This is a genomic window from Gorillibacterium terrae (assembly GCF_051594785.1).
Classification (GTDB): Bacteria; Bacillota; Bacilli; order Paenibacillales; family NBRC-103111; genus Gorillibacterium.
Window position 1 is genome coordinate 1,142,373 of the sequence record NZ_JBPPGI010000001.1, and the last position, 56,952, is coordinate 1,199,324.

The 56,952-nt window shown below is 60.4% G+C and carries 50 protein-coding genes, 2 tRNA genes and 1 pseudogene (2 of these 53 running past the window's edge); 36 read left to right on the forward strand and 17 right to left on the reverse strand.

The features are described 5' to 3' along the window. Positions 1-186: the 5' portion of a methionine--tRNA ligase gene (locus ACSEXS_RS04975; protein ID WP_438432065.1), read on the reverse strand. Its footprint begins 1,683 nt before the window's first position; 186 of the gene's 1,869 nt are visible here — the first part of the coding sequence; the start codon lies at positions 184-186; its stop codon lies beyond the left edge, outside the window. Between the two features lie 538 nt (positions 187-724). Between ACSEXS_RS04975 and ACSEXS_RS04980 the strand changes: the two genes are divergently transcribed. Then, complete coding sequence (locus ACSEXS_RS04980) at positions 725-1,948, forward strand: glycosyltransferase family 4 protein (protein ID WP_438432066.1); 1,224 nt, start codon at positions 725-727, stop codon at positions 1,946-1,948. Positions 1,949-2,045: 97 nt separating this feature from the next. Here ACSEXS_RS04980 and ACSEXS_RS04985 read toward each other — a convergent pair whose 3' ends face one another. Next, complete coding sequence (locus ACSEXS_RS04985) at positions 2,046-2,807, reverse strand: glucose 1-dehydrogenase (RefSeq protein ID WP_438432067.1); 762 nt, start codon at positions 2,805-2,807, stop codon at positions 2,046-2,048. 181 nt (positions 2,808-2,988) lie between these two features. Here ACSEXS_RS04985 and ACSEXS_RS04990 point away from each other — a divergent pair, with 181 nt between their 5' ends. Next, a complete protein-coding gene (locus tag ACSEXS_RS04990; protein WP_438432068.1) occupies positions 2,989-3,273 on the forward strand; it encodes a hypothetical protein in 285 nt (94 codons plus the stop codon). 35 nt (positions 3,274-3,308) lie between these two features. After that, positions 3,309-3,737, forward strand: coding sequence for a hypothetical protein (locus ACSEXS_RS04995; RefSeq protein WP_438432069.1), 429 nt, complete (start codon positions 3,309-3,311; stop codon positions 3,735-3,737). On the opposite strand, the gene ACSEXS_RS05000 is transcribed toward ACSEXS_RS04995, so the two are convergent. Together ACSEXS_RS05000 and ACSEXS_RS05005 are read right to left on the reverse strand one after the other, a co-directional pair. Further along, entirely contained in the window at positions 3,663-4,700 is a 1,038-nt protein-coding gene (locus ACSEXS_RS05000) for a YkvI family membrane protein (protein WP_438432070.1), read from the reverse strand. The two genes, ACSEXS_RS04995 and ACSEXS_RS05000, sit on opposite strands and share 75 nt — an antisense overlap. A 160-nt stretch (positions 4,701-4,860) precedes the next feature. After that, entirely contained in the window at positions 4,861-5,475 is a 615-nt protein-coding gene (locus tag ACSEXS_RS05005) for a hypothetical protein (protein ID WP_438432071.1), read from the reverse strand. A 246-nt stretch (positions 5,476-5,721) separates the two neighbouring features. Between ACSEXS_RS05005 and ACSEXS_RS05010 the strand changes: the two genes are divergently transcribed. Together ACSEXS_RS05010 and ACSEXS_RS05015 are read left to right on the forward strand one after the other, a co-directional pair. Further along, positions 5,722-6,294, forward strand: coding sequence for a xanthine phosphoribosyltransferase (locus tag ACSEXS_RS05010; RefSeq protein WP_438432072.1), 573 nt, complete (start codon positions 5,722-5,724; stop codon positions 6,292-6,294). A gap of 109 nt (positions 6,295-6,403) precedes the next feature. Beyond that, positions 6,404-6,700, forward strand: coding sequence for a hypothetical protein (locus ACSEXS_RS05015; protein ID WP_438433089.1), 297 nt, complete (start codon positions 6,404-6,406; stop codon positions 6,698-6,700). A gap of 108 nt (positions 6,701-6,808) precedes the next feature. On the opposite strand, the gene ACSEXS_RS05020 is transcribed toward ACSEXS_RS05015, so the two are convergent. Together ACSEXS_RS05020 and ACSEXS_RS05025 are read right to left on the reverse strand one after the other, a co-directional pair. Beyond that, on the reverse strand, positions 6,809-7,816 hold the full coding sequence (locus ACSEXS_RS05020) for a GNAT family N-acetyltransferase (RefSeq protein WP_438432073.1): 1,008 nt from the start codon (positions 7,814-7,816) through the stop codon (positions 6,809-6,811). 32 nt (positions 7,817-7,848) lie between these two features. Next, the gene (locus ACSEXS_RS05025; RefSeq protein WP_438432074.1) at positions 7,849-9,924 is read right to left on the reverse strand and encodes an endonuclease MutS2; all 2,076 of its coding nucleotides are present in this window, start codon (positions 9,922-9,924) and stop codon (positions 7,849-7,851) included. A 555-nt stretch (positions 9,925-10,479) separates the two neighbouring features. On the opposite strand from ACSEXS_RS05025, the gene ACSEXS_RS05030 reads away from it, so the two are divergent. Further along, the gene (locus ACSEXS_RS05030; protein ID WP_438432075.1) at positions 10,480-10,689 is read left to right on the forward strand and encodes a hypothetical protein; all 210 of its coding nucleotides are present in this window, start codon (positions 10,480-10,482) and stop codon (positions 10,687-10,689) included. Here the strand turns inward: ACSEXS_RS05030 and ACSEXS_RS05035 are convergent. Then, positions 10,656-11,054 carry a YhjD family protein gene (locus ACSEXS_RS05035; RefSeq protein ID WP_438432076.1) on the reverse strand — a complete coding sequence of 133 codons (399 nt, stop codon included), beginning with the start codon at positions 11,052-11,054 and terminating at the stop codon, positions 10,656-10,658. The genes ACSEXS_RS05030 and ACSEXS_RS05035 overlap by 34 nt on opposite strands. A 231-nt stretch (positions 11,055-11,285) precedes the next feature. Here ACSEXS_RS05035 and ACSEXS_RS05040 point away from each other — a divergent pair. From ACSEXS_RS05040 to ACSEXS_RS05055, 4 genes are all read left to right on the forward strand, one after another. After that, a tRNA-Leu gene (locus ACSEXS_RS05040) sits at positions 11,286-11,369 on the forward strand. Between the two features lie 95 nt (positions 11,370-11,464). Beyond that, on the forward strand, positions 11,465-12,052 hold the full coding sequence (locus tag ACSEXS_RS05045) for a TetR family transcriptional regulator (RefSeq protein WP_438432077.1): 588 nt from the start codon (positions 11,465-11,467) through the stop codon (positions 12,050-12,052). Between the two features lie 263 nt (positions 12,053-12,315). Continuing rightward, positions 12,316-14,253: a bile acid Fe-S flavoenzyme BaiCD gene (gene baiCD, locus ACSEXS_RS05050; RefSeq protein WP_438432078.1), complete on the forward strand. Its 1,938-nt coding sequence runs from the start codon at positions 12,316-12,318 to the stop codon at positions 14,251-14,253. A gap of 196 nt (positions 14,254-14,449) precedes the next feature. Beyond that, positions 14,450-16,234, forward strand: coding sequence for a methyl-accepting chemotaxis protein (locus ACSEXS_RS05055; RefSeq protein ID WP_438432079.1), 1,785 nt, complete (start codon positions 14,450-14,452; stop codon positions 16,232-16,234). A 152-nt stretch (positions 16,235-16,386) separates the two neighbouring features. Here ACSEXS_RS05055 and gpmA read toward each other — a convergent pair whose 3' ends face one another. After that, positions 16,387-17,136, reverse strand: a complete 750-nt coding sequence (gpmA, locus tag ACSEXS_RS05060) for a 2,3-diphosphoglycerate-dependent phosphoglycerate mutase (protein ID WP_438432080.1) — start codon at positions 17,134-17,136, stop codon at positions 16,387-16,389. A 167-nt stretch (positions 17,137-17,303) separates the two neighbouring features. Here gpmA and ACSEXS_RS05065 point away from each other — a divergent pair, with 167 nt between their 5' ends. Next, positions 17,304-17,738, forward strand: a complete 435-nt coding sequence (locus ACSEXS_RS05065; RefSeq protein ID WP_438432081.1) for a hypothetical protein — start codon at positions 17,304-17,306, stop codon at positions 17,736-17,738. 88 nt (positions 17,739-17,826) lie between these two features. On the opposite strand, the gene ACSEXS_RS05070 is transcribed toward ACSEXS_RS05065, so the two are convergent. Next, a complete protein-coding gene (locus ACSEXS_RS05070; protein WP_438432082.1) occupies positions 17,827-19,071 on the reverse strand; it encodes a sialidase family protein in 1,245 nt (414 codons plus the stop codon). 168 nt (positions 19,072-19,239) lie between these two features. On the opposite strand from ACSEXS_RS05070, the gene ACSEXS_RS05075 reads away from it, so the two are divergent. The 4 genes from ACSEXS_RS05075 (at position 19,240) to ACSEXS_RS05090 (ending at position 22,924) form a co-directional block, all read left to right on the forward strand. Next, positions 19,240-19,611 carry a hypothetical protein gene (locus ACSEXS_RS05075; protein ID WP_438432083.1) on the forward strand — a complete coding sequence of 124 codons (372 nt, stop codon included), beginning with the start codon at positions 19,240-19,242 and terminating at the stop codon, positions 19,609-19,611. Positions 19,612-19,772: 161 nt separating this feature from the next. Continuing rightward, the gene (locus ACSEXS_RS05080; RefSeq protein WP_438432084.1) at positions 19,773-20,966 is read left to right on the forward strand and encodes a glycosyltransferase family 2 protein; all 1,194 of its coding nucleotides are present in this window, start codon (positions 19,773-19,775) and stop codon (positions 20,964-20,966) included. A gap of 4 nt (positions 20,967-20,970) precedes the next feature. Further along, a complete protein-coding gene (locus tag ACSEXS_RS05085) occupies positions 20,971-22,122 on the forward strand; it encodes a glycosyltransferase family 4 protein (RefSeq protein ID WP_438432085.1) in 1,152 nt (383 codons plus the stop codon). A gap of 31 nt (positions 22,123-22,153) precedes the next feature. Continuing rightward, positions 22,154-22,924, forward strand: coding sequence for a hypothetical protein (locus ACSEXS_RS05090; RefSeq protein WP_438432086.1), 771 nt, complete (start codon positions 22,154-22,156; stop codon positions 22,922-22,924). A 209-nt stretch (positions 22,925-23,133) separates the two neighbouring features. Here the strand turns inward: ACSEXS_RS05090 and ACSEXS_RS05095 are convergent, their stop codons facing one another. Further along, positions 23,134-24,786, reverse strand: coding sequence for a glycoside hydrolase family 2 protein (locus ACSEXS_RS05095; RefSeq protein WP_438432087.1), 1,653 nt, complete (start codon positions 24,784-24,786; stop codon positions 23,134-23,136). Between the two features lie 166 nt (positions 24,787-24,952). On the opposite strand from ACSEXS_RS05095, the gene ACSEXS_RS05100 reads away from it, so the two are divergent. The 9 genes from ACSEXS_RS05100 to ACSEXS_RS05140 all read left to right on the forward strand — a co-directional run bounded on the left by ACSEXS_RS05100 (position 24,953) and on the right by ACSEXS_RS05140 (position 38,631). Continuing rightward, a complete protein-coding gene (locus tag ACSEXS_RS05100; RefSeq protein ID WP_438432088.1) occupies positions 24,953-25,807 on the forward strand; it encodes a helix-turn-helix domain-containing protein in 855 nt (284 codons plus the stop codon). Between the two features lie 103 nt (positions 25,808-25,910). Then, the gene (locus tag ACSEXS_RS05105; protein WP_438432089.1) at positions 25,911-27,080 is read left to right on the forward strand and encodes a GntR family transcriptional regulator; all 1,170 of its coding nucleotides are present in this window, start codon (positions 25,911-25,913) and stop codon (positions 27,078-27,080) included. Positions 27,081-27,247: 167 nt separating this feature from the next. Further along, on the forward strand, positions 27,248-28,468 hold the full coding sequence (locus ACSEXS_RS05110) for a GntR family transcriptional regulator (RefSeq protein ID WP_438432090.1): 1,221 nt from the start codon (positions 27,248-27,250) through the stop codon (positions 28,466-28,468). Positions 28,469-28,526: 58 nt separating this feature from the next. Continuing rightward, complete coding sequence (locus ACSEXS_RS05115; protein ID WP_438432091.1) at positions 28,527-29,486, forward strand: carbohydrate ABC transporter permease; 960 nt, start codon at positions 28,527-28,529, stop codon at positions 29,484-29,486. Between the two features lie 3 nt (positions 29,487-29,489). Then, positions 29,490-30,416, forward strand: coding sequence for a carbohydrate ABC transporter permease (locus tag ACSEXS_RS05120; RefSeq protein WP_438432092.1), 927 nt, complete (start codon positions 29,490-29,492; stop codon positions 30,414-30,416). A 100-nt stretch (positions 30,417-30,516) separates the two neighbouring features. Next, positions 30,517-31,959: an extracellular solute-binding protein gene (locus ACSEXS_RS05125; RefSeq protein WP_438432093.1), complete on the forward strand. Its 1,443-nt coding sequence runs from the start codon at positions 30,517-30,519 to the stop codon at positions 31,957-31,959. Positions 31,960-32,049: 90 nt separating this feature from the next. Further along, positions 32,050-35,067 (forward strand): alpha-mannosidase, encoded by a 3,018-nt coding sequence (locus ACSEXS_RS05130; RefSeq protein WP_438432094.1) that lies wholly within the window; start codon positions 32,050-32,052, stop codon positions 35,065-35,067. A 39-nt stretch (positions 35,068-35,106) separates the two neighbouring features. Further along, entirely contained in the window at positions 35,107-37,326 is a 2,220-nt protein-coding gene (locus ACSEXS_RS05135; protein WP_438432095.1) for a hypothetical protein, read from the forward strand. 45 nt (positions 37,327-37,371) lie between these two features. Further along, positions 37,372-38,631: a glycoside hydrolase family 125 protein gene (locus ACSEXS_RS05140; protein ID WP_438433090.1), complete on the forward strand. Its 1,260-nt coding sequence runs from the start codon at positions 37,372-37,374 to the stop codon at positions 38,629-38,631. Positions 38,632-38,735: 104 nt separating this feature from the next. Here the strand turns inward: ACSEXS_RS05140 and ACSEXS_RS05145 are convergent. Further along, positions 38,736-38,807 (reverse strand) — tRNA-Gly (locus tag ACSEXS_RS05145). A gap of 302 nt (positions 38,808-39,109) precedes the next feature. On the opposite strand from ACSEXS_RS05145, the gene argS reads away from it, so the two are divergent. The 3 genes from argS (at position 39,110) to ACSEXS_RS05160 (ending at position 41,745) form a co-directional block, all read left to right on the forward strand. Continuing rightward, a complete protein-coding gene (gene argS, locus ACSEXS_RS05150; RefSeq protein ID WP_438433091.1) occupies positions 39,110-40,825 on the forward strand; it encodes an arginine--tRNA ligase in 1,716 nt (571 codons plus the stop codon). A gap of 143 nt (positions 40,826-40,968) precedes the next feature. Beyond that, complete coding sequence (locus ACSEXS_RS05155; RefSeq protein ID WP_438432096.1) at positions 40,969-41,436, forward strand: hypothetical protein; 468 nt, start codon at positions 40,969-40,971, stop codon at positions 41,434-41,436. Between the two features lie 126 nt (positions 41,437-41,562). Continuing rightward, positions 41,563-41,745, forward strand: coding sequence for a YqzE family protein (locus ACSEXS_RS05160; RefSeq protein ID WP_438432097.1), 183 nt, complete (start codon positions 41,563-41,565; stop codon positions 41,743-41,745). 41 nt (positions 41,746-41,786) lie between these two features. Here ACSEXS_RS05160 and ACSEXS_RS05165 read toward each other — a convergent pair whose 3' ends face one another. From ACSEXS_RS05165 to ACSEXS_RS05175, 3 genes and pseudogenes are all read right to left on the reverse strand, one after another. Then, complete coding sequence (locus ACSEXS_RS05165; RefSeq protein ID WP_438432098.1) at positions 41,787-42,842, reverse strand: hypothetical protein; 1,056 nt, start codon at positions 42,840-42,842, stop codon at positions 41,787-41,789. Positions 42,843-42,989: 147 nt separating this feature from the next. Then, complete coding sequence (locus ACSEXS_RS05170; protein WP_438432099.1) at positions 42,990-44,006, reverse strand: YqhG family protein; 1,017 nt, start codon at positions 44,004-44,006, stop codon at positions 42,990-42,992. A 611-nt stretch (positions 44,007-44,617) separates the two neighbouring features. Then, a pseudogene (locus ACSEXS_RS05175) lies at positions 44,618-46,303 on the reverse strand (DEAD/DEAH box helicase); the annotation flags it as partial. A 198-nt stretch (positions 46,304-46,501) separates the two neighbouring features. Here ACSEXS_RS05175 and ACSEXS_RS05180 point away from each other — a divergent pair. The 8 genes from ACSEXS_RS05180 to larB all read left to right on the forward strand — a co-directional run bounded on the left by ACSEXS_RS05180 (position 46,502) and on the right by larB (position 53,867). After that, positions 46,502-46,894, forward strand: coding sequence for a MerR family transcriptional regulator (locus ACSEXS_RS05180; RefSeq protein WP_438432100.1), 393 nt, complete (start codon positions 46,502-46,504; stop codon positions 46,892-46,894). A gap of 75 nt (positions 46,895-46,969) precedes the next feature. Continuing rightward, a complete protein-coding gene (locus ACSEXS_RS05185) occupies positions 46,970-48,130 on the forward strand; it encodes an aldo/keto reductase (protein ID WP_438432101.1) in 1,161 nt (386 codons plus the stop codon). A gap of 21 nt (positions 48,131-48,151) precedes the next feature. Then, complete coding sequence (gene cbiM, locus ACSEXS_RS05190; RefSeq protein ID WP_438432102.1) at positions 48,152-49,153, forward strand: cobalt transporter CbiM; 1,002 nt, start codon at positions 48,152-48,154, stop codon at positions 49,151-49,153. Next, on the forward strand, positions 49,146-50,045 hold the full coding sequence (locus ACSEXS_RS05195) for an energy-coupling factor transporter transmembrane component T (protein ID WP_438432103.1): 900 nt from the start codon (positions 49,146-49,148) through the stop codon (positions 50,043-50,045). Before cbiM ends, ACSEXS_RS05195 begins: the two co-directional genes overlap by 8 nt. A gap of 11 nt (positions 50,046-50,056) precedes the next feature. Next, positions 50,057-50,782 (forward strand): energy-coupling factor ABC transporter ATP-binding protein, encoded by a 726-nt coding sequence (locus tag ACSEXS_RS05200; protein WP_438432104.1) that lies wholly within the window; start codon positions 50,057-50,059, stop codon positions 50,780-50,782. 24 nt (positions 50,783-50,806) lie between these two features. Further along, positions 50,807-52,264 (forward strand): nickel pincer cofactor biosynthesis protein LarC, encoded by a 1,458-nt coding sequence (larC, locus tag ACSEXS_RS05205; protein WP_438432105.1) that lies wholly within the window; start codon positions 50,807-50,809, stop codon positions 52,262-52,264. Further along, positions 52,242-53,114: an ATP-dependent sacrificial sulfur transferase LarE gene (larE, locus tag ACSEXS_RS05210; RefSeq protein ID WP_438432106.1), complete on the forward strand. Its 873-nt coding sequence runs from the start codon at positions 52,242-52,244 to the stop codon at positions 53,112-53,114. The genes larC and larE overlap by 23 nt, the downstream gene beginning before the upstream one ends. Before the next feature lie 6 nt (positions 53,115-53,120). Then, entirely contained in the window at positions 53,121-53,867 is a 747-nt protein-coding gene (gene larB / locus ACSEXS_RS05215; protein WP_438432107.1) for a nickel pincer cofactor biosynthesis protein LarB, read from the forward strand. A gap of 155 nt (positions 53,868-54,022) precedes the next feature. On the opposite strand, the gene ACSEXS_RS05220 is transcribed toward larB, so the two are convergent. The 3 genes from ACSEXS_RS05220 to ACSEXS_RS05230 all read right to left on the reverse strand — a co-directional run bounded on the left by ACSEXS_RS05220 (position 54,023) and on the right by ACSEXS_RS05230 (position 56,152). After that, entirely contained in the window at positions 54,023-55,060 is a 1,038-nt protein-coding gene (locus tag ACSEXS_RS05220; protein ID WP_438432108.1) for a hypothetical protein, read from the reverse strand. After that, positions 55,057-55,545, reverse strand: a complete 489-nt coding sequence (locus ACSEXS_RS05225; RefSeq protein WP_438432109.1) for an RNA polymerase sigma factor — start codon at positions 55,543-55,545, stop codon at positions 55,057-55,059. Before ACSEXS_RS05225 ends, ACSEXS_RS05220 begins: the two co-directional genes overlap by 4 nt. 127 nt (positions 55,546-55,672) lie before the next feature. Then, on the reverse strand, positions 55,673-56,152 hold the full coding sequence (locus tag ACSEXS_RS05230) for a DinB family protein (RefSeq protein WP_438432110.1): 480 nt from the start codon (positions 56,150-56,152) through the stop codon (positions 55,673-55,675). A 406-nt stretch (positions 56,153-56,558) separates the two neighbouring features. Here ACSEXS_RS05230 and ACSEXS_RS05235 point away from each other — a divergent pair, with 406 nt between their 5' ends. Then, on the forward strand, positions 56,559-56,952 hold the 5' portion of the coding sequence (locus tag ACSEXS_RS05235; RefSeq protein WP_438432111.1) for an adenosylcobalamin-dependent ribonucleoside-diphosphate reductase. It continues 2,216 nt past the right edge of the window; only the first 394 of its 2,610 coding nucleotides appear in the window; it begins with the start codon at positions 56,559-56,561; the stop codon falls past the right edge of the window.

Sequence of the window (56,952 nt, forward strand, 5' to 3'; positions counted from 1 at the left end):
GCCTTCTTTTTCCGCCCGGATGGCGATCGGAGTGCCGTGACAGTCGCTTCCCGACACATAGAGCACATCCTCGCCCTTCATCCGGTAGTAGCGGGCGAGCACGTCGCCCGGAAGCAGGCTGGCCAGATGGCCGAGGTGGAGCGGGCCGTTGGCGTAAGGCCAGGCGCCGCCGATAAAGATTGTCATGCTGCATTCTCCTTTTTCGCGTGAAATGGCGAATCCCGGCCAAGACGCCAAAAAGGGCCTCCGTCTCCATGGGATTGTTAAATCCCAGGGACGAAGGCCCAAAGCCTGCGTGTTACCACCCAATTTTACCGGCCTCTCGCGAGAGCCGACCTTATCGGGTACGCCGCATGAATGGATGCGGGTATACCCTAGCGCGGATAACGGGCGCAAGCTTCCGGCGCAGCCTACCCCTCGCATACGGCGAGGCTCGGTGCGCGAGCTCCGAGACCATGTTCCCCGCGGTCCGCGCTGCCCCCTCTCAGCAGGCGGGGGCTCTCTGGCAAGCGCAGTCTTCACGCGGGTACTCTTCTCTTCACAGCTCTTCTTGTACGTTCGATTCGATTGGTGACCAGTATAGCAGCATTCCCGCCGCTTTGCCAGCCCCCCGCCAAACTTTCGCCCCATTCCCGGAAAATCCGCCGCCGCCCGGCAATCCGCCCTTTCCCCTCCGGTCGCGGGAAGGTACAATGGAGATGTACGCGGAATGGGGGAAACCGACATGAAGATCTTGCAAGCGTTGTTTTTTCCGCCTGAACAGCCGGGCGGGGTATCATCCATGGTTCCTTATATCCAGGAACGGTTCGCAGCGAAGAAAGGCTGGGAAATGGAACTGTTCTCCCTTCCCAAGCGAATCCGCAACAAGGGAACCGCCCCTGTCGGCTTCGCCACCTTCGATTGGACGATCTATGCGGGAAACCCGATCATTGAAAAATATATCCAAACCTACAAGGACTACTTGTGGTGGACGCGGATGCGGTTGAAGCCCTCCTTCGATCTCATTCATGCCCATCATCCGATTGCGGCGCTGGCGATGAAAGAGGCGTTCCCGGATATTCCGCTCGTGGTGACGATCCACTCCAGCTACGAGCGCGAGCTGATTCTGAACGGCCGGATCGCCGAAGGCGGACCGGAACACGCCTTCCTCACGTCGCTGTACCGGGAGCTGGAGGAGCGGTCCGATCAGATTCTGACCGTCTCGAGCGCGTTCCGCCGCTATCTGGGCGATTATGTCCAGGACCCGGAGCGCGTCGGGGTCATTCCGAACGGATTCGACGAGCGGCGGTTCCGGCCGTTCCCCCACGAGAACCCGGTCGCGCAGCTCATCACCGTCTGCCGGCTCGTTCCGGCCAAGGGACTGGATGTGCTGCTGGAGGCCTGCGCGCTCCTCAAGAAGAAGGGGCTGCCCTTCGTCCTGCACCTGATCGGAGACGGGCCCAGCCGGCCGGAGCTGGAACAGCTGGCGGTCGAGCTGAACCTGTACGAGGACACGATCTTCTACGGCTACATGCTGCATCCCGAGGAATTCATGCCGTTCTTCGATATCTTCGTCCTGCCCTCGCGGGCGGAAGCCTTCGGCAACGTCTTCGCGGAAGCGGCGCTCTGCCTGCTTGCCGTCGTCGGCACGGAGGTCGGCGGCATTCCGGAGCAGATCGAGAACGGACGCAACGGCCTGCTCGTTCCGGTCAACGATGCGCATGCGCTGGCCTACGCGCTGGAGAAGCTGATCCTCGATCCGTCCTTCCGCTACAACCTGGCCCGCGCCGGGCAGGAGAAAGCCAAGCGGGCGTATTCGCTCACCCGCGTTATCAAGCAGCTCGTCAAGGTCTACGAGCACTACGCCGTCGAGCCGGAAGGAAGCGAAGCCGAGCCGTCGGCCGAGACCGCCCGCGCAGCGGTCAGCGGCGCTCCCGGCGACGCCGGGAACCCGCCGGTCTCTCCTTGACGGCCGACAGCCTCTTCCGGACAAACCAAAAGCCTCCCGATTCGGACGCCAGTCTTGCCGTCTGAGTCGGGAGGCTTTGCTATCGAGATCGCGGTCGCTATTCCTCGTAGATCATCTTGACGGTCATGCCGCCGTCGACCACGAGGTTCTGGCCGGTGATAAAGCCGGCTTGGCCGGAGCAAAGGTAGAGGCAGAGGTCGGCGATATCGTAGGGAACGCCGACCCGCCCGACCGGGTGCTGCAGCCGGTCCCGTTCGCTGTGCCGGGGAACCGTTGCCCGCGACGAGAGCTGCCAATCGCCGGTCTCGATCCAGCCCGGGCTTACGGCGTTGACGCGGATGCCGAGCGGTCCCAGGCTCACCGCCATGGCATGGGTGAGGGCGAGGATGCCGCCCTTGGAGGCCGAATAGGCTTCCGTGCCCGGCTCCGACATGAGCGCGCGGGTGGAGGACAGGTTGACGATGCTGCCGCCGCCCGTCCGGGTCATGATCTTGGCGGCCTCCCGCGAGGAGAGGAAGGTTCCCCGCAGGTTCACGCCGAGCACCCGGTCGAAGTCCTCGGCCGAAAGCTCAAGGAACGGCGCATTGCGGCTGATGCCGGCATTGTTGATCAGTGCGTCGATCCGGCCGAATTCCTCCGCGGACAATCGAACCCAGCGGAGCACGTCCTCTTCGAAGGCGACATCGGCGCGCAGGAACATCGCTGTGCCGCCGAAGCTGCGGATGTGCTTGACGACTTCAAGCCCCGCGTCTTTGTCCACGTCGCAGAGCGAGACGGCGTACCCGTCCTCCGCGAATTTGATGGCGAGGGCCCTGCCGATCCCTTGGCCGCCGCCGGTGATCAGAGCCGTTCTCTTCATGATTCGAATCTCCCCTCCTCATCGCTCCGACCCGTTCCGTTCGATCGGAAACGCTCCGTTATGCAGAGATTATAACCGGATTTTGCTGCGCAATCAAAAGAACCGTTGCCACCGGCCCCAACCTTGGCTAGTATGAAGGTGTAACCGAAGCTCCAACTGACCGAGGAGGAAGCGATCCGAGATGCAGTCGCCTCGCAAACCGCCGGTTGCCCGGGAAATTACCTATCACATCGGGCGAAAAACCGGCAAAATCCAGGTTCCCCCCCAGGGGGAGCCGATCCCGGGAAAGAATGCGGCCGATTCGGAACCGGCCGGAACGGGAAGGCTTCCGGCCGCCGAGCGGCTGATCGGCCGGTGCTGGTCGGCTGCGCCGCTGCCCCCGAAAGCCGTTCTGTCCGCGCTGCTGCTTGCACCGGCCGCCGCAGCCGCGCTCATGGGGGCGCTGCTTTATGCCTTGCTTAATTAAGCGGGGAGCACGAATTTCATTTGAGGAGGAAATCCATGTTTCTCACATTAGCCATACTGGGCGGAATCGTCGCCGTATTTTTCATCGTTCTGGCGGTGCTGACCGCCCGTTTCTTCCTGACGCGGAGTCCCGATGCGGAAGGGAAGCGGAGGCTGCGGCTTCGAAACCGCGAAGAAGGGCGGAGGCGTCTGCTGCGCTGGACGGTCGCGGACTACCTGCTGCTGTTTCCGGCCGCTTTTGCATTCTTGTTCCTCCTGGTGGATGTCATCGCCGTCCTGCGCGATCGCAGCTTGTTTCCCGACTACCACGTCGGCTACTTGCTGTGCGGCTTCGCGATGTTTCTGCTGAGCTTCCTCTTCCTGTATGCCCGGCTCCTGCTCACCCTCGGGTTAGAGCGGAATGCTGCGGCGGCGGATCAGGAGGCCGATCCAACCGATGCTGAGGGCGCCGAACAGCGGGTATAGCAGCGACAAGAGCGAACTGAAGCCGACCTGCGCTCCGGCACAGCAGATCGCGAGCAGCAGGAGGAGGACGAGCCGGTCGGAGAGGCGGATATGCTGCCGCAGCTGCAGCGCCAGCCCGAACAGGCCGGCGACGAACGTCGTGAAGATCTCGCCGAAGATCACGACGGTATAGACGAGCGCAACCCAGGGGCCGAACGAACCCACAAGCTGCGCCATGGGAATCTCGTATTGACGGATATCCGGCATCCGGGCGGCCAGGGCGATATGACCCGCGAGCAGCATCAGGCCGACCAACAGCCCTCCGAGCACGCCGCCCCGTACGAGCACCCCGCGGTCCTTGAACGCCGTGCCGAGCGGGACGAGCACCGCTTGGGCCGTCGACAGATTGAAGGCCGCGTAGAGCAGAGGAGCGAGGGCGGCCTTCAGCGGCGGATATTCGTTCGGCAGCACGAGCCAGTTGCCTGCGGTGGGAAGCGGCCGAGTGCCGAGGAAGACGAGCAGCACGAACAGAAGCATGAACGGCACCACGAAGGAGTTGACGCGGACGATTCCGCCCATCCCCTTGCGGAGCACAGCGTAGCCGAGGAACAGGGTGAGCAGAATACCGGTCCGGTAGTGAAAGCCGAACTGCTCCTGGAACAGCGATCCGGCGCCGGCGATCATCACGGTGGAGGTGCCGAGCAGCACGGCGAGCTGGAACAGGCTGAAGATTCGGCCGAGACGGGATCCCAGCAGATAGCGGTTCAAGTCCTCCAGGGATGCCGAACCGGTATCCCGGGCGAGCAGCATCAGCTTGGTGCCGAGCCAGATGAAGAGCAAGGAGGCCAGCGCGATGGAGATCGCGGCGGGCCAGCCGTAACGGGTGAAGAATTGCAGGATTTCCTGCCCGGAGGCAAAACCGGCGCCGACCACCGTGCCGACATAGGTGAAGGCCACCTGGAGGATTTGTCCGTATTTGCGCAAGCTGCAGCACACCCTTCCCGTTCCATTCCTTGTTACCAAGGTATGTCCCATGGGACAAAACTATGAGCAACGTCAATAGCCCGGCTGCGGTTTCCCCCGATGGGAGAACGCGGCCGGGCTGGATTCGTAGAACAGGGAATAACGGGTAAGATCGGGATTGTTACAGATCCTGTCGGGTGAACAGCTTGATCGATTCGATGGTGTCCGAATCCGGGTCGATATCCAGCTTGAGCACTGTATCGTCGGTGGAATAGGTGAGCACATAGCCGGTATTGGTGTCGGGCGACCCGAGCACCTTCAGCGCCTTCGCTCCGGATTCGCCGATGCGCACGCCGCCGAGACCGGGGTCTGCGGCGTTTCCGCTGATTTCCACGAAGCGGACCCGGCCGCTTTTGTCGAAGCCGACGGAGAATTGGGAATAATCATAGACCGTTACCGGATCGGAGTCGTCCTCCAGCACATATTGGCTGTAGGGCTGGCCGTAGCGGGACTTGACTTCCTTGGTCGTGTCGTTCAGGGTGAGGGCCATTAAGGCCGGATGTTCGGGAGTATAGGCAACCGGCTCGTTGCTGGCCGGCTCCGAGCTTTTCTTGGCGGTCTCTCCGGCTTTGGCAGCGCCGTGGAGATTCGATGCGGCCGAGCCGTTCGCGCCGAGGGCTTGACGGTTTTTGTGTAAGGTGCCGGGACTTGCGGCGTAGCCGGACAGGAACCCGACGGCGACGGCCAGCAGCAGGACCAATAGCCCGGTCAGCGTCCGTTTCATCTTGCGTTTCATGAGAATCCAGTTCCTTTCCAGCTCTCTATCTCTCTATCTGTCTCCCCTCTATTATAGACCAAATAGGCTAGGAAAAAGTTGCGATTTTGTTCTTTTTTTGTTCCTGATTCTGGAAGGGGGCCGTTAGCGTGGAGAATGGCGGGAACTCGCCCTTATCAGCGGGTCAATAGTCTGCTATGATAGAGAGCAAATGAATTCCGGAACGCCGCGTTGACGGCGGACGGTGCGCACGGGAGGAAATGACCGATGGAGCTGCTGAAGGAACGAATCCGCCGGGAGGGCGTGGTGGTGTCGAACGATGTGCTCAAGCTGGACGCGGTGCTCAATCACCAGGTGGACCCGCAGCTCATCATGGAGATGGGGAAGGAATTTGCCCGCCGCTACCGGGAGGAACGGGTGACGAAGGTCGTCACCATCGAGTCCTCCGGCATTCCGATCGCCTTTGCGACGGCTTATGAGCTGGGCGTTCCGATGGTCTTCGCCCGGCGGAAGAAGACCCTGACTACGGATTCGGACAGCTATTGCGAGCGCATCCCGTCTTTTACGAAGGGAATCGTGACGGATATTATGATTCCGAAGTCCTTCCTGACGGAGCAGGACCGAGTTCTCGTGATCGACGACATCATCGCCAACGGGGATGCGGCACGCGGAATTATTCGCATTATTGCCAAATCGGGGGCCGATATCGCCGGGTTTGGCGTGGCGGTGGAAAAGGATTTTCAAAAAGGAGCGCGGACGATTCGCGAGCTGGGCGTTCGCCTCGATTCGCTTGTGAAAATTTTGCGGCTCGAGCCCGGGAATATCGTCATGGAGGACTAAGGCGGCAAATGAGCCCTTTCCCCCATATGTATTTTGCATTATAATAAGGGGAAGCTTCATAGAGAGAGGAGGCACGCACGTGGGGAGCGAACGGTTTTCGGACGATTATATGCTGGAGAAGCTGGCTGACGCGAAGGTGCACTTCGAACGGGCTCTTGACTGCAAGCACACGGATTTCGACGATCTGTATCCCTATATGATTGAACACCCCCAGTTTTTTTGGTACAAACGCTATGTCGCCTGGTCGGAGCTTCTGACCATCGTTAAGCTCTGCGAGGAGCTCGACATCGCCTGGCAGACGCAATTTTCCGTCCGCCAAGCCGAATATGTCCAAGAGAAGGTCATGTCCGGCAAGGTGTTGGATTGCTGGTACGAGACGAACGACACCAAGGAGCATGTCGGCTGAGGCGGCTTTCGCCCCAAGAAGCCGATCAAATAGCACAACCCAAAAACCGGAGCCGCGGAGCTCCGGTTTTTTTTGGCATTTGCAAGAGAGAGTGGAGGAAGCGGAAAACTATTCCTCGCCCTCGAATTCGGGGGGCCAGACGAGAGGGCCGGGATGAATCCGCCCCTCCGCAATCCCGTCCATCCGGCTTAAGAGGAAAGAGTCGCCCTCGGCCAGCGGGCAGATCATGGCCGCCGACCAGCGCTCGTTCGCATCCTCGCCGGCGATGGGCATAAGCGGCAGCTCGCCCGGCGGGAGGGCCAGCTCCAGCCGCTCGGTTCCGGCCGGGAGACGGTCGGCGAGCAGGGCGAGCAGCAGGGCGGCGCTCTCCCGGCTCTCGGCCAGGAAGGCGAAGACCCGCCAAGGCTGCTGCTTGGCGTAGCGGAGATACCCGATCAGCCGGCCCTCTCGGCTTACCGTCACCGAAGCGATGCGGGGGTTGGCGCTGATCCAGTCCGTAATCGACGGTTCCGGTCTGCGGACGAACTCGGCGTCTTCGTGCCAGCGTTCCCAGAGCCGGACGAGGTCGGGAAGATCGTTTGCTTGCACCCGGCGCTCTTCCAGCGGGGGAAGCGGGACGCGGGGAAGCCGATCAACGGGAATGTGCTTCCATTGGGCGCCGAACATGCCCGGGACGTACCCGAGGCGGGGGTAATATTCCGGATGCCCGGTCAGAAAAGAGAAGCGGAACCCCATAGCCGCCGCCCGCCGGTGGCCTTCCTTCACCAGCTGGCTGCCTACTCCGCGCTTCTGGAAGTCAGGATGGACGGTCAGCGGTGCAAGCAGCACGGCGGGCAGATCCTCCCCACCCAGCCGAATCGTCAGCGGAGTGAAGAGGGCATGCCCGATCAAGGTTCCCCGGTATTCCGCTACGAGCGACAGGTCGGGCCGGTAGCCCGGTCTCGAGCGGAGGAGCGCCGTCAGCGCCCCCTCGTTGCAATAAGGATGATGCTGAAAGGCTTCCACGGTCATCTCGTTAATGGCGTGGTAATCGTCCGGACGTTCAGACCGAAGGACCCTTGTCTTCGCAAAGTCGTCTGAATTTTGGCCGCCTGGCGGCGACGGATTGGCTGGCATGGGTTGAATCGCCCCTTTGCTTTTTGGGTTGGTTAATGCAGCTTCTTCCAATTTTCTTCCTTTGTTTCAATAGTCAGCCCTTCGACGTGGTGTTTTTTCATCTGATTCCGCTTTTTGCGGTCATCCTTGGATTCGAACACGATGTCCATATCGTAGTTGTCCGGGTACAGATGCTTGCGGTCGATGAAGGGCTTGAGTCGCTTGGCATTGACCAGCAGCTTTTCCTTCTTCACGAGCAGCAGCAGATTGCCCCGCTCGTCGGCCGTCCGATAGACCACGCCGGACTGCCGAAGATGCGGAATGAACACCCGGTCGCCGATCTTCCACTCCGGTCCGGCCGTGGTGCCGCTATCCGGCTTATCGCCGCCGGATGGGTCTCCAGGCTTATTCGGGCGCGCCGGCTTGGATCGGGCGGAGGGGGGCGCTGAAGCTGCTTTCGCCCCGGAAGCGCCGTCCGCTGCCGAGCCGGTTTGGGCGCCTTCAGCCGCCCGAGCGGCATGGGCGGCGGCCTGCGTCGGCTGCGCAGAGGCGGCTTCCGCTTCCGCCGCCGGAGCGCTCATCCCGGCTCCCGGCTGCAGCTGGCCTCTTGCCGACGACAGCTCCTTCGCCCGCTCCAGGATCGCTGCGGGCATGCCCAGCCTGCCGGCAATCTGGAAGGCGTAGCTGTGACCGGCCTCCCCGATGGTTAGCCGGTACAGCGGACGCAGCGTCTCGGGATCGAATTCCATCCGCGCATTTTGAAAGCCCGGTGTCTCGGCGGCGAAGGTCTTGATCTCGCCGAAGTGGGTATTGGCGAGGATAACCGCCCGCCGGCGGGACAGTTCCTCCAGCACGGCGATGGACAAGCCTACGCCTTCGCCGGGGTCTGTCCCCGCCGCCAGCTCATCGAGCAGGATGAGCGTGCGCTCGTCGGCCGTCCGCAGCATGCGGAGGATATGCCGCATGTGCGCGGAGAAGGTGCTGAGCGACTCGTCCAGGCTCTGATTGTCGCCGATGTCCGCCTCGACGCCGCGGAAGAGGGATAGCTCGCTGTCCGCCGAAGCGGGCACGAGCAGCCCGGATTGCGCCATCAGCGTAAGCAGGCCGACCGTCTTGAGCGTCACCGTCTTGCCGCCCGTGTTCGGGCCGGTGATGACGAGCGCCCGGTAGCCGTCCCCGATGGACAGGTCGAGGGGGACGGGGGTTCCTTGCAGGAAGGGGTGCACGGCCTGAACGAGCCGGATGCGCCCTTCCTCATTCAACGCCACCCGGCTCCCGCCCGTCCGGCGGGCGTACTTGGCCTTGGCGAAGAGAAAATCGTAATGCGCGATGCCTTCGACATCGAGCCGGATTTCCGTCTCGACCGCTTCCACGGAGCCGGTCAGCAAGCTGCGGATGCGGTCCTCCTCGACCGATTCCTCCGCCTGCAGCGCAGACAGCTCGCTCTGAATCGGCGCAAGCTCCGCCGGCTCGATATAGACGGTCTGTCCGCTGGAGGATTCGTCCAGCACGGTCCCGGCCACCTGGCGGCGGTGCTCCTTCTTGATCGGCAGGACATACCGTCCGCCGCGTTGGCCGACGAGCGGCTCCTGCAGCAGGGAGCGGTATCTGTTCATCAGCGCATCGAGCCGCCGCTTCAGCCGGTCCTCCTCAGCGCGCAGCTTGCGGCGGACCCGGGCGAGCTCGGGACTGGCCGAATCGGTCAGCCGGCCGAACTGAATCGAGCCTTCCAGCTCCTCCAGAAGGGGCTTCAGCTCATAGAGCGAGCGGGCATAAGCGCCGATTCGCGGCGCGAGGTCCTCCCGCTGCAGCATGTACCGCTTCCATTGGCCGACGCCGCGCAGGAATAAGGCGATCTGGGACAGATCGTCCAGACCGAGGATATAGCCCTTGCCGATCAGCGACAGCGGTTTATCCAACCCCTGCATCGAAGGCAGGGGAAGTCCGGAGCTGCGGTCGAGGATGGATGCCGCTTCCTCGGTTTCCGCCATGGCGTCGGACGCTTGCCGGGCCGAGGCGAGCGGCTCCAGTCGGCGGATGCGTTCTTTGCCGGCGAACGTGACGGCAAGCTCCTCCAGCTCGGCGACGAGGCGGGGGTATTCCAGTTTGTTCAGGGTTTCGGGATTCATCATGAGCCTCCTTGGGCATAGTGGGGATACGACGGTACGCCAAAAAAGGACATGGAGAACGCAAGCTGCGTCACCCCATGTCCCTGGCGGGATACGAGACCGAAGAGCCGGGCCCTCGGAAGGAGAGCCCGCGACGAAACGCAAAAAACCGTGCAGCAGCACGGTCCGTCTCTTCGGTCAGAGCAGGGAAAGGTGCGGGTTTGCTGTTCTTAACTGAGGCCAAGGTTCGTCAGGGCGCAATGAAACAGAAGGGCGGAACCGGGTTATACCCCAGCCATCCATGGAAACCTTCGGAATTGCCCCGGCCGAGCTTCGGCGGGTATGAAATTCATCAGTTAAGAACGTTCACCGACATCAAAATTTCCCCTTTATCGTTGGATGCCTTCAGTATAGAAATTCCGGGGTGCTCTTGTCAACAGACGAGTGCCGGACAGAACGGCTATATCGAAAGTTACCCCGCAGATGCGGCGGTGCCCTCCGCAAAATTGCGCGGAGGGCACGGAATGAGCGATAATGGAATAGAAGGGACCAGCCAAGGAAAGGAGCGGATCTCCCTTGATCAGCGACGAAGAATTGGACCGGTACCGGCTCGAGGGAACCCGCGTGCGGGTTGTGCGCGACGCCGATCCGGCCAACGATGTGAAGGGGTATGTGATGGCGTGGGACGACCACACCGTGATGATTAAGAAGCTGAACAAGCGGGTTCTTAAGCTGGACCGTCAATACCGGTATCAGCCCTGGGAGGACGAGCGGGCTTCGACGTAACGGCCGGCCAGCAGACCGATCTCGGTCTTCACCTCGGCCCGGGAAATTCGGTAGGTTTCCCGGTAGCCCCGACAAACATAGCGGCAGGAGATGCCATCGGCGTTCTTATCCTCCGAATAGATGCGGATGCCTGCCAGGCCCAGCTTGCCGCGGATGCGGGCGAGGTCCTCGCGGACCGAATCCATCATCCGCTGAATGACGACGACATGCGGAAGGCTGATGCGAACGGAGGAGTCGCGGATGGTATCGATATCCTGCTGGAGCATTGTGAGCAAGACGGGCAAGAGCACGTAATGCTTGACCAACTGCTGCTCCGAAGCGGTGGGGACAGAGGGACGGGAAAGGTCAATCGCGTTCATGGCCATGGATGCGAACCTCCGTTCGTATTGGTAATTCCATTGTAATCCATCCCGTCGGCAATTGCAAGAAACTTACAGCAGGATTTTCACGATTTATCCAAAAGGGCTGTTCAAGAGAAGCCGAGTGACTTTTCCAAAAAAATGATTTGACACCGATAAACCGATCGTGGTATATTACTTTTTGTCCGCAAGAGACGATCGAACGAAATGAGCGGTTGGCGAAGCGGCAAATGATATGCGGTCATGGCGGAATTGGCAGACGCGCTAGATTCAGGTTCTAGTGTCAGCAATGACGTGGAGGTTCAAGTCCTCTTGACCGCACTTCTTCCATCAACAGAGCTTCCGATCTGCTTCCGGCAGGTTGGGAGCTTTTTTTGATGATAGATATTCACCAAATCCCGCGTTAGAGGTGGCTTATGAGAGAGCTCAAGAACGTAGAGGAACGGATATTGGACCGGGCTCTGTACTTGATGGGAGTCAACAAAACCTGCGATATCTCCATACGGGCCATCGCCAAGGAAGCCCAGGTCAACGTCAGCGCCATCAATTATTACTTCCGGTCCAAGGAAGAGATGCTGAGGCTGGTGAAGGAATTTTATATCGAGAACACCCTGACCGTATCCGCCATCTTAAGCAGCGACGACCTCGGCTGTGAAGAGAAATTGATCTTGGCGGCCAATGAAATCATGGAGTACTCGCAGCGTTTTCCCGGCAATATGGTCATTTTGAGAGATGCGAAGCGGCTGGCCGACACCGATGAAGTGTCGAGGAAGATCGTGGGCATCTCCGCCGAGGTAGGCCTGCGGTTGTCCGAGCTGCTGGACGAGATCCTGGTTGGCGACGCGATCAGCAAGCGGTACAAATATGTGATTTTCATGTCGGCTGTCAATTATCCGACGGAGTATGACGGCATCGAATACATGGGCGACATTCCGCTCGGCGAGCGCACGGAACGAATCGCCTATCTCCGACTGCTGCTGGACTCGCTGAAGGCCCAAGGATAATCACGTCCAGGCCCGACGCCTGTTCGAGCTCCGTTTGCGGATCGAGCGCTATTTTGGATTCCTCCATTGAAAGAACGCCACGGCTTTTTTCGTTCCCCGCCAACTGTTCTCAAAGAGTTCAAACATTTTGTTTTAAACACATTGATTGAAAATCTGAGCTCGATTATAGTGGAAGAGAAGGCCGCGACAGGCGCTTTTCCGGCTCATCATGTGAAAAACGTTACGTATGCCGGTCGGTTGGGAATCTGAGGAGGAGAAAAAGTATGGCGTTCGATGCACTGTTTAGTCCTTTAAACATCAGAGGAATGGAAATCAAGAACCGGGTTATGCTTCCGGCGATGGGAACGAAAATGGCTACGGAGGACCGGTTCGTCACCCCGCAATTGATCGATTACCTGGCCGCGCGGGCCGAGGGCGGCTGCGGCTTGACGTTCACGGAGGTCTGCTCCGTCTACAACCTCGCGTCCCCCAAAAAGTTCCTGGCGATTTCCGACGATAACTATATTCCCGGTCTGAGGCAGCTGGCGGATGCGATCCATGCGGCGGGAGGAAAAGCGGGCGTTCAGCTGTGGCTCGGCGGCATGGCGGTCGCAAGCGATCCTGAGCAGATGATCGTGATGCCGAGCCCCGTTCCGATAGCGGGAACGGAGCATACCATCCCCGGAGCAACGAAGGAGACGATTCAAGAAGCGGTGCGCGCCTTTGGAGAAGCGGCTCGACGCGCGGTCGAGGCAGGCTTCGACACCGTGGAGTTTCATGCCGGCCACAATTATACCCCGCACTCCTTCCTCAGCCCGTTCTTCAACCGGAGAACGGATGAATACGGAGGAAGCTTGGAGAACCGGGCGCGCTTCCTGATCGAATGCATCGAGGCCATCCGGCGGAATGTTCCCGAGGACATGCCTTTGTTCATGCGGATCGACGCCCATGACGATGAGCTGGAGGGCGGCTTGACCATCGAAGAGGTCATCGGGTTCTGCAAAATGGCCCAAGCGGCCGGGGTGGATGTGCTCGATGTGTCCCGCGGGAACTTCTCCTCCTCCGCCATCATCTACGAGGTCCCCCCGATCGATCTGCCGCGGGGCTTCAACGTCGCCAATGCCGCGCGGATCAAGCAGGAAACCGGCATGCTCACCGTAGCCGTCGGGCGCATCAACGATCCCGCCCAGGCGGAGGCGATCCTGGCGAGCGGCCAAGCGGACATGGTCGTCATCGGCCGCGGCCAGCTCGCCGATCCGGAGTTCTGCAACAAAGCGCAATCGGGAAGGGAAGAGAGCATCGTCCGCTGCGTCGGCTGCAATCAGGGCTGCTACGACGGCTTCGTCTCGACGGAGATGCCGTTTATTACCTGCTTGAGAAACCCGGCTTTGGGCCGAGAGGCGGAATACCGGCTTACGCAAGCCGAGACTCCGCAGAAGGTGCTGATCGCAGGCGGCGGAATCGCAGGGCTTGAAGCCGCGTTGGTCTTGAAGCGCCGCGGTCATCGGCCGATCGTCTGCGAGGCTTCCGAGGCGCTCGGCGGACAGTTTGCCCTGGCCGGCGAAGCGCCGCGCAAGGAAGAAATGAAGGCGGCCGCCGTCGCCATGGGGCAGCAGGCGATCCGGGAAGGCATCGAGGTTCGGCTCGGGACGCCGGTCACCGCCGAGCTGATCGCCGAGCTGCAGCCGGACCAGGTCATCGTTGCCGTCGGCTCCGCCCCGATGGCGTTGAGGGTTCCCGGCAGCGACCTGCCGCTCGTGACCAACTCCCATGACGTGCTGTCCGGCAAAGCGGTCGTATCCGGCAAGGTCGTCATTGTCGGCGGCGGGCTGGTCGGGCTGGAGGTCGCCGAGCATGTGCACGGGCAAGCCTCCGAGGTTCTGGTCGTGGAGATGCTGGACCAGGTCGCCAAGGACTTGGGCCAGCTGCGCTCGATCTGCGTGATGAAGAATCTGGCGGCGTACGGGGTGAAGACCTTGACCGATGCCAAGTGCGTGGAAATCAAGGAGCATGCCGTTGTGGTTGAACACGGGGGGCGGCTTCAAGAATATCCGTGCGATTCCGTGGTCGTGGCGATCGGGGCCAGGTCGCGGGATTTCGGGAGCGTTGCGGCGTATTGCGCCGAGCAGCGGATTCCGTGCCACGTGATCGGGGACGCGGTTCGGGCGCGCAGGGCGCTGAATGCCGTGGCCGAAGCCAACGAGGTAGCGCGGGCCATCTGAAGACGGCGGGATAACGCGAACGTTGGTGTGATGCTCGAATTATGTCGAAAATTTTGACATGAAATAGTCATAAACAACCAATTCCGAGGTAAATATTTCTGAATAGACCTACCAAAGGCCTAATTCCTTTTTTATAATGGACCCATTGCCGGTGTAGACAGATACAAAAGACACCTACGGAATGGGGAAGAAAACCATGCGCAAGATCCGCAACAAAATTCTGTTTGCTTTTCTGGTCAGCAGCCTGGCCCTCGCCGGGCTGTTTGGCGGGTACAATGCCCTGACGCTGAAAATCAGCCATCATCAGGAACTGACCAGCTATCGGGAAGAATTGTACGAGCAGTATGATAAATTGATTCACTGCGAGGTGGACAGCGCCTATGCGCTGGTCGACTATTATCACCGCCAGGAGACGGACAATCGCCTCCGTCCGGACGAGGCTCGGCAAGCGGCGGCGGATGCCGTCAAGAGCCTGCGTTACGGCAGCACCGGCTACTTCTGGATCGACCGGGCGGACGGGGTCCTGATCGCGCATCCGATGAGCCCGCAGGACGAAGGGAAGAATCGGCTGACCATCCAGGATTCGCAGGGCAACGAGCTGATCAAGAATCTCATCGAAGCCGCCAAGACGAACGATCAAGGCGGCTTTACCGACTACCTCTGGAGCAAGCCCGGCGAGAACGGCGGCTCGCAGATTCAACCGAAGCGAGCCTACTCCCGGTATTACGCTCCCTATGACTGGGTGATCAGCACGGGGAACTATGTGGATGATATCGAGGCCTCGATCGCTGCCAAGGATGTGCGGCTTGAGCAGGACTTTCGGCTCGGGTTATACGCGACGTTGATCTTCGTCGGCGGGAGCTTCCTGGTGGTTGCGCTGGTCGGCCTGTGGCTCAGCGCGCGTATTTCCCGGCCGCTCTTTGATATCGTCCGCTCCATTCGCCAGGACGAGCGCGGGAGGTTTGAGATTCAACCGATCGCGGTGCGCACCAAGGACGAGATCGGTCTGGTGGCCCGCACCCTGAATCAGTTGACCGAGCAGGTCCGTCACTTTATTCAGGCGGCACAGCTGAGTACGGAGCGGCTCGCCGGCAATGCCCGGCAGGTGAATCAAATCGCCGGCGAGGTTCAAGCCGGCACGCGGGAAACCAACGACAAAACGCAGCGCCTCGCGGAGGTCATGGACTATGTCGCCGGATCGACCGAGCAGATCGCCGCTACGCTGGAGCAGGTGGACGAAGCGGTCGGCTCCATCGCCAAGCGCACGGAGCAGGGCGCGTTGAGGTCGAGCGAGGCGAGCGAACGGGCCCGGCTCCTGCAGGAGGATTCGCTCAGCTCGATCACGCGCACCCGCGAGATGTACGAACAAGCCCGCAGCCATATGCAGCGGGCTATCGGAGAGGCGGCGAAGGCGGAGGAGATTCGCCTGCTGAGCGGCGCCGTCTCACAGATCTCCGGGCAGATCAACCTGCTCTCCCTGAACGCGGCCATCGAGAGCGCCCGGGCGGGCGAGGCCGGACGCGGCTTCGCCGTGGTAGCGGGCGAGATCCGCAAGCTGTCCGACAGCTCCACTGCGACGGCGGACAGCATTCGCCGCCTGACCGAAGAGGTGACGCAGGCCATCGATGCCATGGTGCGGTCGTCGCAGGGGATCATGGCCTTCATCGAACAGGATGTTCTCGCAGGATACGAGAAGCTGGTTCAGCATTGCGAGCTGTACCGGGAGGATGCGGAAAGCATCCACCAGGTGATCCTGGAGCTGTCCGCCACCTCGGAGGAGATCAGCGCGGCGGCGAACGAGGTGGCCTCCCGTACCGACGGCGTAGCCAAGCGGATCGTCGACAGCGCGGGCGCCATCGAGGAGATCAGCGGCCAGACGGGCGATATCCTGGAGCATGCCAACCGGCTGCAGGAGAACGCCGACTCCAACCTCGACAGCACCGAGCGGCTGAAGCAGTACGTCGATACCTTTAAGATGTAACGGATTTAGCGGCCCCGGGAGGACGATGGGGTGAATCGGAGAAGAGCGGACAGGTCAGGGGATGATTTCCCCGGCTCGTCCGCTCTTCTTGCTTTGTGGCTCTTCGAAGTAAAAAGCCCTGGTCCGAGCGGGCTCGGCCAAGGCCAATCGGCTTATTCGTTCACTTTTCCCTGATTGGCGACTTCGCTTGCCTTCCGGGCTATCTTCTCCGCATCGCCCAGGTAGAAGCGGCGGATGGGCTTGACTTCGTCGTCCAGCTCGTAGACCAGGGGAATCCCGGTGGGGATGTTGAGGTTCATCAGATCCGTTTCGGGCAGATCCTCCATATACTTGACGAGGGCGCGCAGCGTATTGCCGTGGGCGGAGATCAGAACCTGGTCCTTCTTCATCACAAGCGGCACTATCCGCTCCCGCCAGAATTCGCCGACCCGATGAACGGTGTCCTCCAGGCTCTCTCCATGCGGAATCTCTTCCGGAGGAATATCCTTGTAGCGCTTGTCCTTCAGCGTGTAGCGCGGATCGTCGGGGGTCAGCAGCGGAGGCTTGACCGACAGGCTGCGCCGCCAGAGCTTCAACTGATCCTCGCCGTATTGGAGCGCCGTATCGGACTTGCTGAGCCCTTGAAGCGCGCCGTAATGCCGCTCGTTCAGCTTCCAGGACTTCTCCACGGGAATCCACAGGAGATCGAGATCCTCCAGCACGAGGTTCAGCGTCTTGATGGACCGCTTCAAGACGGATGCGAAGGCGAGGTCGAAGGTATATCCGGCCTCCTTCAGAAGCCGGGCCGCTTCATGGGCTTCCTGGATGCCCTTGTCCGTCAAGTCCGGGTCGCTCCAGCCCGTGAACAAATTTTTCTGGTTGTATTCGCTCTCTCCATGCCGAATCAGCACAATCTTGTACATCGGGTTGCTTCCTCCTTTTATGCGGATATCGCAGCTACCTTCCCATTCTGATCTTTTTCGGCGGGGAAGGCAAGCGGCGGCGATGAATGGACGGATCGGCGGGACGATTGGTCCAAGCCGGTTCACCGATCGCTTCATAGAGTAGAGTTAAGGAGGGGAAATAGACTATGGCTGCCAGATTCTTGGATTCAAAGACATCGCAGAATGCCAGCTTTGCCAACTCCATTGCCATTCCGATCGCCGCCATCAACACGCCCGAATTGATCGCCCAGCAGACGTTGGACTTGTCGGGCGGAACGGCCAATCTCACCCATGTGGAGTTCATGGGAGTCGTGGCGATCCAATTGCCCTTGCTTCCCGTGGCCACCAACGTCACCGTGACGGTCTACCGCGGACTCACGACCTCGGGCGTCCTGGTCTTCTCGGCTTCGCAGAACCTCGACCTCAGCATCCTCGGGCCCCAATTGATCTCCTTCGCCGGTTCGGATTTCAACGCGCCGAACACGGCAAACGTCGCCTATACGGTCTTCGTATCGGTGACGGTTCTGGGAACGACTCGGGTGGGACCGGAAAGCTTCAATTTTACCGCCGTATCCGACTGACCAAGAGGCCCGCTGCCCGAAAATGTCCTGCGGCCGTATCCCTATCCATGGGGATACGGCCGCTTCGATTTTATCCGAACCCCAAACCTCACGGAATCACGATATCGGAATACCCGGCGAAGATGGTTTGCGAGCCCGGAGACGTGTCCATCCATACGCCGATGTACCCGCCCGGCGGCACGCTCATGATGTCGATGTAATCGCCGATGAGGGGAACGGGAACCGGACTGCTGCCGTTCGGATTGAACGAAGTGTTCGTGATTCGCGTGTTCGTGAAGCTCGCTCCGGCGTTGATGGAGCGTGCCACGTAGACGTCCAGATTAAAGCCGTCGACTTGGTTGCTGTAGTAAATAATATTGACAACGCCTGTGAGCGGGTCCACGTCGATAGCGGGAAAGAAGTTCTGCGAGCCCGCCGGCGCACCCGTAATGCTGACCGGCGCGCTCCAATGAATGCCTTGGTCTGTCGAGATGGACATGAAGATGTCCGCGTAGCCCTGGCGGTTATCCTGCCATACCGCATAGACGTTGCCGGTAGCGGGGCCGACGGACCGGTCGGTGGCAATGGCGGCGAAGGTCAGCACCCGGAAGGCATACCCGGCAACCGGCAAGACGGTGGGAACCGGTACGACGGCGGAGACCTGAACGGGGGCTTCAAAGGTTGCGCCGCCATCAAGCGAGCGCCTGATGACGTAGCGGTAGCTCGGGTTGACGGTAACCCAGGCCGCGTAGACAATGCCCGTTAAATCGACGGTAACGTCGGGACGTTCCACCTGTTCCGACTCGCTGGACAGCAGGATCGTCGGGTTCCAGGTCACTCCATTATCGGTGGAACGCTGCAAAAAGGCGGTGGAATTGCCGCCATTGGCTACGTTATATTGATGGTTGTATGACAAGTAAATGTTGCCCAAATAAGGACTGGATTGACCCGTGTCGATGGTGATATTGGTCTCATCGTTATTGATGTACGTGCCGAACCCGAGCGCTACGATGACAGGGGGGCTGAAGGTGACTCCGTTGTCGGTCGAGATATAGAAGACGGCCGTCCCGTCCGATGCACCTGGAAAAACGTGGGCGCTGACCACGAAGGTGCTCGGAAACCCGTACGAGACCGTCGCGGCTTCCGCACCGGTAAAGCCGGGCGGCAGCGGCAGCAGGGTATTCGACCAACTGAAGCCGCCGTCCAGCGATCGGTAAAGTCCCGTTTGGGGAACGCCGGAGGAGCTGTCGGTCGACACCGCCACCATGATCCCGGGGATAAGCAGGTTGACGGCCACGCTGGGTTCGTTCTTCGGCGGGCCTGTCGGGGTAACCTGGAAGTTAAAATTGGTCAAGTCCATCCCTCTCTTTCTTGGCTGTTGGATTAGTATATTTCGCCGAAAGCCGAGTCTCCTAAACGTTGGCCCGTTCCGGCAGAAACAGGCTTATCGCAGGGAGAAGGTGACCGGATACTTCCTTGCCGGAATGAATACTTTGATAGAAAGAGAGGGGGTGAAAGAGAAATGCCTTCCTATACCACCGGCTTGATTACGAACACGAGAGCGACGGGAACCGCGGCGAGCAATATTGTCGTCAGCTCGCGGAACCTGGGGCCGGCGAGTGCAACGGTGGTCATTGAGGTGTTCGGCGTGCCGATCTCTACCTTGACGCTCGCTCCGCTGTATGTAACGGGATTTTCGTTGCCCGCCGGGTCCGCCGATATCCGCTCGTTCTTCATCGCCGGGAATGTCTCGTACGAGGTGCAGTACAGCATAACGGCAACCTTGACCCAGGTGGCGGTATCCACGTACGGCCTGGACGAATTCGGGAATCTCGTCACCGAGCAGCGTGTTCTGCAGTCCGAATTGACGCCGACCAGCGGATTGTCGATATAGAACCTTCTCCCTCTTTGGCTCAGTGCCTGCACTGAGTTTTTTTTGTTTGGGGGTACCCGGACCACCGGGTAGCTGCACAAGCAATTCTGCCCGTTATCCATACACTGACATCATCTTTGCCCGAAAGGGAGATGACGGCATTGGTTGACTTGGGAGTAGTCATGCCTGTATACAAACAGAAGCCGGAGTACCTGAAAGCGGCGATCGACTCCGTGCTGAACCAAACCTTTCCCGCCTTCAAGCTGATCGTCGTCATCGACGGAGCTCCGGAAATGGAAGCGCTGGTTCGCTTGTACGCCCGGAATGACCCCCGGGTCGAAGTGCTCCTTCTGGAAAGCAATCGAGGCGTCGCCAACGCGCTGAACAGGGGATTCCAAATTTTAATGAAGAGTAATCGAATGGAATACTTAACCTGGGTTTCCAGCGACAATATCTACTACCCGTTCTTTTTCGAGACGCTGCGAAAAGCCTTGCTCAAGGGTCCGGATGAATTGGGGCTCGTCTACAGCTCCTTTCGGTCCATCGACGACGCCGGTCGGGCGCTCCACGATGAAGCCGCATTGGCCGCTCAACGCAATTACCAGGCCCAACCGAAGGAAAAGCTCCTCGATTCGTCCATCATCGGCGTCTCCTTCATGTATAAAGCCAAATACGCCCGCATGATCGACGGCTATGGGATGGTTCCGGTCGAGGATTACGATTATTGGCTGCGGTTGACGGAGCACTGCGAGATTAAGTTCATTCCGGTGGAATTAATGGAGTACCGGGTGAATTCGGCCTTCAGCGTGTCCGCCTCGCTTCAATCCACCCAACAGCATCGGCAATGGCGGTACAAATTCCACTTGGTCCGCCATCAGGCCCGCATGCGCCGCAGAATCGATCCGCTGCTGACGGTTTTGGTTCCCCTCGAGAATGCCGACGAATCCACGGAACGGCGAATCGAATGCCTGTACGAACAAGCCTTCAGCAACTACCAGTGCAGCATTCTCGATTTAACGGAGGACCGGCGGGTCACGGAGCGGTTGTCGGCCATTTCGCATCCGGCTACGGAATTCGTCTGGTTTCCGGGGGTGAGGGAACGCAGCGCCCTGCTGTATGCCGTCCAACTGCTGCGCACTCCGCATACGATGATCTTAGGACCGAAGCCCATGACGGATGTGATGGAGCTGGAAATCCTTATGGAGCTCCTGGCCAAGGCCGATCCTGCGGTTCTTTCGAATTTTTTCACGGATGACCACAGCGAAATCCAATACCGGTACACCGGCGGATATCCCGAGAGAAGCACGCTCTACAACGAGTTGTTTCGCACCCAGGCCTTGCTTCAATTGGTCAAAAATCGATATGCCGAAGAGTGATCTTATGAAAATATTATTTACGTTCTACAATCCAAGCGGCGGGATGGAGACCCTGAACCGCATTCGCAGCAAGGCCCTGAACCAAGCCGGGCATGAATGCCACCTGCTCTACACGGTCGACGGGAAAGGCCGGCGGAACATCAAGGGCATCCGGACCTTCGTCATCGGCAACGACTCCGGAATCCGAGGTCTGATCGAACGGGAACGGTATGACCTTGTGGTCGTGTGTACGGATGTTCACCTGCTGGAAAAGGTGGGAGCCTCGGATTTTGACGGCAAGCTGATCTATGAGGTGCAGGGGCTCGGCACCCTGGAGACGGCGAAAACGATCTTGGCGAGCTTTGCCGGCCGCATCCGTGCATACGCCGACGGGCTGCTCTATCCCGATACCAACCACCTCAAAGAGCTGATGTCGTCGATGTTTGCCGATATTCCGCAGTTTTGCTTTGACGATCCGCTGGATACGGAACATTTCGGCTACGAAGCCTATCCTCCGAAGCCCTATCCCATCCTGGGCTGGGTCGGCCGTCTGGAGAAGAACAAGAACTGGCGCGAATTCCTGCAGATCGGCGCTGGGCTGCTTCGCCATTATCCGCAGTTGTACCTTTGGATGTTCGATGACGACACGCTCAGCGAGCCGGGCGAGAAGGATGCATTCGAGCAGATGATCCGGGAGCTGTCGCTGCAGGGGCGGCTGATCCGCCATTCCAATACGCCGCATGAGCTGATGGCCGATTATTTTTCGCTGATCGGAGATTCCGGCGGGCTGTTGTGCTCGACGTCGATCATGGAGGGATTCGGGTATGCCGTCGCCGAAGCGATGCTCTGCCTCTGCCCGGTGCTCGCTACCGATTCGGACGGGATTCGGAGGATGCTGCGGCACAATGTCACGGGGAAGTTCTACGAACGGGGGGATATCGGCAAGGCCGTCGGAGAAGCGCGGGAGCTGATGCAGAACCGGAGGCTGCGGACGAACATCGTAAATGCAGCGGAAAAACGGATCAGGGAACAGTTTTCCGCGTCCCGCTATGTCAAAAATTTTGCCCGCCTGCTCCTTTGGGCCAGGGAAAGCGCCTCTCCTCCGCGCCGGTTGACGGTAGACAGCCAAGAGATTCGTTCATGCGGCAGCAACCTATCGGCGTCCAGTCACGTCTAGAGGGTAAGACCGTATGAGAGGAGAAGAGAACATGAATCGCAGCCGCATGATCTTCCCCGCCGGAATCCTGGCCGTCCTGCTGCTTGCCGCCTGCAGCTCGGCGCCGTCGGCTTCTTCACCCAGTGTCTCGCCTTCGGCTTCCGCGCCGAACGGGTCGCCTTCCGTTTCGCCCATCGCTTCGGCATCGCCGCAGAGCGCAGCCCCGACTGCTGCCCCTGCCGGTACGCCGTCCGCATCCGCGTCCCCTGTTGCAACCGCGGTCACGCCGGAGGAACCGCCGGTGGAAGGCCAGCCGCCTACCGCCCGGGAAGCGGCAACGACTGTGCTGCGCGCGCTGAAAGCCGGCGATCTGGAGCAGGTGGCCGCCTGGGTCCATCCGGACAAGGGAGTACGGTTCTCCCCGTATGCATCGGTTCAACCCGATAAGGACCAAGTGATCAAGCGGGAAGAGCTGGCCGGGCTGAAGAAAGACTCAACCAAGCGGCTCTGGGGCCAATATGACGGGTCAGGCGAAGACATCCGACTGAGCTATGCGGAGTATCACAAGAAATTCGTCTATGACGCCGATTTCCTGACGAAGGGCAAGCTTTCCGTCAATGAGGTGCAGAAGACGGGCAACACGAAGAGCAACCTGAGCGAAGTGTATCCGCCTGAGCACTATTCGTTTGTGGAATTCCACATAGCGGGGATCGACAAGAGCCTGGAAGGCATGGATTGGCGCAGCCTTCGGTTGGTTTTCGAGAAGATGGACGGCGGCGATTACGCCCTGGTCGGGATCGTTCACGACCAATGGACCATCTGAGCCGACCGGATCAAATCGCCGGGCCGCATTCGGCCCGGTAAAGAACAAGGACGCTTTCCGGTCCGCAGGCTGCGGAGGAGGCGTCCTTGTTTGCGTCTAAGTCGGGCCGATGGATATCAGCATCCGAAGCCCCAAGGCCCGGTTTGGGGTTGGCAGGCAGGCCATTCCCGGTCAGGGGAATGGCCTCGGTTGTCGCGGTTCTTTGCCGATCAGCCCTCGATGGCTGCCTTTCGTGCGGTGACGGCGTGCAGCCAAGCCGGGTCAAACTTCGGTTCCCGCTCAAAGGTATAGAGGCCGTTCTGCTCCTGCATCACATCCGTGAGCTGCGTATAGCAGAAGGCGCAGACCTTCGGATTGTCCAGCAGCGCCCCGATCAACCCCTCGTAGCGGCGGATGAATTCGTCCTTGTCCGCCGGCTTCTGGCCGTAGCCCCATCCCTCGTCATCCTGAACTTCGCTCCAATAGATTCCGCCGAACTCCGAGATAAAATAGGGCTGTCCCTCGTAGACCTCGATATCCGGGAAGTTCCGGAAGGGCTCTCCGCCGTTTGCAAAGTCCTCATACCGCTTGCGGAAGGTTTCCGGGTCCTGGTCGTAATCGTGCACGTCGTAAATATCCGTCACCGCGTGCACGTAGCCGCTGGAATCGATCACCGGCCGGGTCGGGTCGAGCGCCTTCGTCACCTGATAGACCGCTTGGAACAAGGCAGCGCTGCGGCCCGCTCCCGTCTCGTTGAACGGGCACCAGCCGACGATGGCCGGGTGGCTGTAGTCGCGCTCCAATTCCTCGATCCATTCCGGCAGCATCGCCTGCAGCGATCCCGGATCATTGTCGCTGAGGCCCCAGTTCGGGTATTCGCCCCACAACAGGTATCCCTTCCGGTCGGCATGGTACAGGAGACGGGGCTCAAAAATCTTCATGTGCAGCCGCGCTCCGTTGAATCCGGCCGCCATCGCCAGATCGATATCCCGTTCAAGGGCTTCGTCCGAAGGTGCGGTATAGATGCCATCCGGATAATAGCCTTGATCGAGGATCAGCCGCTGGAATACCGGAGCTCCGTTAATGGCGATTGCCCCGTCCTTCAGTTCCACCTTTCGCATGCCGAAGTAGCTCTCCACGCGGTCTTCGCCAATTTGCAGCAGAAGGTCGTACAGGACCGGCGACCCCGGCTGCCAGAGCCGAGCCTCGGCAACCGGCAGGGTGAATTCCACGCGGTCGCCGGTTGCCTTGGCTTGCACGGCAGAGACGTGCGCTCCGTTCAGGAACGCTTCCGCCGTCAGCACCCGGCCCCCCGCATACCCGTTCAAGAGGGCGAGACCGCGGAGGCAGCCATTATCCACATCCGGGGTCAGACGCAGCTTGCGAATGAACAGGGAGGGCACATGCTCCAGCCAGACCGTCTGCCAGATGCCGGTGCTGCGGGTATACAGACAGCTGTAATTCTCATAGCGGGTAGACTGTTTGCCGGTCGGCTGCAGCGGATTCTGCACATCGTCGAAGGCTCTCACGACAACGGCATTGTCGCCTTCCTGTACCAGATCCGTTACATCCAGCGCAAACGGGGTATAGCCGCCGCTGTGCGTTCCGGCATGCTTGCCGTTGACCCATACGTCCGCCGTATAATCGACGGCTCCAAAATGGAGCAGAAGGCGCCCCTCGCTGCGCCACGCGGCGGGAACGCTGAAGGTGCGGCGGTACCAGACTGTCCGCATGAAGTCGGTGTCCTCGATGCCGGAGAGCTTGGATTCGGGTACGAACGGGACGACAATCTTGCCCTCCAGAGCAGAGCGCTTGTAGAATTCGCGCTCAACTCCGGAATCCCCAGGGTCTTTCTCAAATTCCCATTCTCCATTCAGGTTCATCCAATGATCCCGTTTCAATTCCGGACGGGGATACTCCGGTCTAGGTATATTCACCATTTTCGGCACCTTCCTTATCGGACAGATTGGTTTGGTTTCGCTTACATTATCGCTCTCCATCCGGTATAGTTGAATGAGGAAATCACGCCAATAAGTGAGGAATCTGCGCATGTATGAACAGATCGTATATTGCAACGCCAATGTGGGCGAGGCGTTTCTCCAGATTGAGCTGGCCGGAACCTCGTACTGCGACGGAACCTACAGCATCCGGCGGGAGCGCTCCGGTTATCATGTCTTCGAGTTTATCGAGAGCGGGAGCGGAACCATCGTCTTGGACGGCCGGGAATTTCATCCGGAAGAGGGGGATGTCTACCTGCTGAAGCAGGATGAACCCCATTGGTACTATTCGTCCGGCGATCGGCCGTGGGTCAAGCATTTTATCAATGTCCGCGGGGCGTTGGCCGACCACCTAATTGCCGCTTACGCTCTGCCCGGCGGGCTGTTCCCGAACTGCCGCGTCTCCGCCTGCTTCGAGACCATCTTCTCGCTGCTGCGGGGAGGCGCATCCTCCAACCAGTCGCTGCTGCCAATCGCCTTTCACGAGCTGGTGTCGGCCATCGCGGCGAGCCGGGCAAAGAGCGAGACCAGCGACGCCGAGAAAATCAAGCTGTTTCTGGACGAGCACATTCGGCAACCCGTTCAGTTGGCCGACCTGTCGAGACTGATTTTCAAATCTCCTTCTCAGGTCAATCGTCTATTCAAGCGAGAGTATGGCCAGAGCCCGTACCACTACCTGGCGCAGCGCCGTTTGAGCAACGCCTCCATGCTGCTCCAGAATACGAACATGAGCATCCGGCAGATCGCGCTCGAACTGCAGTTTGCCGACGAGCACTACTTCTCCAATGCCTTTAAACGATTCGCGGGATTATCGCCAAGCCGGTTTCGCAAGGAAAGCGGCGGAATAGGAAAGACCGTCTTCGAACAGCGAGAAGATTTCACCGGGGAAGAAAATTCAGGAAAATAAAAAGATGCAACGATCTAGCTTTCGCCTTGATTAGACTTGTTTGACGAAAAGCCATAAATGATATATGATTTATTTTATCAATATCAATTATGGGAGCAATTGTATGCAAAACGATCGGCAGCCGCTATATATGCAAATCCAGGATTACTTTAAGGATCGGATCAAGAACGGCAGCCTGCAGGCGGGCGACAAGATTCCGGCGGAGAAGGAGCTCATGGAACAGTTTGACGTGAGCCGGATTACCGTGGCCAATGCCCTGGTGCAATTGGCTAAGGACGGCTGGATCTACCGCATACCGGGACGCGGCAGCTTCGTGAGCGAGCCGGCGGCGGAGACTTCACACGTTCGCCCGGCGGAAACGACGGCGGGTGCCGTTTCCTTCGAACCTTCCGCTCCCCGCCCGGCCAGCACAAGGAAACGGATGATCGGTCTGATCATCCCGACGATGTCGGATTACTTTGCCATCCGGCTCATTTCGGGCATCAACCGGGTGCTGACGGAGAGAGGCTACTACCTGTACATCGCCCTCAGCCACAATTCAATCGAGACGGAGAAGGCCCTGATCCAGGAGTGCCTGGCGAACGATACCGCCGGCTTGATCATTTTTCCGAGCGACGCGGAGACTTACAACGAAGAGATTCTATCGCTTAAAATGTCCAATTATCCGTTCGTGCTGATCGACCGGTACCTGGCGGGCGTGGAAACGAATTTCGTCTGTACGGACGGCTTGAACGGGGCGCGATTGGCCTTGAGCCACCTCTGGGAATTGGGCCACCGGGACATTGCCATCTGTTCGGATACTCCGTTGCCGACGATTACGGTCAGCGACCGGATCAATGGCTATATGGAGGGACTGAAGGAGCACGGGACCTTGATTAATCCGGCGATGATCCTGACCGACTTCAAGGTCGATTATTCGGAGATCGATCCCCAACACCCGTTGTACCGGTTTATCCGCAACCGCATGGCGACGGCTTACATTACCCTGAACGCCAGGCTCGGGGTCTATCTGTCCACGGTCGCCAAGCAGATCGGACTGCGGGTGCCGGAGGATCTGTCGATCGTGACGTTCGACGACCCCTCGTCCGGCTACGGCGAATTCGGAACCTACACGCATATCTCCCAATCCGAGGAAAGGATGGGCGGTGAAGCGGCGGAGATTCTGGTGGATCTCTTGGAAGGCAAGGCGCGACCGGCAAAATACAGCAAGACCGTCCTGGAGCCGAAACTGGTCGTCCGTTCCTCGACGGGACCCGTCCCGCCTGTTTCCTAATCGGGCTTAGCCGCTGCCGAATCTTTCCGCTGAACCCGGTATTCCTCAAATCCTTCGACACGTCCCCCAACATCGCCGAAAGGCGGGTTGGGGCTTTTTGGGTTTGACTTAATGATATATATGAAATATGATTATTATGTATTTTAGTGCAGATAAGGAGAATTGTCATGCAGACCGATCGACAACCGCTCTATATGCAGATTCAGGATTATTTTCGGCAGCGAATTGTAAGCGGTTTCTTTAAGCCGGGCGGCAAGATCCCGCCGGAAAAGGAGCTGATGGAGCAATTCGGCGTCAGCCGGATAACCGTGGCGAATGCTTTGACCCAATTGGCCGAGGACGGCTGGATCTACCGCATTCCGGGCAAAGGAAGCTTCGTGCAGGAGGGGACCGGCAGCGGCCGGAATGGGCCGGACAGTGTGATGGCTTCGTTGGGCGAGGCGGCCGCCGCAGTAGAAGAACGGGGAAGGGGAGACGTCCGGCAGGCTAAGCGGAAACGGGTCGGCTTGATCCTGCCCATGCTGGAGGATTATTTCGCCCTGCGGCTGATCTCCGGTATCGATGAAGTATTGTCGGCTGCCGGTTTCACGCTCTTTGTCGCCCTTAGCCACAATTCAATCGAGAGAGAAAAGCGGTTGATCCAGGAGTGCCTCGAGCATGGAACGGCGGGGCTGCTTATCTTTCCATGCGATGCGGAGACGTACAACGAAGAGATTCTGGCGCTCAAGCTGGCGGATTATCCCTTCGTGCTAATCGACCGGCCGCTCGCCGGCATAGAGACGAATTCTGTCTGCGCGGACAGCAGGGAAGGGGCGAAGCTGGCTTTTCACCATCTCTGGAACCTGGGGCACCGGGAAATCGCCATTTGCTCGGACACGCCGCTATCCACCATCACGGTCAGCGACCGGATCAGCGGATACATGGAAGCGGTCAAAGAACACGGGGCCTTGATTGATCCGGCGATGATTCTGACTGATTTCCAGGTAGACTATACGGATTTCAACGAAGAGCATCCTCTGCGGCAGTTCATTCAGCAGCGGCATGCCACCGCGTACATCACGCTTAACGCCCGGCTTGGCGTCTACATTTCCCAAGCGGCCAAGCAGGCAGGTCTTCGGGTGCCCGACGATGTCTCGGTGTTGACCTTCGACGACCCGTCCTCCGGCTATGACGAGTTCGGAACGTATACGCATATCTCCCAATCGGAGATCCGCATGGGCAGGGAGGCGGCTGAAATTCTGCTCCGCTCGCTGGAGCCGTCACGTGCCGCGGGGAGGCGCCTGTACCGGAAAATCGTCCTTCAGCCGGAGCTGGTGGAGAGGCGTTCCACCGCAGCCCGACCGCTAGGAGGAGAACAACCTGACGCGCGGCTTGAAAATGAGCGTTGACCATTATATTAATATTATATATATTAAATATGAATTATAATTGATGGGAGGTAATCGAATGGAACGGTCTGTTCCATTGCAACAAAGAACCCAGACCAAGTGGAAGGGGTTCTATGTCCGTCACCGGGATGCCATCGTGGCGGCAATCATTCTCGGTCCGATGCTGATCTGGTGGGCGGTCATCAGCCTGTTTCCCACTTTATTCGGTTTTTTTCTCGGCTTCTTCGATTGGGTAGGCATTCAGAGCAAACCGAAATTCGTCTGGTTTGACAACTACATCCGTTTTTTTCATGATCCTATGTATTATGAGGCTCTCTGGCGCTCGATCTGGATGGGCGGGCTGGTGACCGTGGTAACCTTGGCCGCCGGCTTCGGGGCGGCTCTCCTCATGAACATGCCGCTCTTCGGCAAGGGAATCTACCGCTCCGTCTGGTATATCCCGGCGGTGACCTCGACGGTTGCCACGACCCAGGTCTTCAATTATTTCCTCGATCCGAACAACGGAATCATCAATCATATTCTGGTCAAATTGGGACACGAACCGATCGTCTGGGCCTTTTCGATTCCATGGAGCGTCTTCTGGATCGTTGTCTATTCGGCTTGGAAAGGCGTAGGAGGCTCGGCGTTGATCTGGCTGGCGGGACTCCAATCGGTGGATGTCACCCTGTATGAAGCGGCAGAGATCGACGGGGCCAACAAACGCCAGAAGCTGAAGCATGTGACGCTGCCGGGCCTGAAGCCGATCGCGACCTACATCATCATCACGAGCCTGATCGGGGCGATCCAAATTTACGAGCAGGTCATGTTCCTGACCGCCGGCGGTCCCTATGGAAAGACGGAGGTTCTCGTCTTCCGGATCTACCGCGACGCGTTCTGGGACTTCAATCTCGGCATGGCAGGCACTTCATCGGTCGTCATGGCGGCCATTGTGATCTTTGCCACTGTCTTGTATTACCGCAAGCAGATGAAGGACGACCGGAGAACGACCATTCCGATCACCGGCAGGAAGGGGAGGTAGACGATGGCGGCAACCACACACTCCGCCCCGCGCGCCCGCAGGATCAAGGCCAGCCATATGCTGGCGCATGTCGTGCTCGCCGGTGTCGGATTCACGCTGCTTTATCCTTTGGTTTTCATGGTCATGGCCGGTTTCTTCGACAAGGAGGAATTCGCCAGCCGGATTCTCGGCTTGTTCCCGATCGCCCATGCGCCGACTCTGGCCAACTTCAAGATTCTGATCCTGGGGTCAGCGGACAGCCATATCCAACTGTATGTGCGCAATTCGCTGATCCGTACGCTGTACAACACCTTCTGTGCGGTGCTGACCTCTTTCCTCGGCGGGTATGCATTCGGCCGTCTGCGCTTCAAGGGAAAGGAAGGCTTGTTCCTCGCGCTGCTCGCCACCCAGATGATACCGGGCGTCGTGGCTCTGATGCCGACCTATCTTCAGATGGCCCGCTGGCCGTTTGCCGGCGGCAACCATGTTTTCACCGGAGGCACAGGCATTCTCGATACCTGGTGGGTCTATCTTATCGGCGGTCCGGCCATCAACATCATGGGAACCTTTCTCGTCAAGCAGTCGATGGAAAAGGTGCCGATCGAGCTGGACGAAGCGGCGAAGGTCGACGGAGCCGGCGCTTTTCGTATCCTCTTCAAGGTGCTGTTCCCGCTGCAGCTGCCCATCATGGCTTATATTGCCATCACAACGGCGCTTGGAACGTGGAACGACTTCGCAACGCCGTTCTTCTATACCAGCAGCGACAGCCTGCAAACCTTGCCCGCCGCCATCACGCGGCTGACCGCGGCGGCGACCGGCGCGATGGGCACCCCCAACTATCCGCTCATCATCACGCTGAGTCTTGGTACGACCATTCCTGCTCTGCTCATCTTCTTCTTTTTCCAAAAGTATATCGTTCAAGGCCTTGCCAACACCGGCATCAAGGGCTAAAAAAGAAACAAATGACTTATATAAACTATATTGAATATTAAAATAATATATGTTATGTTGTTTTTGTAATCGCTTAACAAATGAACATGGAGGGGTTCTCATGAAGAAAAACCGTATGGCCGTAATGGCCGTCACCGCCCTGCTGGCAACCAGCCTTGCCGGCTGTGGAGGAGGCTCCAAGGAAGGCGGCAGCCCTAGTCCGAGCACGGCCGGCGAGCCGTCGCCTTCGTCATCTGCCTCTGCGGCGCCTGCGACGGCAGGCAGTGCCGCAACGACGATCACGGTATTAAGCGAAGGCGCTACCAACATCGGCTCCGGCAACCTGGCCGATTTGTTCGCTCCGAAGGAAGAAGAATTGAAAGGCAAGGGCAGCAGCGTTGAATACACTCCCGGCAAACCGATGGGGACGGATGCTTTCGGGTATCTGTTCAACAAATCGATCTTCAACCAATTGCAGGCCAAGAACATCAGCGTAAAATATGAGGACTGGGGTTGGGCCGACCAACTGACCCAGAAGGAAACGGCGGCTTTCCTGGCCAAGAACGTTCCGGATCTGATCGTCGGGGAGACGCAGATGCCCGGCTTCGCCCAGCAAGGCTTGCTGGAACCGTTTCCGGATGAACTGGCGAACGAAATTCGGGAAAAGGTAGTCGAGGCGGCCTGGAAGCCGATGGATTACAACGGCAAGCTCTACGGGCTGGCTTCCCAACCGGGCGTAAGCAGCCTGTTCTGGAACAAGAAGCTGGTGAGGGAAGCCGGGATCGATCCTGACAAGGCTCCTGCGACCTGGGCGGAGCTTTTGGGTAACGTCAAGAAGGTAACGGCCGCCGGGAAAGGAAAGTATTATGGCGGCGGAGTTTATGCCGGGGCGAATGCAGGCGGGTACCTGCGCTACGGTACGCTGCTCGTCATCAACGGAGGCGGTTTTGCCGTCGATGGTCAGCCGGCATTCAACACGGCCCAGAACGTCGAAGCCGTTCAGTTTCTCCGCGAGCTGGGCTCGAACTTCCCTCCGGGCGTCATGGTCGCCACGAGCGAGGGGACCTATTTCGACGCTTGGTACAAGAGCCAGATTGCCTACAGCATCGACGGCCCTTGGGGCGCTCAGCAATCCCGCGACAAGGGAATTGACGTCGGCATGGCGCCGCTCCCGCTTTCGCCGAACGGTTCAGCCGGCAACATCACCATCGGCGCGGCCTTCTACTCGGTACCGAAGGACGCGAAGAACAAGGAAGCTGCCTTCGAATACATCCGGGCGTTATACAGCAAGGATGTTCAACAACTGGTAGCGGATTCGAACAACCGCGCTCCGGTCCTGAAGGAAATTGCCGAGGCCGCCAATTACAAGGAGCAGCATCCGGAAATGTACAGCAGCTACCAGGCGATGAGCGGCAATGTCCAAGGGCTGCCGACTTTCGCCAAGGACAATTCCAAGGCATGGCAGACTTTCGGCGACGCTGTCGTCAAGTCGATCATGACCAAGGGCGACATTCCATCGATCCTGAACGACGCTCAGAAGAAAGCGGAAGCCATCACCAAATAAAGAGGAGAGCAGAGGAAGAGAGCGGGTATTTGTCCGCTCTCCCTTCTTGCCTGAACGAATGATTCTGGAGGAGCCAAGGAGTGAGTTCACATGCCATACGAAACAAAATCAATCATGCTGGATAAAGCGAAGGCCGTGCTTCCCCGTTTGCGGGATGCAATCTACGAACCGATCGGAGAGCTTGCGATCGAAGCATGGTTAACCAAGGAGCCGGTGTCGTTTGCCGAACGGCAGTCCGGAACTGCGCTTGGTGCCCTGCGCAAAGGGGATAAATGGGGAGATTTGTGGGACTGCGCCTGGATGCATGTGACGGGCGTTGTGCCTGTGGCAGCGGCCGGACGCAAAGTGGTGGCCTTGCTTGATGTGAACGGCGAGCTTTGCGTCGTCGACGACAACGGGGTTCCTTATCGGGGGCTCACGACGAAGCGTTCCAGCTTCGACCTGATTCTGGGTTCGCCCTGCAAGCGGGAATTGGCAATCAGCGACCCGGCATCGGGAGGAGAACCCATCGACTTCTGGGCCGATGCGGGCTGCAACGACCTGTTCGGGAACTTCACGGGCGGTACGATCATGGAAGCGACGATTGCGATCTGCAACGAGAGCTGCAGGCATTTGTATTATGACTGGGAGGTACTGGTTGAGCTGGCGGAGCAGCTGCCGGATTCGGCAGCGCGGAGGGCGCAGGTGGTGCAAACCTTGTACGAGGCTTCCCTCGTGCTGGCCGAGCTTCGACCGGAATCGGTGAGCCGGGCCATGGACATGGTTGCCAAGGAGCTGAACCGCAAGGGCGGCGACCCGGTGCTGGAGATTAGCGCCCTCGGCCACGCCCATATCGATCTCGCTTGGCTGTGGCCGATTCGCGAGACGATCCGCAAGGGAGCCCGGACTTTTGCCACCGCTCTGCGCAATATGGAGCAGGACCCCGACTACGTGTTCGGGGCCAGCCAGCCTCAGCTCTACCAATGGATGAAGGAATTCTATCCCGGCCTTTTTGAACAGATCAAAGAACGGGTTAGAGAAGGGCGCTGGGAGGCGCAGGGAGCGATGTGGGTCGAACCGGACACCAATCTCTCCGGCGGCGAAGCCCTGGTGCGGCAGATTCTGTACGGCAAGCGCTTCTTCCGGGAGGAATTCGGCCGCGATATGAAGGTGCTGTGGCTGCCGGACGTCTTCGGGTACAGCGGATCCTTGCCGCAATTGTTGAAGAAATCGGGTGTCGATTACATGATGACGCAGAAACTGTCCTGGAGCGTCTATAACACCCATCCGCACCACAGCTTTTATTGGGAGGGAATTGACGGAACCCGGGTGCTCACCCACCTGCCGCCGGAGGATACCTACAACAGTCCGGCCGCACCGCGCTCGGCAGCCAAGATCGAGAAGGACTATTTGGATCGGGGCGTTTCGGAGCATGCGCTTCTGCTCTTCGGCATCGGGGACGGCGGCGGCGGGCCCGGAGAAGAGCATTTGGAGCGGCTTAAGCGGATGAAGGACCTGCTCGGGCTGCCCCGCGTCGTACAGGAGAGCTCGCTCGCCTTCTTCGGCAAGCTGGAGCAGGAAGCGCACCGCTTCCAGACCTACAAAGGCGAGCTGTACCTGGAAAAGCATCAAGGGACCTTCACCACGCAAGGGCGCAACAAGCGGTATAACCGCAAGCTGGAGACCGCCCTGCGCGAGCTGGAATATGCCGCTTCCCTTCTGTGGGTGCTGGAAGGAGCTCCTTATCCGGCCGACCAGCTGGAACGCATCTGGAAAGAGGTCTTGCTCTACCAGTTCCACGACATCCTGCCCGGGTCTTCGATCACCCGCGTCTATGCCGAATCGCTGGAGCGCTATGAAGCCTTGTCCGACGAGGTCCGCGGATTGCTTCGTCAAGCTTACGCGCGGCTGGCCGGTCTTGCGGGGTGGACCAAGGGAGCGGCCGTGTTCAATTCGCTTCCCTGGGACCGGACGGAGTGGGTTCAGAGGGACGGGAGCTGGATACGGGTAACCGTCCCCGCCATGGGAGCTCGGGCACTCGAGGAAGGCGCAACTCCGCAGCCGCAGTCGGCGAATGCGGAAGCTGCGGGGCGTACGCTCGAGAACGAGGCTCTGCTCGTCCGCTTCGACGAGGAAGGGCATATCGAGTCGCTGTATGACAAGGCAAACGACCGGGAGGTGCTCTACCCGGGCAGCCGCGCCAATGTCTTCTCGGTGTATCACGACGACGGAGATGCCTGGGATTTCCCGCAGGATTACCGGGAGCGGCTCGCGGGTACGATGCGGCTCGAGACAAGCCGGGCTTATGAAGACGGTCCGCACGCGGTGCTCGAGCAGGTATATGCCTTCGGCTCCTCGCAGCTGGTGCAACGCATTCGGCTCTCAGCCGGCGAGTCCGTGCTGCGCTTCGAGACGGAAGCGGATTGGAACGAATCGGGGAAGATGCTGCGCGTTTCGTTTCCCGTGAACGTATTTACCGACACGGTGACCTGCGACATCCAGTTCGGCTCGATCAAGCGTCCGACGACGCGCAACAACCAGTTGGAATTCGCCAGGGACGAGATCTGCGCCCATCATTACATTGACCTGTCGGAGAAGGGCTACGGCGTGGCACTCCTGAACGACGGCAAGTATGGACACAGCGTCCGGGGGCATGTCATGGACCTGAATCTGCTTCGTAGTCCGCTGTATCCCGATCCCGAGGCCGACCGGGCGCATCACGAATTCACGTATGCTGTTTATCCCCACGCCGGAGATGCAATCGACGCCCAAGTGGGTCGGCTCGGCTACGAACTCAACCTTCCGCTAACGGTAGCGGAATGCGGGGAAGATACAGCCGGGATCACCGCCCGCCAAACGCCGGAGCCGCTGATCACAGTCGGCAATCCGCGGATTATGCTGGAGGCGGTCAAGAAAGCCGAAGACAGCGATCATCTGATCTTCCGCCTGTACGAAACGGCGGGAGCGCATGCGCGGTCGAGCATCGCCTTTGGATTTCCCTGCGACACGATCGAGGAAGCCAATCTTCTTGAAGAGCCGGTAGAGCTGCTCGGAGAGAAGGCGTCCACCGTGGAATTGGATTTCAAGCCGTTCGAGATTCGCACCTTGCGGGTAGCGTTTGACTCTTGAACCGCGGCGCAAGGACAGATCGGAGAGGAGACGAAGCGAATGAACAGCCGGGAGCGGGAACGAACCGGTTTTCAGGAGGGCGGCGCTTATGATGACCGCTACGATCTTCAGACGGACTTTGTGATGGTCTACGGAATCGGGCCTTCCATGCCGGAGCGCGTTCGCCAGTGGGCGGAGCGGGGGTACCGCGTCCATCTCATGACCGGGGTGTCGTGGGGCGGGTACCAAGATTACCTGAACGGGCGCTTCGACGGACGTCTGCACTGGGATGAAGCGCAGACCTACAAGAGCGGAGAGACGATCATTCACGGCACCTCGCAGGACATCCCGTACATGGTGCCGACGATTGCCTACAGCAACTACCTGATCGAGAAAATCCGTCCTGCCGTGGATGCCGGGGTGGATGCGATCCATCTGGAGGAGCCGGAGTTTTGGGTGGAAGGCGGCTACTCCGAAGCCTTTAAGCGGGAATGGCTGAATTACTATTCGGAGCCGTGGCAGGATCCGGACAGCTCGGAAGACGCGCAATACAGGGCTTCGAAGCTGAAGGCGTACCTGTATACCCGCTGCCTCGACCGTCTCTGTTCGGCCCTCAAGGAATATTCGCTCGTCCGGTACGGACGGCCCCTGTACTTTTACGTTCCGACGCACAGCCTCATCAATTATTGCCAGTGGCGGATCGTCAGCCCCGAGTCGCATCTGCTCGATGTGCCGTCGATCAACGGTTACATTGCCCAGATTTGGACGGGTACGTCCCGCACCGCCAACGTTTACGAAGGAGTGCGGGCGGAGCGGACCTTTGAGACGGCGTTCCTGGAATACGGCATCATGCAGGAGCTGGTGCGCGGCACCGGCCGGCGGATGTGGTTTCTCCACGATCCGGTGGAGGACGACCCCAAGCGGAATTGGAGCGATTACCGCACCAATTACGTCAAGACGCTCGTCGCCTCCCTGCTGCATCCGGATGTCTCGCGGTACGAGGTTTCCCCTTGGCCGGGACGCGTGTTTACCGGCGAATACCCGAGCGATTCCGGCATCGGCAAGGAAACGATCCCGGCGGATTACGCCACGGTGCTCCTGACCCTCATGCACGCCCTGGAAAATATGGATCAGCCGGAGACGGAGATGATCGGTACGGCGGGACAAGCGGGCGTTCTCTTGGCGGACTCCGCCATGTATCAGCGCAAGGCTCCGGGCGTCCCGACCGCCGGCTTCATGCTGAAATACGATGGAACGAACGAGGTGGAGCTGACGGACGACTATGCCGTCAAGCTGCTGAATTTCTCTTCCTTCTATGGCCTCACGCTGCCGCTGGTCAAACGCGGCCTGCCGGTTCGCCCGGTACAGCTCGACAACATCCGGCGCTTTCCGGGCTATCTGGATAGCCACAAGCTGCTCGTGCTCAGCTATGAATTCATGAAGCCGGAATACCCGGACATTCACAGCACGTTGGCCCAGTGGGTCCGGGAGGGCGGCGCGCTGGTCTACGTCGGGGACGACAGCGACCCGTACCACCGGGTGCGGGAATGGTGGAACCAGGGTCAAAGGCGCTACGCAACGCCGCGTGAGCATTTGTTTGCTTGCCTGGGGCTCGCCGCCGACTGCGGGGAAGGGACGCATCAAGTAGGAGCAGGCGCGCTCGTCTTCCTCCGGCTCCATCCCGAACGGCTGGCGGAGAGCACCGAGGCGGCGGACCGGCTGCGGTCGGCGGTGAAGGAGGCGTTCGCCTCCGTGCAATGCCCGGCCGGAGAGTGGGAAGAGAGCAACCGGTTCCTGCTGCGGAGGGGTCCTTACCGGATCGCTTCCGTCATGGACGAATCTCTGACCCGGGAGCCGCTCGTGCTCCACGGCACGTTCGTGGACTTGTTGGAGCCGGAGCTGCCGGTCAAGCGGTTGGTGACCGTCGAGCCCGGACAGCAAGCCCTGCTATATGATCTGGAGGAGCATCCCACTTCTGCAGACTCGTCCGTCATCGCCGCTTCCTCGCGGATCGAGGAGGCGGTTGCCACGGCGGATTCCGTCGGCTTCGAGGTTCGCGGGCCTTCCGGCGTCCGTGCGGCGGCGAGGGTGCGCTGCTCCTTCCGTCCGGTTCATGTCCAATGGACGGCGGAGGGAGCGAGCCGTGAGCTGCCCTTCACCTGGGACGAGGAGACGAAGACCGTGCTGATCCGCTATGACCACCATCCGCAAGGCGCACGCATCGCAATACGGCGGGAAGCTTTGCAGCATACCGGTGCGGCCAGCCCGCAAGAATTTTGACATGGAAAGGGTGGAACCGGCTTGTCATTGCCCGAAAGCGTACGGATGCACCTGGCCGCCGCCGGCGAGAAGCTGCAGGACCGGCCTAAGCTGCTGGAGCTTTATACCAACTGCTATCCCAATACCCTGGACACGACCGTCAGCGTGACCGAGGAGGGCGGAATCTTCGTCATCACCGGCGATATCGCCGCCATGTGGCTGCGTGATTCCAGCGCACAAGTCAAGCATTATCTCCCGCTCGCGAAGGAGGACCCTGCCATTCGGCGGATTCTGGAAGGCGTTATCGCCCGCCAAATGCGCTGCATCCTGATGGACCCGTATGCCAACGCCTTTAACGAACGGCCGATCCGCGGCATTTGGGAGGACGAAACCGAGCGCAATCCTTGGATCTGGGAGCGCAAGTACGAGCTGGATTCGCTCTGTTATCCGCTTGAGCTGATCTATAAGTATTGGAAGGCGACCGGAAATGCTTCGGTCTTCACCTACGAATTCGAATGCGCCGCCCGGTTGATCGTACGGACGATGAAGACGGAGCAGCGTCATGAGGAGGCTTCCTCGTACCGGTTCCAGCGATTCAACGGAACAGCTTCGGACACCTTGACGAACGGAGGGCGGGGTACGCCCGTTCGGTATACCGGGATGTCGTGGAGCGGCTTTCGGCCGAGCGACGACGCCTGCCGCTTCGGCTATCATATCCCTTCGAATATGTTCGCCGTGGTGGTGTTGGGCTACCTCGCAGAAATCGCGACAGGCGTGCTTGGGGACGAGGGACTGGCTCGGATGGCCCGAGAGCTGCAGAGTGAGATCGATTCCGGCATTGCCGCTTATGGCACCGTCCAACATCCCGTCTTCGGGCGCATCTATGCTTACGAGACGGACGGCTGCGGAAATTTCAATCTGATGGACGACGCCAATGTCCCCAGCTTGTTGTCCATTCCCTATCTCGGCTATGCGTCTGCGGACGACCCGATCTACCGCAACACGCGACGGTTCGCGCTCAGCGGGCACAATCCTTACTATTACGAAGGAACGTTTGCCAAGGGAATCGGAAGTCCGCACACTCCGCCCGGCTACATCTGGCCGATCTCGCTGACCATGCAGGCGTTGACCAGTACGGACGGCGCAGAGATCGAAGAGCTGCTGAAGGTGCTGCAGAAGACGGATGCCGATACGGGGTTCATGCATGAAGCGTTTCATGCGGACGACCCCGGCCGGTTCACCCGTTCCTGGTTCGCCTGGGCCAACAGTCTCTTCGCCGAGCTGGCCGAGCGGGAATTGGTGGCGAAATCGGGATTGCCGGATTAAGCGTTTCAGAGGAGAGGGCTGCTGCGCTCCTCTTTTTTTCCCGTTGTGGCACAAAAAAAGACATCCACCGCGTTAAGCGATGGATGTCTTCCTGAACTTTCAAGAGCGGACGAAGGGATTCGAACCCTCGACCCTCGCCTTGGCAAGGCGATGCTCTACCACTGAGCCACGTCCGCACAATCATCAACCGTTTTTCAACGGCGAGGATCATTATAGCACGCCTTAAACCGGTGCGCAATAGCCAAAAGTCAAAGAAATTCAGCGGAAGGGGCGAAGGCGTCGCCGCGGCCGCGAGACGGTGTCGCCTCCCGGAGAGACGGGCTTGATACCGCCGCAAACCCGCGCGATTCTTGACTTTTTCCCGGGCATGCGGTAAAATCGAAAAGAAATTTGGGCTCTCTTGGTGCCATACATACGTCAAGCACCCCGGCGGGGTGCTTTGTTATATTCGACGACCGAAAGGAAGAAACGACCGATGATGCGTTACAAGCAACTGGTGAGCGGACTCATCGCCGCACAGCTCGAAGGAATCGACGAAGCGGCCATTCTCGAACTGATCGAATACCCGCCCAATCCGGAGATGGGCGACCTGTCCCTGCCCTGCTTCAAGTTGAGCAAGGCTCTGCGTAAATCGCCGCAGGCCATTGCCGACGGCCTGAAGGAGGCGCTGAAGCACGAGGCGCTGGAACGGGTGGACTCGGTATCGGGATATTTGAATATCTATCTCGACAAAGCCCGCTTCGCATCGGAGCTGACGGGCGAAATTCTGGCGGCCGGGCCCGCTTACGGCTCCCGCGACATCGGTCAGGGAGGAACGGTCGTCATCGACTATTCCTCGCCGAATATCGCCAAGCCGTTCCACATCGGCCACCTGCGTTCGACCGTGATCGGCAACGCCCTGAAGAAAATCCACCGCTTCCTGGGCTACGAGGTGGTCGGGGTCAATCACCTCGGCGACTGGGGAACGCAGTTCGGCAAGCTGATCGTGGCCTTCACCCGCTGGGGCGACGAAGCGAAGGTCGAAGCGGACGGCATCGACGAGCTGCTGCGGCTCTACGTCAAGTTCCATGACGAGGCGGAGAAGGAACCGGCCCTCGACGAGGAAGCGCGCTCGTGGTTCGTGCGGATCGAGCATGGCGACGAGGAGGCGATCCGGCTGTGGAAATGGTTCGTGTCCATCAGCCTGAAGGAGTTCAAGAAAATCTACGACCTGCTCGGTGTGGAATTCGAATCCTATGCCGGCGAGAGCTTCTATAACGACAAGATGGACGCTGTCGTGAGCGAGCTGAAGGAGAAAAACCTGCTGGTAGAAGACGATGGGGCGATGCTCGTCCGCCTGGACGACTACAACATGTCTCCGGCCCTTATCCTGAAGAAGGACGGCAGCTCGCTGTACCATACCCGCGACGTGGCGGCGGCTCTGTACCGCAAGCAGACGTACGGCTTCGTGAAGTCCTTGTACGTCACCGACTATGCCCAGAACCTGCACTTCCAGCAGCTGTTCAAGATCGTCGAGCTGATGGGCTACGACTGGGCGGGGCAGATGGCGCATGTGCCGTTCGGCCGTGTGAGCCTGGAGGGCATGAGCCTGTCCACGCGCAAAGGGAATGTCATCAAGCTGGAGGACCTGCTGCTCCAAGCCATCGACAAGACGCGCGACATCATCGACAGCAAGAACCCGAACATGCCGAACAAGGATGAAGTAGCCCGCCAGGTCGGCGTCGGCGCGATCATCTTCAACGACCTGTACGCGAACCGCATCAAGGACGTCGTCTTCTCCTGGGAAGAGGCGCTGAACTTTGAAGGCGAGTCCGGCCCTTACGTGCAGTATACCCACGCGCGCGTTTGCAGCGTGCTGCGCAAGGCGAACGGAAGCGATTCGATTGAGCTGCCGGAGGGCGTCACCGCGATCGATCCCGAAAAGCTGCTGAACCCCGAAGCCGTCGGCGTGCTCCGCGAGCTGTCCCGCTTCGGCGAACGCGTCGAGCAGGCGATGCTCAAGCTGGAGCCTTCGATGATCAGCCGCTACCTGATCGACGTGGCGCAGAGCTTTAACCGCTTCTATCACGAGTGCCCGATTCTGGTCGACGACCCGGCGGTGCGCGCTTCGCGTCTCGCGCTGGTCAAATGCGTCCAGATCACGCTGGCAAACGGCCTCGGCCTGATCGGCCTTCAGACGCCGGAGAAGATCTAAACCAATAGATGAAACGACGGCCTGCCTGGAACGTGTGTTTTCCGTTACCGGGCAGGCTTTTTCTTATGGCTGATCATGGAAAAATCAGGAATCGACGTTGGGTTGTGGAAAGAGTCGAGAGCAAAAGGAAGGGGGAGCAACGGGTGCCTCAAGTTACGAAAGGCGGCAAGTATGTGTTCGGCTGGTCGGTGGTGCGCGAGAATGGTCAAGTCAAGCTGCCTACCATGGCTGCGGAAGAGTATGACATTGCTTCGGAGGGTAGGGTGATCCTCTTTTCCGGGAGCGGCAAGACGGGCGGATTTTGTGTAACGCGCCACGGGCTTTTGGCGGCTTCTCCCCTGGGGGTGCTGCCCGACAACCCCGATTTGGCCCGGTATGAACGGGAGGAAGGCCTCTTCGTCGGGTACAAGGGACGGAAGTACGCTTGGCTGACGATAGGCGAGGATGGCGTCTTGTCTTTGTCGGGCGAGATGTTAAAGGTGTTGAAGATTGGACCGGGTTCGCGGCTGCTGTCCATTCGCGGCAGTTGCTACGCTTTCGTCATGGGAGCCAAGGGACCGCTCTTGGAGCGGGCGAACGGGTACCCGGGTACCATTGACTGCTTTCTTTGACCCTGGGACACATCCTGTGGAAGAGGAACGGACGGTCCGTTTTTGCCAACAAGGCCTTATACCGAGTTAAGGGAATAGAACGGGCCAGCCATGGGCAAGCTGGTAACGACCAAGGGAGGTGGGCGAGTGGCATCCAAACGCGACGATCTGGTCAAATACATCACCGAGCAGGTGGTGACCTTCATCGAAACGCCGAAGGAGGAGCGCAAAGCGAAGCATTCGACAAAAGCCAAAGAGCCCTGGACGGTCCATTGGTTTGGCGTTATTCCCGATTCGCTTCGGCTTCTGTTCGGCGGCAGGAAAAGGTAAAGCGTCCGCATCTTGTCTGCGGGCGCTTTATTATTGTTGGTTTAAGGTGTTCGGGCCGAGGCCGGGAAAAAGCGGCCGCGTTCGACCGTGGTCCAAGCGAGGAAACGGCTGCCTTCCTGCTCGAGACCGACGAACACGGAGCCGTCGTTCCATTCGTGGAAGCCGTCGACGGCCAAGGGATACAGACACTGATCGCCGTAGACCTTCAGCAGAAGGCCGACGGGCGTCCTTTGCAACAGCGGCAAGAGCTCGGCGGCGCTTGGGGTCGCTTGCAACCAGGCCGAGGGCTTGATCCAGCCGGTGTCCGCCGAATCCGTGGATATCGCGGCCGCGTGCCATTCGGTTTCCACACGCGAGGGACTCGCGGGATTCGCGGGACTGGAGTCGGGAAGAGAGACGACACCAGGCGGCTCGGCGGTTTGCAATCCCTCCTGCGGAGTCCTCGCGGAATCCAAATCGGGCAGCCGCTGGCCCGACTTGGCGTCCAAGTAGAGCGTCTCGCTATCTATCTTGACGATCCAGTAGCTTTCCATCGGACCGAGGTAGATCCGCTGGAGCTGGTCGGAATCGTAGGGGTCTTCGTCATCGGTATCGAGAATGAGTCCGCGCTGCGCCAAAACGCGGTGCAGCGTATTCAAGCTGAACAGGGGATAGGGACCGCTGCCGTATTCGGCCAAGCCGAGCGTACCGTCCGGCGCGAAGGTCACAACCAGATAGCCGGCTTCGTCGCCGTCCCGGATCACCGTGACCAGCCAGGAATGGGTGCCGGGACCGAGCACCTCGGTTCGGTGGGAAGCCTGGCTCCAGCTCTCGAAGCCCGGCTGCCGCGACAGCTCGCCGATCCAGCCGGCGATCTTCGCTTCAAGCGCTTGCTCGGAAGGGGAAGCGGAATGAACGGAAAACTTTTCCGCGTTCTTAGGAAGTTCGGCCGAGGCGGAGGGGAGCGAGGCTCCGGTGCCGCCCGGTTGCGGAGCGGAAGCTTCCATTCCGGGCGCGGACGGACCGGGAGCGGCCGCCGCTCCGGCCGCCGCGGAAGCGAGCAGGCAAGCGGCGAAGAGCAGGGCGGCACGGAGCGCCGCCGTTGAGATGGGTTTCAATGGGTCACCGCCGTTTCTTCAGGGATTTACGTCTATGCGGTCATTGTACAAGCTATGCCGGGAAAAGTTTGTTTATTCCTGGGGGGCGATCCGCCGCTTTATTTCCGGAACCGTGCCGGGGATTAGCGGCTTTCGTCGCCCTCCTCCTTACACTTCTTCCAAGAGATGCAGCATCGCGCAGTTTACGGCGGATACGCGAACGCGCGGCGAATATTGCCACTCCGCTTCCTCGCGCCGCAGGGTATACTGCTCCTGGCCTTTGGCCAATTCCTCCTCCTCGAGCCCCTTCAGCGACTCCTCGTAAAAGCCGTCGATTCGCGCCAGTTCCTCGGCCAGCCGGTCGCGCGCTTCCTCCGCCCAGCGGAAATCGTAGGCTTTTAGCTTCTTTTCCAGGTGCGCCTCCAGTAGCGAAGCTGCCCGGTTCAACGTGTATTTGGCCGGCAGCAGGTGGATTCCGGCGGGGATGCGGGGCGTCAGCTTCCGCTTGCGGACCTTGTCCCAGAAATTCTCCACAAGCCGGCCCGTCGCGAGCTGAAGGCCCAACGAATGCAGCTCCTCGCGCTTCATGTCGGAGATCAGCTCGACGCGGTAATTTACGCACAGCCATGGCTCGGCGGAGGCCGCGCGGGGCTGGCCGCCGCTGCGGCCGCTGTCCTCGAACAGCCGGACGCAGCTTCCCTTGCGTTGAACCGTCTGGAAGATCTGGTTCAACCGCCGGCTGCCGAAGGCGACGGAGTCCGTCGGAATCCGGCTGATCGGCGGCAGCTGCACGCCGAAGTACCGGCCGAGAATGGAATTTGTCGGCCCGGCGGGCGCGCCTGCGGGCGGAGCGGTACTCGCCGCCGCAGGTGAAGCGGTCCCCGCCGCCGCAAGCGGCACCGTGCCCGGCGGAGCGGCCATCGGCGGCGGCCCGCCGGAGCCCGGGGCCGCGACCGTGCCGATCCGCGCCTCGGCGGCCGGGTCGAACACGAAGCGCATCGTCATCGTCTCGGCGGGGACGCCGGTTTTCTCGACGAAGCTCCAATAATAAGAGCGGCCCGTCAGCTCCTTGTCCGCCTCCGGCGACAGCTTCACGAGCAGGGAGGAGGAGGTTTTCTCCAGCACCTCGCAGTTCAGCGCCTCCAGGAAGCGGAGCATGTAGCGTTCCACTTGTTTGCTGTTCATGCGTCATCCTCCCCTCCGGCGGAGACGGCGGCATCCTGCACAGCGGCCGCTGCGACGGAGCCGCTGTCCGGCAGGAAGCGGTAGGAGCTTAGCCCGCTTCTGGCCGGGGCGGACCGCTTGGCGCCGGGAGCTGCATCCAACACACTGCCGGACGACCTCGACGCACTGCCCCGAGCCGCACCGCCCGCTGTCCGCGCAGCCGCACCGCCCGTCGCCGATCCGCCTGCTGCCCGCGCAGCCGCACTGCCCCGAGCCGCACCGCCTGCTGCCCGCGCAGCCGCACCGCCCGGAGCCGATCCGCCTGCTGCCCGCGCAGCCGCACTGCCCCGAGCCGCACCGCCCGCTGCCCGCGCCTGCGCACCGCCCTCCGGCGCACCGCCCTCCGGCGCACCGCCCTCCGGCGAACTGCCCGCCGCCCGCGCCTGCGGTTCGCCGCCCTTTGCCGGACGGCGGCCATCGGATTCCCCGCCGCCGGTTCCGGCTCCGCTGCGCGCCGATGAACGTTCGGACGCGCTAGACCGCCCCGCTGCGCTTCGTCCATTCCCGGTGGCTGCGCTCCGTGCCTCCCCGCTGGATCCTCTCCGTGTATCCCCGCCGTCGTCCGCACCCAGGACCCCGTCGCCGAATCGCTCCAGCCGCTTTTTCAAATCCTGCTCGCCGTCCGCCTCCATCACGATCTTCATCAGATCGTTCTCGATCGCGGCTTTCTTTTCCATTGACTCCAGGATGTGATCCAACCCGCCGATGACCAGCTCGAACATGTTGATCTTCTCGTGCAGGAGCTGGAGGATATGCTCTTCGATCGTCCCTTGGGTCGAGAGGTTGTAGATGTTCACGTCATGCTCCTGGCCGAGCCGGTGCACCCGGCCGATCCGCTGCTCGAGCCGCATCGGATTCCACGGCAGATCGAAATTGATCATGTGATGGCAGAACTGCAGGTTGATCCCTTCGCCGCCCGCTTCGGTGGCGACCAGAATCTGGGCGCGGCCGCGGAACAGATCCATCATCCAATCTTTCTTGCCGCGGTTCATTCCGCCCCGGTAGGGCACGGCGGATAGCCCGTGATCCTTCAGGAACTTCAGCAGATATTCCTGGGAGGCGCGGTACTCCGTGAAAATGATGACCTTGTCCCCGATGGATTGGACCAGCTCCATCGTTTTTTCCGCTTTGCTGTTGGCAGTGATGGCGCGGATCAGCTCGACCAGCTCCCAGACCTTCGGCCGCATCGGCGACTCTTCGGGCAGCTTCTTGAACAGGTTGACCAGGGTGACGAACACCGCGTCCCGGCTGGAGCAGACCTCCCGCTGGAGGGTGACCAGGGTGAAGGCGCTGGCGGTCTGCCGGCCCATCTCGTCATAGCGCTCCTTGACGAACCGGGTAACGCCGTCGTAGAGCGCCTGCTCGTCGGGCGAGAGTGTGAGCGGAATGTTGCGGACCAGCCGCTTGGTGAAATCGACGCCTCCGTCGGAACGGCGGTTGCGGATCATGATCTTCGACAGCTCCGATTGCAGCAGCCCTTCGTTCTTGGGCGTGCGCTTCTCCACCACGAACTTGTCCTGAAAGCTGCCCTGCCCGCCGAGCTGTCCGGGCTTCAGCACGTTGATCAGGTTGTACAGCTCGTCCATATCGTTCTGCACGGGAGTGGCCGTGAGCAGCAGGCAGTATTTGCGCCGCAGGCCGCTGACGAACTGGTAATTGGTCGTCTTCTTGTTCTTGAGCTTGTGCGCTTCGTCGATGATGAGCATGTCGTAGTCCATGCCGAGCACGATGTCCCGGTGAGGCGGACGCTTGGCGGTGTCCATCGAGGCCACGATCACGTCCGTGGTCGCCCACATGTATTCTTTTTTCTGCGCTGCGGCGGGAATGCCGAACTTCTGGTTCAGCTCGCGCACCCATTGCAGCACAAGGGAAGCGGGCACGAGAATGAGCGCTTTTTTGACGAGCCCGCGGATCAGGTATTCCTTCAGCACGAGTCCGGCTTCGATGGTCTTGCCGAGACCGACCTCGTCGGCGAGAATGGCCCGTCCGCGCATGCCGAACAGCACCTTGCGGGCGGTCTCGACCTGATGGGCGAGCGGGGTGAAGCCCGGCAGGAGCGAGAGGCATTGCAGCTCATCGAAGGACCGGACGAGACGGGCTTCCTCGGATTCGAGCGCGAGCTGAAACAGCGCGGCATCGTCCCAGGGGCCTCCCCGGTCCATGCGGGCTTCCAGGCCGCCGAGCCAGCTTCGGTCGAAGTGAACCGGAAGGCCGCCGGGCCCTATTTTGACAAGCTCGCTTGCATCCGGTTGGCGCATGGGGCTTCCTCCGTTTTCTCGGATCTTCCTGCTTTAAGCGCAGTTGAGAGTATTAGTATGGTCGAAGAAAAGAATTTTCATAACTTGGCCGGAAAAAGCCGAAGCATGGCCGAAAATCGGCTGTTGACTTCGAGTGTGCTCGAAGGTGTAAGATGAGTACGTCGTGAAGACCGGAAAGGCGAGAGGAGGGAACGACGGATGGCATTGACCATCAAAGAAGCGGCCGAGCAGACGGGGCTGACGGCCCATACGCTGCGTTATTACGAGCAGGAGGGGCTGCTTCCGGAGCTGAAGCGGGACGAGCGGGGAAACCGGCTGTTCGAGCTGTCCGATATGGACTGGCTGCACTTTATCTGCTGCCTGCGCGACACCGGGATGCCGGTCTCAAGGGTGAGGCATTTTGCCGAGCTGGCCTTTCAGGGGGACCACACCATGAGGGAGCGGCTGCAGATTCTTCAGGAGCACAAGCGGGCAACCGAGCGGAAGCTGGAGGAGATGAGCGGATTCTTGAGCAAAATCACTCATAAGGCCGCCTGGTACGAGCAGCTCGTACGGGAAAAGGAAGGGACGGAAGCGGTGGGGGAAGCCTGAGAAGCTTCGGTTTCGGGCTTGAGTTTGCATTAATATGTGAAAAATGTCACACCAATTTGAGGGAGGAACGGACTCATGTTATACCGTACGTACGGAAAAACACAGGAACAAGTCTCCATTCTCGGCTTTGGCTGCATGCGCCTGCCGATCATCGAAGGGGGAACGGCCCGCGACATCGACGACTCCAAGGCCATTCCGATGCTGCGCCATGCCATCGACAACGGCGTGAACTATGTCGATACGGCTTATCCCTATCATGGAGACGGCATGGGAGGAGGCGGCGCCAGCGAGCCGTTCGTCGCCCGGGCGCTGAAGGACGGGTACCGCGAGAAGGTGTTCATCGCCACCAAGCTGCCGGCTTGGCTGATTCAGAAGCGGGAAGACATGGACCGCTACCTGAACGAGCAGTTGGAGCGGCTGGAGACCGATCACATCGACTTTTACCTGGTACACGCCCTGAATACCGGCACCTGGAAAACGGTGAAGGAGTTGGGCATCGGCGAATTTCTCGACTCCGCGATCCGCGACGGCCGCATCCGTCATGCCGGCTTCTCGTTCCACGACGAGCTGCCGCTGTTCAAGGAGATCGTGGACGCCTACGACTGGAGCTTCTGCCAGGTGCAGTACAACTACCTTGACGAGAACTTTCAGGCGGGCCTTGAGGGGCTGGAATACGCAGCCGCCCGCGGGCTCGGCATCTCCGTCATGGAACCGCTGCGCGGAGGCAAGCTGGCGCGCGAGCTTCCCGCCGGTGTGCAGGCGGCGTTTGACCAGGCCGAGACCAAACGGACTCCGGCGGAATGGGCGTTCCGGTTCGTATTCAATCATCCCGGCGTAAGTCTGGCACTCAGCGGCATGAGCACCATGGAGCAGGTGGAAGACAACCTGCGCATCGCGGCGGAGGCCGAGGCGAATTCCCTCACCGAGCGGGAGCTCGCGATTGTAAAAGAAGCGGAAACCGCCTTCCGACGCATGCGCATCAGTTGCACCGCCTGCGCCTACTGCATGCCCTGTCCGGCCGGAGTCGACATTCCGGGGAATTTTTCCTACATCAATGAATATTATTTCCTCGATCACGATAACCCGAAGAAAGGCCTGAAGGACCGCTATGCCGCCCGAATGGAAGAGGAGCACCGCGCCGGCGCCTGCGTCGAATGCGGCACCTGCGAGGAGCACTGCCCGCAAAATCTCTCCATCATCGAGGAGCTGAAGCATGTGGCCGAGGTGTTCGCCTAAGCCGGCGGACAAGGAACCCGAATGCACATTCCCGACAATTACTTGAGCCCGTCCACCTGTGCGGTCATGGCGGCCGCCATGCTGCCCGTGTGGCGCTGGGCGGGACGCCGGGTGAAGCAGGAGCTCACGCGCAAGAAAATGCCGCTCCTCGGAGTGGGGGCGGCCTTCTCTTTCCTGATCATGATGGTCAACCTGCCCCTTCCGGGCGGGACCAGCGGGCATGCCGTCGGGGCGGCGCTGGCCGCCATCCTGTGGGGACCGGCGTTCGCCGTGATTTCCACCTCGGCGGCGCTCGCCATCCAGGCCCTCATGTTCGGCGACGGGGGCGTCCTTGCCTACGGGGCCAATTGCTTCAACATGGCCTTCGTCATGCCGATGGTCGCGTATGCTCTGTTCCGGCTGATCGCCGGCCGTTTCGCTAGCACGAAGGGAAAAGCGGCCGCCGCCTTTCTCGCCGGCTATGTCTCCCTGAATGCCGCCGCTTTCCTGACGGCGGTCGAATTCGGCATCCAGCCGCTGCTGTTTACCGATTCGGCCGGGAGGCCGCTCTACGGTCCGTACGGACTGGACATCGCCGTTCCGGCGATGATGATCCCTCATCTGCTCGTGGTCGGCATCATGGAAGGGCTGGTGACCGCGGGTGTCTACCGCTATGTGAGCAAGGCTTCTCCCGGCCTGATCTACGAAGGAGGCCGCCTTTCCCTCAAAAAAGCTTGGGCGTTCCTCGGGGCGCTGCTGGCGCTTACGCCGCTCGGCTTGCTTGCAGCCGGGACGGCCTGGGGCGAATGGGGGACGGACGAAGTCGGCGGCCTGCTCGGGTATATCCCCGAAGGCATGCGCCGGGGCTTCGCCTGGAAAGCGCCGCTGCCCGACTATTCGCTCGTCAGCCTGCATGCGGTCGCCGGGTATCTGCTGTCGGCGGCGGTCGGGGCGCTGCTTCTCGGAGCGGCGGCCTGGCTTGTCATGAAGCGACTGCCTGCCAAGGCGGCGAAGCCGGACGGCGCGGAGCGGGGCCATGAGTGAAACCGGCGGAACCCCGCCGGACTGGCTGCTGGTCCGCGAGAGCTTCGAGCCCGCTTCGGGGAAGGATCGCTTCCTCGACCGAAGCCTGACCGGCTTCCTTCGAGCGGTCTCGGTGTTTCGCCATTCGCCGGTTCGGGCGCCCGTCTCCGCGATTCGCCCGGCCCTGCGCGCGGCGGGAGCCCTGCTGCTGCTCATCCTGACCGCGCTCAGCCGCCGGTTCGAATTCGTCGCAGCCGTGGACGGAGTCCTGCTCGCCTTGGCCGCCCGGACGTGGTGGGCCTGCTCGGCTTTGGAGGCATCGGTCCCTGTCCGGGGCATGTCCCGCGCTGCAGCATTCCTCCGCCAGGCGGGCCGCGGGCTTGCGGCCTGTCTCGTGTTTCCGTTCCTGCTCGCCGTCATGCTGGTTCCCGCCATGCTGCTGGGACATGTCTCGTCCAGCCTGCTGCTTGTGCTCAAAACGGCCACCAGCCTGGTCATCGTCCGGACGCTCGTCATGAGCGGCGGCGTCGTTGGCCTGCTGAGGGGTCTCAAGGCGCTGCATTTGCCCGATCTGGTCCTCTGGATCGCCGAGATGGCGGTGCGCTCCATTGTGCTCCTGGGCGAACACGGACTTGCGCTGCTGCAGGCGCTGAAGCTCCGGCGGGTAGGCGGAGCGCGCGGGCGTCAGCCCTTCGCCGGTTCCTCCGCCGGCGCGTACCGGCCGCTCACCGGTATCCTCGGCAGCTTGTTTCTGCGGACGATCCAAGTGAGCGAGGAGACGGCGGAGGCGATGGAATGCCGCGGCTTTGTCGGCGAGTATCGGACCGCACCATCGGCGGGGCGGTTCTCCGCCGCCGAGTGGCGGTTTCTGGGCCTCTCGCTGCTGCTTGCGGCTTGTTTTTTTGCCGGATAAGGAGAGAAACGATGATTGACATCCAAAAGGTAACTTACCGCTACCTCGGCAAACCGGCGCTCGTCGAAGCCGATCTCCAGATCGAGGCAGGCGACTCGGTGGCGGTGATCGGCCCAAACGGCAGCGGCAAATCGACGCTGCTTAAACTGCTGGGCGGTCTGCTCCATCCCAGCGAGGGCCGCTATCTGCTGGACGGGAAGGAGATCGTCGAAGCGGCGCTCAAGGATCCGGTTTATTCCCGGCAGTTCCATCAACGGATCGGCTTCGTGTTCCAGAACCCGGACACGCAGCTCTTCTGCTCGAGCGTGGAAGAGGAAGTCGCGTTCGGGCCGGAGCAGATGGGCTTGTCCGTTCCCGAGGTCAAGCGCCGGGTGGACGACTGTCTGGCGCTCTTGCAGATAGCGGACCTGCGCGGCGAGCATCCCTGGAACCTGAGCGGAGGCGAGAAGAAGCGGGTCGCCATCGCGGCGGTGCTGGCAATGAACCCGGAGGTGCTGCTCCTGGACGAGCCGATGAACGGCATCGATCCGAAGGGCAAGGCTTTCCTCCGCGACTTGCTTCTCCGGTTGAACGCCGCCGGCAAGACGGTCGTGGCGGCAACCCACGATTTCGCCTACATCGATGGCTTGTTCCGGCGGGCGGCCGTGTTCTCCGAGGACCACCGGCTGGTGAGGGACGGAAGCTGCGGGGAGATTCTGGCCGACCGGCCGTTTCTGGCCCGCCACAATATCATCTGAATTCAGGAAAATGGGTGACTTGCCATGAAGATTCTCTATTATGACTGCTTTGCCGGAATCAGCGGCGATATGCACCTCGGCGCCCTGTTGGACGCCGGAGTCGACGCAGATTATTTCTTAAGCGAGCTTGCCAAGCTCGGGCTGAACGACGAGTATGAGATTCGCATCGCCAAAGGCCTGAAGAACGGCATCAGCGGCACGAAGGTGGATGTTCTCTTAACCGGGCGCAGCGGCGGAGCTTCGCCGGATGGGATTCGCCCGCTGGAGGTAAAACCCTCTCCAGCGGGGTCGCGCTTTAAGATGGCGGCTGCGCATCCTTCGCACAGCCACAGTCATTCGCATTCGCATGACCACGTTCACGGTCATTCGCATTCCCACGTGCATGACCATTCCCAGGCGCATGACCATTCCCATGTGCATGACCATTCCCACGAACATGGTCATTCCCACGAACATGGTCATTCGCACAGCCACGGCCACTCGCATTTGCACGATCACCAACGCAATATCGGCGACATCGAAGCGATCATCTCTGCCAGCGCCCTGTCGGATCGGGTGAAGGAGCGGAGCATGGCCATTTTCATGCAGGTCGCGAAGGCGGAGGCGAAGGTGCACGGCAAGCCGCTCGACGAGGTGCATTTTCACGAGGTCGGGGCGATTGACTCGATCGTCGATATCGTCGGTGCGGCGATCTGCCTGGACTGCCTCGGGGTAGACCGGATTCTGGCCTCGTCCGTTCAGGTCGGCGGCGGCTTCGTCCGCTGCGCCCACGGCCTGATTCCCGTTCCGGCTCCCGCCACGGCGGAGATTCTGCGCGGCATCCCGGTGAAAGCCGGGCTGGTTCCCTTCGAGACGACCACGCCGACCGGAGCGGCGATCCTCGCCGCCGTCGTCGACGAATTTACGGACAAGACGGAATTCACCATTGAAGCGATCGGCTACGGCCTCGGCACCCGCGATCTGGAGATTCCGAACGCGCTGCGCGTCTATCTGGGACAAGCCGCCGAGAAGCCGGAGCCCGCAGGCGATCCGATTCTGCTGGAGACGAACATCGACGACATGAACCCGGAGCTGTACGGGTACGTGGAGGAGCGGCTGTTCGCAAGCGGCGCTTCCGATGCATTCAAGACGCCGATTATCATGAAAAAAGGCCGCCCCGCCGTCAAGCTGAGCGTGCTGGTCAGCCCGAAGCGCGAGCGGCAGGTGCTGGACGTGATTTTCCGCGAGACAACCTCGCTCGGGGTGCGCCGGATTCCCGTCGGCAAGGCGATGCTGGAGCGAAGCTTCGTTCAGCACAGCACCCGCTTCGGCGAGGTGACGATCAAGAATTCGTACTATGAAGGTAAGCTCGTCAAGTATAAGCCGGAATACGAGGACTGCAAGCGGCTGGCCGAAGCGAACGGCGTGCCGATCTCCCGGATCTACCGGGAAATTACGAAGACCTACGAGGTGAACGAGAATGAATCCGAACCCGAAGTATGAGGCCCTGCTCAGCGATCTGAAATCGCTCGGACGTGTCGTGCTCGCCTTTTCCGGCGGCGTGGACAGCACTTTCCTGCTGCGCGCGGCCCGGGAAGTGCTGGGGGATAACCTGAAGGCGGTGACGATCCTGTCGCCCTACATTCCGAAATGGGAGATTGAAGAGGCGAAGCAGCTGGTCGCGGAGCTTGGCGTAGCCTACGAGATCATCGAAGCGCCGCTGATCGACTCGATCCGGTTCAACCCCGAGGACCGCTGCTACCTGTGCAAGACCGCCGTGTTCTCCCTGATCAAGGAAAATGCCGCCCGCGGCGGCTACGATACGGTCATCGACGGCACCAACTTCGACGACATCCAGGATTACCGCCCGGGGCTGAGGGCGCTCGGCGAGCTCGGAGTCAAGAGCCCGCTGCGGGAGGCGGGACTGACCAAGGCGGAGATTCGCGCCTTGTCCAAGGAGCTCGGCCTTCCCACTTGGGACAAGCCGCCGTATGCCTGCCTGCTCACGCGCATTCCGTACGGCAGCGAGCTGAAGGCGGAGGACTTCGAGAAGATCGAGCGAGCCGAGACCTTCATGATGAGCCTCGGCTTCCGTGCGATCCGCGTCCGCTGCCACGGGGACCTCGCCCGCCTCGAGGTGGCCCGCGAGGACCGTAGCCGTCTGTTCGACGAGGCGCTGATGGATCGCATCTCCGCCAAGCTGAAGGAATTCGGCTTCCGCTATGTCTCGCTGGACCTGGCCGGCTACCGGACGGGCAGCCTCAACGAGGCGATCGGCGCGGCAAGCCGGGCAAACTCGGAAACCCCGGCAAGCTCGGCAAATTCGAAAAATTCGGCAGAGGCGGCGGGGTGAGGCGGCATGGATAAGGAGACGCTTCGCCGCCTCTTGACGGGGGTCAGCGCGGGCGAGGTTCCGGTGGACGAGGCGCTTGCCAGCCTGGAGGACCTGCCCTTTAAGGATCTGGGCATGGCCCTGATCGACAACCACCGCGAGGTTCGCACCGGCGCGCCCGAAGTGGTCTACGGGGCGGGCAAGACGGTCGGCCAGGTGCGGGAGATCGTCGGCTACATGCTGACCCGCGACGCCAATATTCTCGTCACCCGGGCGACGGAGGACATGTACGCCGCCGTCCGCGAGCTCTGTCCGGAGGCAGTGTACAACCCGCTCGGCCGAACCATTTCCGTGCGGCGGCGCCTCCCGGCCGAAACGGACAGCTACATTGCCATCGTCGCCGCCGGCACGTCCGACCTGCCGGTGGTCGAGGAGGCGGCGGAGACGGCACGGATGCTCGGCAACCGCGTCGAGCAGATCACCGACGTCGGCGTGGCCGGAATCCACCGGCTGTTCGCCCGCCTTGACCTCATTCGCGGAGCAAAGGCAGTGATTGTGGTCGCCGGCATGGAGGGGGCGCTCGCCAGCGTGCTCGGCGGGCTCGTGGCCAAGCCGGTGATCGCCGTGCCCACGAGCGTCGGCTACGGCGCCAACTTCGGCGGCCTGGCGGCGCTCTTGTCGATGCTGAACAGCTGTGCCAGCGGCGTCAGCGTGGTCAATATCGACAACGGCTACGGCGCGGCCTGCTGCGCCAGCATGATCAATCACCTGTAGCCGGGTACGGCGGCAGGGTCTCGAAGGAGGTAGTGAACGGGAAGGTCGCACGATCGTCTCGGTTCCCGGTAATCCCACCCCGTCCCGACAGAAGCAAAAGCACGGCCAACGGAATTTTCTCCGCAGGGCCGTGCTTTTTTGCCGGGTGATTCGGTTTATTGTCCGTTCAAAGCCTGAAGCTCGTTCCACAGCTTGCCGAATGCGGACTCTTCGACCTGGAAGAAGACGCTTGGCATGCCGTACGAGACATAGCCTTGCTTGAACAGCCGCAGCTCTGTCTCCACGCCATCCTTCAAGCGCAGACGCAGGAAGGCTTGATCGGCGCCGCTGTCATAGATGCCCGAATCGACCAGCGGCCGGCTTTCCAGCGGCTTTGCCGAAGCGAGCGCCTGAACGAAGGCCTCGGCCGCCGCTTGATCGGGCAGGGGAATCCGCTTCTCGACGCCGTTGTTCCAGCTGTCGAACGGCAGGTAGGAGGCTTCGGCCACGTTTCCTTCGAGGCGAAGCAGCCCGAACAGGTCGGCGCCGCTCGTCAGGGTGCGGTCGTTCAGGTTTTCATACAGCTCTGCATAGACCTGCCCGTCCAACTCTTGGTACGCCATCAGCCGGAAGCTTTCGTCGTAGCCCTTCACCGCGTAGATATCGGTCTCTCCGATCGTGGAGGCAAGCTCCTTGGTAAATTCGCTCTGCTTGCTCCACTCGTCGATGCCGCCCTTGGTGTGTCCCAGCTTCTCTCCCCGGAGGGCAGCGGCGTCCGCCGGAGCGATTCGGGACATCGTCTGGGTGTAGATTCGCCCCTTGTAGACGAACAGGCCGATCATATCCATCAGCGGACCGCTGCTGTCGGGAAGGTCTACCTTGGGCAGGTAAACCGCTCCGGGAGCGGCTATTCCCAGCGGTGCCGCGCTCTGTCCGGCGGCACCGTTCGGGGAGGGAGCCGCCGCCGATGGGAGCGGCGCGTCCGCAGCCGGATGCCGGTCCGCGAAATAATACCCGGCTCCAGCGGCCAGCAGCAGAACGGCGGCGGCGGTTGCCGCGAAGGGGGCGCAGCGCCTCGGCCCCGGACGGCGGTTCGCCGCGGTATCGGCAGCTCCGGCGCTGCCCGCCGCGCTCGCGGCCTGGGCGATGCGGCTCTTCAGCTCCGGCGCAGGCTGGAGACGGTCAAGCGCGGTTTTCAACTGATCTTGTTTCATGAGGACTCCTCCTTGAGTTCAAGCCGAAGCAGCTCTCTGCCGCGTTTAAGCCGCATTTTGACCGCCGAGATTCCGATCTTCAGCGTTGCCGCGATCTCCTGGACCGGATAATCCTCGTAGTAGTGAAGATAGATAACCGCTTTGTAGCGGTCGGGCAAGCGGATGACCTCCTCCAGCACCTGCCGGTCCGCGGTCGTCCCTTCATAGAAGTCGAGGCTGTCCCGTTTGTCCACGCGGCGGCTCCACAAGCTGCTTCGCACCGATTTGCAGTGGTTCGTCACGACGCGGATCAGCCAGGCCTTCTCGTGACCGGGGTCGCGGAATTCGGGAGCCTTGTACAGCAGCTTCAGGAAGGTGTCCTGCACCGCCTCCTCCGCGTCGGCCCGGTTGGCGAGATGCACCATGGCGATCCGGTAGAGCATGGTACCGTAAGCTTCGTAAGCTTCGGAAAAGCGTTCGTCCGGCCGGGACGTCTCTCTTTGCATCGCGCGATGCCCTCCTTTACACCCGGAACACGAACGGGAGGCTCATTTGGTCACATTTTACCACAAGAAAAAAAGACCAACCGGAACATCCGGTCGGCCGGCAGTGCTCATACGCCTTCGCCAAGCCTTACTCCTGGGCGAAGCTGGCGCGAATCTGATCCATGTGGTGATGATCGTGCGAGATAAAATCGGTCATGTATTCCTCCACGTCGAAGCGGTGTCCGGCTCCGTCGAGGTAAGCCTGCTCGGGCTGAAACAGCCTGTCCGGCTGTTGGCCGAGCAGCGAGAGGATCTCGTTGCGGACGGCGATGGCGTCGTCGAGCAGCTGCTCGGGCGGGGTGGAAGCGCCGAAGACGGCGGCCTCTTTATTGAAGGAATCGAAATCGGTATGCTCTAAGGTGATGGGGCCTTGTTCGGCAACCGGTCGGACGGCCCGTTCCAGGAAATACCGGTCCCATTTCAGCAGGTGGGCGACGGCCTCGGCGGCGGTCCATTTTCCCGGACCGAGCGGTCTATGCCATTTGTTCTCCGGAACCTGCTTCCATTCCTCGGCCTGCTTCGGCCAAGCCATCATGGCGTCGATCAGTTCTTGCTTGGATTTGCTCATCTTCCTTCGGTGCCTCCTTCTCTCTCTTCCAAACCTTTTTACCACTAAAGTATTCGCGCCGAGAAGGCAAAATCCTTGTCGGAAGCCGTAAAAAGTAGCCGTTTATGCCAGAGGCCACCAAAAAAGCCATCGCTTCGCGTTCGGAGGAGGCGGCAAAAAAGGGAGCGCGGCGGAGAAAAGAAACAGACGGGCGACGCAACCCGGGGATTTTCCGCAAAAAATGATCCGCGTTCCACTCGTATCACAAAATATTGTGAGGTATAATGAGATTTGTCACTAAATCTTGTAGGGGTGTACCGGTATTCACAAGACATTGCCGGTGCGGCCAAGTGGCGTTTATTTTTTGCAACGTTATCGCTGCCTCTGCCGAACGGACAAGCAGCCAAGCATAGGAGGAGATCGACGGATGAGTACACTGGCGCCAAATCGCCTGGAAGGCTTGAGCGAGAAAATTTTCCTGGACCGTTACGCCCGCAAGGATGCGGACACCGCCAACACGAAGGTAGGCGACGTCGTCCTGGTCCTGACCAAGGATGACCCCAAGTTTCCGGCAAAGGAAGTCGGGGAGGTCATCGAGCGCAGCGGCCGCGAAGTGACGGTGCGCCTGCGCAGCGGCGAGCTGGTCCATTCGGATATCGACAAGCTGACGCTGACGATCGAGAAAACGCCGGAGGAAATGTGGGACCGGCTGGCCGCCGCCATGGCTTCCGTCGAAGCCCCGAGCAAGCAAAAGGAATGGACGGAGAACTTCCGCTACATCCTCGACGACTGGAAGCTGGTTCCGGGCGGACGCATCGCCG

Coding starts and splice junctions, on each gene's coding strand:
- ACSEXS_RS04990 (WP_438432068.1), top strand. CDS start 2,989: ATGCAGTCGCCTCGCAAACCGCCGGTTGCCCGGGAAATTACCTATCAC.
- ACSEXS_RS05130 (WP_438432094.1), top strand. CDS start 32,050: ATGCCATACGAAACAAAATCAATCATGCTGGATAAAGCGAAGGCCGTG.
- ACSEXS_RS05085 (WP_438432085.1), top strand. CDS start 20,971: ATGAAAATATTATTTACGTTCTACAATCCAAGCGGCGGGATGGAGACC.
- ACSEXS_RS05015 (WP_438433089.1), top strand. CDS start 6,404: ATGCTGGAGAAGCTGGCTGACGCGAAGGTGCACTTCGAACGGGCTCTT.
- ACSEXS_RS04995 (WP_438432069.1), top strand. CDS start 3,309: ATGTTTCTCACATTAGCCATACTGGGCGGAATCGTCGCCGTATTTTTC.
- ACSEXS_RS05135 (WP_438432095.1), top strand. CDS start 35,107: ATGAACAGCCGGGAGCGGGAACGAACCGGTTTTCAGGAGGGCGGCGCT.
- baiCD (WP_438432078.1), top strand. CDS start 12,316: ATGGCGTTCGATGCACTGTTTAGTCCTTTAAACATCAGAGGAATGGAA.
- larE (WP_438432106.1), top strand. CDS start 52,242: ATGAATCCGAACCCGAAGTATGAGGCCCTGCTCAGCGATCTGAAATCG.
- ACSEXS_RS05095 (WP_438432087.1), bottom strand. CDS start 24,786: ATGAACCTGAATGGAGAATGGGAATTTGAGAAAGACCCTGGGGATTCC.
- gpmA (WP_438432080.1), bottom strand. CDS start 17,136: ATGTACAAGATTGTGCTGATTCGGCATGGAGAGAGCGAATACAACCAG.
- ACSEXS_RS05020 (WP_438432073.1), bottom strand. CDS start 7,816: ATGCCAGCCAATCCGTCGCCGCCAGGCGGCCAAAATTCAGACGACTTT.
- ACSEXS_RS05230 (WP_438432110.1), bottom strand. CDS start 56,152: ATGAGCAAATCCAAGCAAGAACTGATCGACGCCATGATGGCTTGGCCG.
- ACSEXS_RS05075 (WP_438432083.1), top strand. CDS start 19,240: ATGCCTTCCTATACCACCGGCTTGATTACGAACACGAGAGCGACGGGA.
- ACSEXS_RS05195 (WP_438432103.1), top strand. CDS start 49,146: ATGAGTGAAACCGGCGGAACCCCGCCGGACTGGCTGCTGGTCCGCGAG.
- larB (WP_438432107.1), top strand. CDS start 53,121: ATGGATAAGGAGACGCTTCGCCGCCTCTTGACGGGGGTCAGCGCGGGC.
- ACSEXS_RS05090 (WP_438432086.1), top strand. CDS start 22,154: ATGAATCGCAGCCGCATGATCTTCCCCGCCGGAATCCTGGCCGTCCTG.
- ACSEXS_RS05045 (WP_438432077.1), top strand. CDS start 11,465: ATGAGAGAGCTCAAGAACGTAGAGGAACGGATATTGGACCGGGCTCTG.
- ACSEXS_RS05110 (WP_438432090.1), top strand. CDS start 27,248: ATGCAGACCGATCGACAACCGCTCTATATGCAGATTCAGGATTATTTT.
- ACSEXS_RS05115 (WP_438432091.1), top strand. CDS start 28,527: ATGGAACGGTCTGTTCCATTGCAACAAAGAACCCAGACCAAGTGGAAG.
- ACSEXS_RS05120 (WP_438432092.1), top strand. CDS start 29,490: ATGGCGGCAACCACACACTCCGCCCCGCGCGCCCGCAGGATCAAGGCC.
- ACSEXS_RS05025 (WP_438432074.1), bottom strand. CDS start 9,924: ATGAATCCCGAAACCCTGAACAAACTGGAATACCCCCGCCTCGTCGCC.
- ACSEXS_RS05080 (WP_438432084.1), top strand. CDS start 19,773: ATGCCTGTATACAAACAGAAGCCGGAGTACCTGAAAGCGGCGATCGAC.
- ACSEXS_RS05225 (WP_438432109.1), bottom strand. CDS start 55,545: ATGCAAAGAGAGACGTCCCGGCCGGACGAACGCTTTTCCGAAGCTTAC.
- cbiM (WP_438432102.1), top strand. CDS start 48,152: ATGCACATTCCCGACAATTACTTGAGCCCGTCCACCTGTGCGGTCATG.
- ACSEXS_RS05180 (WP_438432100.1), top strand. CDS start 46,502: ATGGCATTGACCATCAAAGAAGCGGCCGAGCAGACGGGGCTGACGGCC.
- ACSEXS_RS05105 (WP_438432089.1), top strand. CDS start 25,911: ATGCAAAACGATCGGCAGCCGCTATATATGCAAATCCAGGATTACTTT.
- ACSEXS_RS04985 (WP_438432067.1), bottom strand. CDS start 2,807: ATGAAGAGAACGGCTCTGATCACCGGCGGCGGCCAAGGGATCGGCAGG.
- ACSEXS_RS05010 (WP_438432072.1), top strand. CDS start 5,722: ATGGAGCTGCTGAAGGAACGAATCCGCCGGGAGGGCGTGGTGGTGTCG.
- ACSEXS_RS05065 (WP_438432081.1), top strand. CDS start 17,304: ATGGCTGCCAGATTCTTGGATTCAAAGACATCGCAGAATGCCAGCTTT.
- ACSEXS_RS05200 (WP_438432104.1), top strand. CDS start 50,057: ATGATTGACATCCAAAAGGTAACTTACCGCTACCTCGGCAAACCGGCG.
- ACSEXS_RS05185 (WP_438432101.1), top strand. CDS start 46,970: ATGTTATACCGTACGTACGGAAAAACACAGGAACAAGTCTCCATTCTC.
- ACSEXS_RS04980 (WP_438432066.1), top strand. CDS start 725: ATGAAGATCTTGCAAGCGTTGTTTTTTCCGCCTGAACAGCCGGGCGGG.
- ACSEXS_RS05100 (WP_438432088.1), top strand. CDS start 24,953: ATGTATGAACAGATCGTATATTGCAACGCCAATGTGGGCGAGGCGTTT.
- ACSEXS_RS05170 (WP_438432099.1), bottom strand. CDS start 44,006: ATGAACAGCAAACAAGTGGAACGCTACATGCTCCGCTTCCTGGAGGCG.
- argS (WP_438433091.1), top strand. CDS start 39,110: ATGCGTTACAAGCAACTGGTGAGCGGACTCATCGCCGCACAGCTCGAA.
- ACSEXS_RS05220 (WP_438432108.1), bottom strand. CDS start 55,060: ATGAAACAAGATCAGTTGAAAACCGCGCTTGACCGTCTCCAGCCTGCG.
- ACSEXS_RS05035 (WP_438432076.1), bottom strand. CDS start 11,054: ATGGCCATGAACGCGATTGACCTTTCCCGTCCCTCTGTCCCCACCGCT.
- ACSEXS_RS05125 (WP_438432093.1), top strand. CDS start 30,517: ATGAAGAAAAACCGTATGGCCGTAATGGCCGTCACCGCCCTGCTGGCA.
- larC (WP_438432105.1), top strand. CDS start 50,807: ATGAAGATTCTCTATTATGACTGCTTTGCCGGAATCAGCGGCGATATG.
- ACSEXS_RS05005 (WP_438432071.1), bottom strand. CDS start 5,475: ATGAAACGCAAGATGAAACGGACGCTGACCGGGCTATTGGTCCTGCTG.
- ACSEXS_RS05055 (WP_438432079.1), top strand. CDS start 14,450: ATGCGCAAGATCCGCAACAAAATTCTGTTTGCTTTTCTGGTCAGCAGC.
- ACSEXS_RS05140 (WP_438433090.1), top strand. CDS start 37,372: ATGCACCTGGCCGCCGCCGGCGAGAAGCTGCAGGACCGGCCTAAGCTG.